50 protein-coding genes and 1 pseudogene are annotated in these 51434 nt (G+C 63.8%); 27 read left to right on the forward strand and 24 right to left on the reverse strand.

Annotated elements, in window-relative coordinates; all coding sequences use genetic code 11:
* Nucleotides 1-83, forward strand: an 83-nt coding sequence (locus tag HU766_RS23715; RefSeq protein WP_186653653.1) for an IS3 family transposase, incomplete at its 5' end; no start/stop codon positions are given.
* Between the two features lie 52 nt (nt 84-135).
* Here the strand turns inward: HU766_RS23715 and HU766_RS23720 are convergent.
* Nucleotides 136-999, reverse strand: a complete 864-nt coding sequence (locus tag HU766_RS23720) for a universal stress protein (protein ID WP_047583898.1) — start codon at nt 997-999, stop codon at nt 136-138.
* A gap of 154 nt (nt 1000-1153) precedes the next feature.
* On the opposite strand from HU766_RS23720, the gene miaE reads away from it, so the two are divergent.
* A complete protein-coding gene (gene miaE / locus HU766_RS23725; protein WP_047583899.1) occupies nt 1154-1771 on the forward strand; it encodes a tRNA isopentenyl-2-thiomethyl-A-37 hydroxylase MiaE in 618 nt (205 codons plus the stop codon).
* 35 nt (nt 1772-1806) lie between these two features.
* Here the strand turns inward: miaE and HU766_RS23730 are convergent, their stop codons facing one another.
* Nucleotides 1807-2127: a DUF883 family protein gene (locus HU766_RS23730; RefSeq protein WP_033700349.1), complete on the reverse strand. Its 321-nt coding sequence runs from the start codon at nt 2125-2127 to the stop codon at nt 1807-1809.
* Nucleotides 2128-2253: 126 nt separating this feature from the next.
* Here HU766_RS23730 and HU766_RS23735 point away from each other — a divergent pair, with 126 nt between their 5' ends.
* On the forward strand, nt 2254-2517 hold the full coding sequence (locus tag HU766_RS23735; protein WP_186661176.1) for a hypothetical protein: 264 nt from the start codon (nt 2254-2256) through the stop codon (nt 2515-2517).
* Nucleotides 2518-2523: 6 nt separating this feature from the next.
* On the opposite strand, the gene HU766_RS23740 is transcribed toward HU766_RS23735, so the two are convergent.
* Nucleotides 2524-3012, reverse strand: coding sequence for an LEA type 2 family protein (locus tag HU766_RS23740; protein WP_186661177.1), 489 nt, complete (start codon nt 3010-3012; stop codon nt 2524-2526).
* Between the two features lie 136 nt (nt 3013-3148).
* On the opposite strand from HU766_RS23740, the pseudogene HU766_RS23745 reads away from it, so the two are divergent.
* From HU766_RS23745 to zapE, 7 genes and pseudogenes are all read left to right on the forward strand, one after another.
* Nucleotides 3149-3652, forward strand: a pseudogene (locus tag HU766_RS23745) (RNA polymerase sigma factor); the annotation flags it as partial.
* Nucleotides 3653-3659: 7 nt separating this feature from the next.
* Nucleotides 3660-4532 (forward strand): FecR domain-containing protein, encoded by an 873-nt coding sequence (locus HU766_RS23750; RefSeq protein WP_238338677.1) that lies wholly within the window; start codon nt 3660-3662, stop codon nt 4530-4532.
* A gap of 120 nt (nt 4533-4652) precedes the next feature.
* The gene (locus HU766_RS23755) at nt 4653-7088 is read left to right on the forward strand and encodes a TonB-dependent receptor (protein WP_186661180.1); all 2436 of its coding nucleotides are present in this window, start codon (nt 4653-4655) and stop codon (nt 7086-7088) included.
* Nucleotides 7089-7152: 64 nt separating this feature from the next.
* Nucleotides 7153-8232, forward strand: a complete 1080-nt coding sequence (locus HU766_RS23760) for an extracellular solute-binding protein (protein ID WP_186661181.1) — start codon at nt 7153-7155, stop codon at nt 8230-8232.
* A 131-nt stretch (nt 8233-8363) separates the two neighbouring features.
* Nucleotides 8364-8681 carry a hypothetical protein gene (locus HU766_RS23765; RefSeq protein WP_186661182.1) on the forward strand — a complete coding sequence of 106 codons (318 nt, stop codon included), beginning with the start codon at nt 8364-8366 and terminating at the stop codon, nt 8679-8681.
* A 22-nt stretch (nt 8682-8703) separates the two neighbouring features.
* The gene (locus HU766_RS23770) at nt 8704-9852 is read left to right on the forward strand and encodes a PQQ-dependent sugar dehydrogenase (RefSeq protein ID WP_186661183.1); all 1149 of its coding nucleotides are present in this window, start codon (nt 8704-8706) and stop codon (nt 9850-9852) included.
* Nucleotides 9853-9900: 48 nt separating this feature from the next.
* Complete coding sequence (gene zapE / locus HU766_RS23775; RefSeq protein ID WP_186661184.1) at nt 9901-11010, forward strand: cell division protein ZapE; 1110 nt, start codon at nt 9901-9903, stop codon at nt 11008-11010.
* A 2-nt stretch (nt 11011-11012) separates the two neighbouring features.
* Here zapE and HU766_RS23780 read toward each other — a convergent pair whose 3' ends face one another.
* The 6 genes from HU766_RS23780 to yegQ all read right to left on the reverse strand — a co-directional run bounded on the left by HU766_RS23780 (nt 11013) and on the right by yegQ (nt 16933).
* Nucleotides 11013-12011, reverse strand: coding sequence for an alpha/beta hydrolase (locus HU766_RS23780; RefSeq protein ID WP_186661186.1), 999 nt, complete (start codon nt 12009-12011; stop codon nt 11013-11015).
* Between the two features lie 75 nt (nt 12012-12086).
* Entirely contained in the window at nt 12087-12524 is a 438-nt protein-coding gene (locus HU766_RS23785) for a YqaA family protein (RefSeq protein WP_186661188.1), read from the reverse strand.
* Entirely contained in the window at nt 12524-12952 is a 429-nt protein-coding gene (locus HU766_RS23790; RefSeq protein WP_186661190.1) for a DUF411 domain-containing protein, read from the reverse strand. The genes HU766_RS23785 and HU766_RS23790 overlap by 1 nt, the downstream gene beginning before the upstream one ends.
* A gap of 14 nt (nt 12953-12966) precedes the next feature.
* Nucleotides 12967-13836: a copper resistance protein B gene (locus tag HU766_RS23795; RefSeq protein ID WP_156310689.1), complete on the reverse strand. Its 870-nt coding sequence runs from the start codon at nt 13834-13836 to the stop codon at nt 12967-12969.
* Nucleotides 13829-15520, reverse strand: coding sequence for a copper resistance system multicopper oxidase (locus HU766_RS23800; RefSeq protein ID WP_186661192.1), 1692 nt, complete (start codon nt 15518-15520; stop codon nt 13829-13831). Before HU766_RS23800 ends, HU766_RS23795 begins: the two co-directional genes overlap by 8 nt.
* Nucleotides 15521-15598: 78 nt before the next feature.
* Nucleotides 15599-16933 (reverse strand): tRNA 5-hydroxyuridine modification protein YegQ, encoded by a 1335-nt coding sequence (gene yegQ, locus HU766_RS23805; protein WP_186661194.1) that lies wholly within the window; start codon nt 16931-16933, stop codon nt 15599-15601.
* Between the two features lie 131 nt (nt 16934-17064).
* Between yegQ and HU766_RS23810 the strand changes: the two genes are divergently transcribed.
* Together HU766_RS23810 and HU766_RS23815 are read left to right on the forward strand one after the other, a co-directional pair.
* Entirely contained in the window at nt 17065-18129 is a 1065-nt protein-coding gene (locus tag HU766_RS23810; RefSeq protein WP_186661196.1) for an AI-2E family transporter, read from the forward strand.
* A gap of 79 nt (nt 18130-18208) precedes the next feature.
* Nucleotides 18209-19618 (forward strand): PLP-dependent aminotransferase family protein, encoded by a 1410-nt coding sequence (locus HU766_RS23815; RefSeq protein WP_186661198.1) that lies wholly within the window; start codon nt 18209-18211, stop codon nt 19616-19618.
* Here the strand turns inward: HU766_RS23815 and panB are convergent.
* The 3 genes from panB to HU766_RS23830 all read right to left on the reverse strand — a co-directional run bounded on the left by panB (nt 19606) and on the right by HU766_RS23830 (nt 22539).
* Nucleotides 19606-20421, reverse strand: coding sequence for a 3-methyl-2-oxobutanoate hydroxymethyltransferase (panB, locus tag HU766_RS23820; protein ID WP_186661200.1), 816 nt, complete (start codon nt 20419-20421; stop codon nt 19606-19608). The genes HU766_RS23815 and panB overlap by 13 nt on opposite strands.
* 149 nt (nt 20422-20570) lie before the next feature.
* Entirely contained in the window at nt 20571-21398 is an 828-nt protein-coding gene (gene phnX, locus HU766_RS23825) for a phosphonoacetaldehyde hydrolase (RefSeq protein ID WP_033700321.1), read from the reverse strand.
* A 34-nt stretch (nt 21399-21432) separates the two neighbouring features.
* Nucleotides 21433-22539 carry a 2-aminoethylphosphonate--pyruvate transaminase gene (locus tag HU766_RS23830; protein WP_156310683.1) on the reverse strand — a complete coding sequence of 369 codons (1107 nt, stop codon included), beginning with the start codon at nt 22537-22539 and terminating at the stop codon, nt 21433-21435.
* Between the two features lie 133 nt (nt 22540-22672).
* Here HU766_RS23830 and HU766_RS23835 point away from each other — a divergent pair, with 133 nt between their 5' ends.
* From HU766_RS23835 to HU766_RS23890, 12 genes are all read left to right on the forward strand, one after another.
* Entirely contained in the window at nt 22673-23536 is an 864-nt protein-coding gene (locus HU766_RS23835; RefSeq protein ID WP_033700317.1) for a LysR substrate-binding domain-containing protein, read from the forward strand.
* Between the two features lie 57 nt (nt 23537-23593).
* The gene (locus tag HU766_RS23840; RefSeq protein WP_186661202.1) at nt 23594-24616 is read left to right on the forward strand and encodes an AraC family transcriptional regulator; all 1023 of its coding nucleotides are present in this window, start codon (nt 23594-23596) and stop codon (nt 24614-24616) included.
* 101 nt (nt 24617-24717) lie between these two features.
* Nucleotides 24718-29151, forward strand: coding sequence for an NEL-type E3 ubiquitin ligase domain-containing protein (locus HU766_RS23845; protein WP_186661204.1), 4434 nt, complete (start codon nt 24718-24720; stop codon nt 29149-29151).
* A 121-nt stretch (nt 29152-29272) separates the two neighbouring features.
* Complete coding sequence (locus HU766_RS23850) at nt 29273-30919, forward strand: acyl-CoA synthetase (protein WP_186661206.1); 1647 nt, start codon at nt 29273-29275, stop codon at nt 30917-30919.
* A gap of 11 nt (nt 30920-30930) precedes the next feature.
* Entirely contained in the window at nt 30931-31698 is a 768-nt protein-coding gene (locus HU766_RS23855) for an SDR family NAD(P)-dependent oxidoreductase (protein ID WP_186661208.1), read from the forward strand.
* Between the two features lie 12 nt (nt 31699-31710).
* The gene (locus HU766_RS23860; protein WP_186661210.1) at nt 31711-32904 is read left to right on the forward strand and encodes an acetyl-CoA C-acyltransferase; all 1194 of its coding nucleotides are present in this window, start codon (nt 31711-31713) and stop codon (nt 32902-32904) included.
* An 8-nt stretch (nt 32905-32912) separates the two neighbouring features.
* Nucleotides 32913-34040, forward strand: a complete 1128-nt coding sequence (locus HU766_RS23865; protein WP_186661212.1) for an acyl-CoA dehydrogenase — start codon at nt 32913-32915, stop codon at nt 34038-34040.
* Nucleotides 34041-34053: 13 nt separating this feature from the next.
* The gene (locus HU766_RS23870) at nt 34054-34827 is read left to right on the forward strand and encodes an enoyl-CoA hydratase (RefSeq protein ID WP_033700305.1); all 774 of its coding nucleotides are present in this window, start codon (nt 34054-34056) and stop codon (nt 34825-34827) included.
* Nucleotides 34828-35094: 267 nt separating this feature from the next.
* Complete coding sequence (locus HU766_RS23875; protein WP_033700302.1) at nt 35095-35499, forward strand: TraR/DksA C4-type zinc finger protein; 405 nt, start codon at nt 35095-35097, stop codon at nt 35497-35499.
* A gap of 182 nt (nt 35500-35681) precedes the next feature.
* Nucleotides 35682-35876, forward strand: a complete 195-nt coding sequence (locus tag HU766_RS23880) for a hypothetical protein (protein ID WP_033700301.1) — start codon at nt 35682-35684, stop codon at nt 35874-35876.
* 362 nt (nt 35877-36238) lie between these two features.
* Nucleotides 36239-36709, forward strand: a complete 471-nt coding sequence (locus HU766_RS23885) for a hypothetical protein (protein WP_186661214.1) — start codon at nt 36239-36241, stop codon at nt 36707-36709.
* Nucleotides 36706-36918, forward strand: coding sequence for a hypothetical protein (locus HU766_RS23890; protein ID WP_033700297.1), 213 nt, complete (start codon nt 36706-36708; stop codon nt 36916-36918). Before HU766_RS23885 ends, HU766_RS23890 begins: the two co-directional genes overlap by 4 nt.
* A gap of 12 nt (nt 36919-36930) precedes the next feature.
* Here the strand turns inward: HU766_RS23890 and HU766_RS23895 are convergent, their stop codons facing one another.
* The 7 genes from HU766_RS23895 to HU766_RS23925 form a co-directional block, all read right to left on the reverse strand.
* On the reverse strand, nt 36931-37296 hold the full coding sequence (locus tag HU766_RS23895; RefSeq protein WP_033700295.1) for a Na+/H+ antiporter subunit G: 366 nt from the start codon (nt 37294-37296) through the stop codon (nt 36931-36933).
* Complete coding sequence (locus tag HU766_RS23900; RefSeq protein WP_003259015.1) at nt 37293-37571, reverse strand: K+/H+ antiporter subunit F; 279 nt, start codon at nt 37569-37571, stop codon at nt 37293-37295. Before HU766_RS23900 ends, HU766_RS23895 begins: the two co-directional genes overlap by 4 nt.
* Complete coding sequence (locus tag HU766_RS23905; RefSeq protein WP_186661217.1) at nt 37568-38056, reverse strand: Na+/H+ antiporter subunit E; 489 nt, start codon at nt 38054-38056, stop codon at nt 37568-37570. Before HU766_RS23905 ends, HU766_RS23900 begins: the two co-directional genes overlap by 4 nt.
* A complete protein-coding gene (locus tag HU766_RS23910) occupies nt 38053-39732 on the reverse strand; it encodes a monovalent cation/H+ antiporter subunit D (protein ID WP_186661219.1) in 1680 nt (559 codons plus the stop codon). The genes HU766_RS23905 and HU766_RS23910 overlap by 4 nt, the downstream gene beginning before the upstream one ends.
* On the reverse strand, nt 39729-40073 hold the full coding sequence (locus tag HU766_RS23915) for a Na+/H+ antiporter subunit C (RefSeq protein ID WP_186661221.1): 345 nt from the start codon (nt 40071-40073) through the stop codon (nt 39729-39731). The genes HU766_RS23910 and HU766_RS23915 overlap by 4 nt, the downstream gene beginning before the upstream one ends.
* The gene (locus HU766_RS23920) at nt 40073-42988 is read right to left on the reverse strand and encodes a monovalent cation/H+ antiporter subunit A (RefSeq protein ID WP_047583907.1); all 2916 of its coding nucleotides are present in this window, start codon (nt 42986-42988) and stop codon (nt 40073-40075) included. Before HU766_RS23920 ends, HU766_RS23915 begins: the two co-directional genes overlap by 1 nt.
* Before the next feature lie 149 nt (nt 42989-43137).
* Nucleotides 43138-44088, reverse strand: coding sequence for a DMT family transporter (locus HU766_RS23925; protein WP_186661223.1), 951 nt, complete (start codon nt 44086-44088; stop codon nt 43138-43140).
* Nucleotides 44089-44171: 83 nt separating this feature from the next.
* On the opposite strand from HU766_RS23925, the gene HU766_RS23930 reads away from it, so the two are divergent.
* Nucleotides 44172-44735, forward strand: coding sequence for an XRE family transcriptional regulator (locus HU766_RS23930; RefSeq protein ID WP_033700285.1), 564 nt, complete (start codon nt 44172-44174; stop codon nt 44733-44735).
* 49 nt (nt 44736-44784) lie between these two features.
* On the opposite strand, the gene HU766_RS23935 is transcribed toward HU766_RS23930, so the two are convergent.
* Nucleotides 44785-45339 (reverse strand): cysteine hydrolase family protein, encoded by a 555-nt coding sequence (locus HU766_RS23935; RefSeq protein ID WP_033700282.1) that lies wholly within the window; start codon nt 45337-45339, stop codon nt 44785-44787.
* A 174-nt stretch (nt 45340-45513) separates the two neighbouring features.
* Between HU766_RS23935 and HU766_RS23940 the strand changes: the two genes are divergently transcribed.
* Entirely contained in the window at nt 45514-45894 is a 381-nt protein-coding gene (locus HU766_RS23940) for an antibiotic biosynthesis monooxygenase (RefSeq protein ID WP_033700280.1), read from the forward strand.
* Here HU766_RS23940 and HU766_RS23945 read toward each other — a convergent pair.
* Entirely contained in the window at nt 45873-46643 is a 771-nt protein-coding gene (locus HU766_RS23945) for an alpha/beta fold hydrolase (RefSeq protein WP_186661225.1), read from the reverse strand. The two genes, HU766_RS23940 and HU766_RS23945, sit on opposite strands and share 22 nt — an antisense overlap.
* Nucleotides 46627-47739: a DUF3182 family protein gene (locus tag HU766_RS23950; protein ID WP_186661227.1), complete on the reverse strand. Its 1113-nt coding sequence runs from the start codon at nt 47737-47739 to the stop codon at nt 46627-46629. The genes HU766_RS23945 and HU766_RS23950 overlap by 17 nt, the downstream gene beginning before the upstream one ends.
* Nucleotides 47740-47976: 237 nt before the next feature.
* Between HU766_RS23950 and HU766_RS23955 the strand changes: the two genes are divergently transcribed.
* Nucleotides 47977-49785: an aminopeptidase P family protein gene (locus HU766_RS23955; RefSeq protein WP_186661228.1), complete on the forward strand. Its 1809-nt coding sequence runs from the start codon at nt 47977-47979 to the stop codon at nt 49783-49785.
* 57 nt (nt 49786-49842) lie between these two features.
* Here HU766_RS23955 and HU766_RS23960 read toward each other — a convergent pair whose 3' ends face one another.
* Both HU766_RS23960 and rhtA read right to left on the reverse strand, forming a co-directional pair.
* Nucleotides 49843-50124, reverse strand: coding sequence for a hypothetical protein (locus HU766_RS23960; RefSeq protein WP_033700272.1), 282 nt, complete (start codon nt 50122-50124; stop codon nt 49843-49845).
* A 190-nt stretch (nt 50125-50314) separates the two neighbouring features.
* Nucleotides 50315-51202, reverse strand: coding sequence for a threonine/homoserine exporter RhtA (gene rhtA / locus HU766_RS23965; RefSeq protein ID WP_047583911.1), 888 nt, complete (start codon nt 51200-51202; stop codon nt 50315-50317).
* Nucleotides 51203-51434 lie beyond the last annotated feature (232 nt).

Below are 51434 nucleotides of genomic sequence, written 5' to 3' on the forward strand. Positions count from 1 at the left end.
TCCACTACTACAACCATGACCGCATCAAGCTGAGGCTCAATGGCCTGAGCCCTGTCGAGTACAGGACCCAGGCGGCAGCATAGAACTGTCCAACTTTTTGGGGGCAGTCCAAAAGCATGTTGATGCTGTGCTGGCCTACCCGCGGGCCAGTTCTGTCAGGTGGGCAATCGCTTCTTCGCTCTTGAGCACCAGCACATCCCCTTCGAGCGAGTCGAGCACCACCTCCGACGTATTGCCGATCAAGGCACCGGAAATCCCCGTGCGGGCCACCGTGCCGATCACCGTGACCACGGCGCCGAACCTCTTCTCGGTATGGGGTATCAGCACATCGGCCGGGCCTTCGGCGACATGCAGGCGTTCATCGCTGATGTCGAACTCGGCCTGAAACGCGCGGCAGGCTTCGCGGTAGCGCTCTGCAATGGTCTCGCTGAGCTGGTAGACCGGGTCCGCAGCCGACAGCATGGGGGAGGGGTGTGCACTGATGACGTGCAACTGCCCTTTAGCCAGGCCGGCAATGGCATAGCCATGGTCGATGATGCTTGCGTGCAACCGGCGGTGATCCTCATCCTGATTGCCGACATCCACGGCCGCCAGAATTACCCCGCCCGTCCATGGCCGCTCGGTTTTCACCATCAGCACCGGGCTGGGGCACAGGCGCAGCAGCTTCCAGTCGCTGGGCGTCAGCAGTGCTTTTTTCAGGGGGTTGTCCGGCCGGTGCTCCTTGATGACCAGCTCGCAGCCTTCAGCTTGCTGCACCGCGATGATCGACTCGTGAAGGGTGTCGTGCCAGGCCTGCTCAAAGGTCACGTTGTCATACCCGTCATCGTGCAACTGGCTGCACAGCAGGCTGAGCAGCGCGCTGTGGTCCTGCTTCTTGTCACACATCAACAGGTGCAGGCGCGCGCCGGTCACCCCTGCGATTAGCTTGGCGCGGGTCAAGGCCCGGCTATGGGCATGCGCGGGGTCGAGGACGACGAGGATGCTGCGGACGGCTTGCATGGGCTTGAGCTCCGTTCAAAGATGGCGGCCAATGCCTGACTATAGTCGGCGCCCCACCCGCCGCCGCTTGATGTACATCAAGCATAGTCACTGGCGCTGCCGCTTGCCGCCGGTATAATCGCCGGCCCTGCCTGTTCTGTCTGGTTGCACGTTTATGTCCTTGATCCCCGAAATCGACGCCTTTCTTGGCTGCCCGACCCCAGATGCCTGGATCGAAGCGGCGCTTGCCGACCAGGAAACCCTGCTGATCGACCACAAGAACTGCGAGTTCAAGGCCGCCAGCACCGCCTTGAGCCTGATCGCCAAGTACAACACGCACCTGGACCTGATCAACATGATGTCGCGCCTGGCCCGCGAGGAGCTGGTGCACCATGAGCAGGTGTTGCGCCTGATGAAGCGTCGGGGTGTGCCTTTGCGCCCGGTGTCGGCCGGGCGTTATGCCTCGGGCCTGCGCCGCCTGGTGCGTGCCCATGAACCGGTCAAACTGGTGGATACCCTGGTGGTTGGGGCTTTCATCGAAGCACGCAGTTGCGAGCGCTTTGCCGCACTGGTGCCGCACCTGGATGAAGAGCTGGGTACCTTCTACCACGGCTTGCTGAAAAGTGAAGCGCGCCATTACCAGGGCTACCTGAAGCTGGCCCATCAGTATGGTGAGGCAGCGGACATCGCCCGCCGGGTGGAGCTGGTACGTGAGGCCGAGGCCGAACTGATCCAGTCACCGGACCAGGAGCTGCGCTTCCATAGCGGTATCCCGCTGGCGCAGGCCGCCTGAAACCGGTCAGGCGGCGCTGCGGCCGTTAGCGCTGCTTAGTAACGGCGGCCCAGCAACAGGCCGACCACCAGGCCGAAGCCTGCGGACACGGCAACGGTCTGCCAGGGGTGGCCGCCGATGTAGTCCTGGGTGGCATCCACCACCGGCTGGGCCTTGTCACGCACATTGCTCGCCGCCTGGCGGGCCTGGCGCAGTTTCAGGCTGACTTGGGCGCGCAGGGTTTCTGCCTCCTCGCCAACCAGGGCTGCGCTGTCGTTGAGCAGCTTTTCGGATTCTTCGATCAATGCCTGCAGTTCGCTGAAGACCTGATCCTTGATCTGATCGCTGGCGGCTTGTGCGGCGTTTTTTCGGGCCATGAACTCATCCTCGTCAATGGGGGGGTGAACAATGGATGCCGGCGCGTCGGGAAAGTTGCGCCGGCTTTCCGGTGACGCATCGCTACGGTGTAAGATAGCGGCCATTTTCAACAGGCAGGTACCTTCATGAGTTTCAATCTGGCCAACAAGAGCTTCGAGGAACGGGCGCAGATCGAGGCAGAGAAGGCGCGGTTGTTCGAAATGTGGCAGAGCAACCTGGGCAAGGCCAAGGGCGAAGCGGCCCGGCTGATTTCCGAAAAGCCACGGCGCAAGGGTAAATGGGCCGAGTGGGTGCGTGCCGAGCTTGAAGGCATGTCGCCGCCCGAATACGCCAGCATGGTGCGCAGTGAGGTCAACAAGATGATGGCCGCCGCCAACAACAGCCGCTGAGGCTGTCTACCTGCCAGCGCCCGCAGCCGTCGGCAAATCCAGCGTGCCTTCGTCGGTGAAGCGGACGGTGCCCAGCCACCCGCCTGCCAGTTTGCCGCGCAGTACATAGGGTAGCCCTTGCAGCGAATTGCGCTGGCCCAGGCCATAGGCCTGGCGCAGGAAGGAAAACGCGGTGACGCTGACCGGCACTACGATCACTGCCTCGTCGAAACGGCCTATATGCCCCTGCTGGTCACTCACACCGGCGGCCAGCGGCTGGCCGTTGACCTGCAGGTCGAGCGCGATGCCGTTGTAGTCGATCGGGGTTTCGTTAGGGTTCTGTACGCGTATTTTCACCGCCATGCGCAGTTCCAGCTCCTGGCCGGGCAGCGGCTCGATGCCAATCACGCTGATGTTGAGCGGGTCGCGCGCCTGGAACAACGCACAGGCGCTGAGGCCGAACGCCAACAGCAGTACCAGGCAGCCGCGGGCACAGCGGTGCAAATGGGCAGTCATGGGTTGCAACCTTGCCAGAAGAATTCAAGCGTCAGTGTGGCAAATGCTCTCTGACGTTGAAAGTGGCGTGCACAATGAAAGATACTGTTTCTCATTAACGCCCGACAATTCCTCTTACTGGCCTTTCTCCTACCTCATGCTGACGTCTCCCGTGTCTGGTCTGCTGGCGAGTTTCCAGGAGCACTACGACGACCTCCTGCAGTTCCTGACCCGGCGCATGAGCGATCGCCAGCGCGCCGCCGACGTCGCGCAGGAGACGTACCTGAAGCTGGTGAAGATCGACCAGCAAGCGGTCCCGGTGCTGCATGCGCGCAGTTTCATCTTTCGGGTCGCGGGCAACCTGGCGATCGATGCCTTGCGCCGTGAGCAACGCAACGCTGCCCGTCACGATGACAGCGATGGCACAGGGGAGGTGGCCTGCCCGGCGCCGGCGCCCGAGGCGGCGTTGCTTGCCCGCGAGCGCCTGCAGATACTCGACGAGGCGCTGTTGCAGCTGCCCAGCAACGCCCGCCAGGCGCTGTTGCTCAACCGCATCGAAGGCCTGACCCAGGCACAGATTGCACAACGGCTGGGCGTTTCCGAAAGCATGGTGGCAAAATACATCGGCCAGGCACTGCGCCATTGCCGTGACTGGCTCAAACACAACCATGACTGAGCCTTACGCCATGCCTGCAGCCCAACCGCTCAGCGACCTCAGCGACGATGCTATCGATTGGCAGGTGCTGTTGCACGCGGGCAATGCCACGGCGGCGGACCACGCCCGCTATCAGCGGTGGTGCGCATTGAGCCCGGCGCATGCCGAGGCGGCGCGCGAGGCGCAAGCGCTGTGGCAAGACATTGGCCACACCCCGACCGCCCAGGTTGTCGCGCCACCACCCGTTCGGCGCCGACGGCACTGGGCGGCCGGCTTGGCGGCCTCGGTGGTGGTGATGGCCGCAGGCTTTACCGGCTGGCAGCAGGCCCCAATCTGGCTGGCGGACTACCACACCGGGCTGGGGCAGCGGCAGGCTATTACCCTGGCCGATGGCTCGCGGGTTCTGCTGAACAGCGGCAGTGCCTTGACGGTGGCATTTACCGACCGTGAGCGCCGAGTGGTACTCAATGCTGGCGAGGCCTTGTTCGAAACGGCCAACGACGCACGGCCCTTTGTGGTCGATACCGCAGGCGAGGCGGTGCGGGGCACGGCGGCGACGTTCAGCGTGCGCCGCGATGGCCGCGTGGTGCTGGCCCAGGGCGAGGCCACGGTGGGTGAGCGCAGGGTGCCGGTGTCGCCCGATGCCAGCGCACAGACCGCCTGGCAGCGCGGCAAGCTGATTTTCAACGGCAAGCCGCTGGGGCAGGTGCTGGCAGAGCTTGAGCGTTACCAGCAGGGGCGCATTTTGCTGTCCGATACCACGCTGGCTGCCCTGGAAGTGAGCGGGGTGTTCGACCTCGATGAGCCCCAGGCACTGCTGCGTACCTTGGAGCAGCGTTATGGCCTGAAGGTCACCTACCTGCCCTGGTTGGCCGTGGTGCACTGAGCCTGCAAAAAATAATCGAAATATTTTTCATCTGCCGCTGCAAGTTCATCCAGGCCAGATCGTCGTAGTGGGACTGCTCAGCAACCCATTCTCATTTACGACTTGTCTGGAAGCTCATTCGTGGCCCTTACGCTCAAGCCCTTGCACCGCCGCAGCGGTTCTCTCCATCACGCCTTGCTGTCTTGCAGTGCCCTGGCCATGCTGGCTGGCCCGCTGCAGGCGTTGGCCTCGACCGCTGCGCAAGCGGCCCAGGTCGAAGCCCGCCAGGTGCAGTTGGACGTGCCGGCCCAGCCACTGGACCAGGCCCTGACGGCGTTCGCCGACCAGGCCGGTTTGCACTTGCTGTACACCACCGGTGATGTGTCGGGCCTGAATAGCCAGGCCTTGCAGGGCAGCTACAGCATCGAGCAGGCGTTGCAGCAGTTGCTGGCCGGCAGCGGCATGGGCTGGCAGTTCAGCGATGCCCGCACCGTCACGCTGCGCAAGGCGGACACTGCGCCGCAGGCTGTCAACTTGAAGCCCATCGAAGTCAGCGTCGCCTCGCGCACGAGCACCGCCATCAGTGAAATCCCCGGCACCGTCTGGGTGGTCGACCAGCAGCAACTGCGCGAGCAGATCGACAGCGGTGTGAGCCTGAAGGAAGCCATCGGCAAGCTGGTGCCGGGCCTGGACCTGGCCCCAGAGGGGCGCACCAACTACGGCCAGAACATGCGTGGGCGCAATGTGCTGGTGATGATCGACGGGGTCAGCCAGAACAGCTCGCGCGGCCTGTCGCGCCAGTTCGACAGTATTTCGCCGTTCAACGTCGAGCGTGTCGAAGTGCTGTCGGGTGCCAGTGCCCTCTACGGGGGTGGCGCCACCGGCGGCATCATCAACATCGTGACCAAGAAGGGCGAGCCCGGCCCGGCACGCTTCGAGACCCAATTAGGTGCCAGCAGCGGTTTCAACAACAGTGACGACCTGGCCACCCGCATCGCCCAGTCGATCAGCGGCGGCAACGAGCGGGTCAGCGCCCGCCTGGGCATCTCCGGCGAGCAGAATGAAGCCTTTTACGACGGCGCTGGCGACCAGATATTCATCGACAATACCCAGACCGACCTGCAGTACAACCGCACAATCGACGTGCTCGGCACCTTGGGCCTGACCCTGACCGACGAGCAGAGCCTGGACCTGCTGGCCCAGTACTACGACTCGGGCAACCACGGCAGCACGGGTATCTACTTCCCCAACCTCAACCACAACGCCCCCTCGGACCTGGAAGACGCCGAACTGCGCAGCGGCTATTCCTCCGACCTAGAGCCACGCACCCGGCGCCTGTTGCTCAACGCCAACTACCATCACACCGATGTGCTGGGCCAGGACTTCTACCTGCAGGCCTCGTACCGCAAGGAAGACGACAACTTCTACCCGTTTCCGTACTACAACCGCGCCACCCCCACCGGGTCGCGCGGGGTGTACTTCGCCGCATCACAACAGAACTTCGAAGTCACCAGCCTCAAAGGCCTGTTCGCCAAACAATGGGATGCGCTCAAGCTGACCTACGGCGTCGACCTGGACCGCGAGCGCTTCAACGCCGAACAGACCACCTTCGATGCCCTGACGTCATCCGAAAGCGGTGGCCTGGAAATGGACAAGGCCAGCAAGGCCGCGCGTTACCCCAGTTACCGGGTTGACGGTGTGTCGGTGTACGCCCAGCTCGACTGGCATGCCACCGACAACCTGACCTTGTCCGGTGGCGCGCGGCGCCAGCAGATGGACGTGGATGTCAGCGATTTCAAAGGCGTACCCGGCGGCAGCAACGATTATCAGGTCAGCCTGTACAACGTCGGCGCCATTTACGATTTCAAGAATGGCCATCAGCTGTGGACCAACTACGGTGAAGGTTTCGACCTGCCAGACCCGGCCAAGTACTACGGCAAGCCAGGCCTGAGCGTCGCCGACAACCCGCTGGCCGGTATCAAGAGCCGCCAGGTCGAACTCGGCTGGCGCTTTGCCGACCTGGACTGGGACGCCCAGGCGGCGCTGTACTACATCTGGTCGGACAAGATCATCAACGTCGACTCGCAAACGCTGACCATCAACGTCGAAGAGCAGAAAAGCCGCGACTTTGGTTTCGAAGGTGCGTTGACCCGTCACTTCCAGAGCGGTTGGGAGGCCGGTGGTACCTTGCACCTGACCCGTTCCGAAGAAGAGGCCGCCAACGGTGGCTGGAACAAGCGCGATGCCCGCTATGCGTCGCTGTCCAAGTCCACCGCGTTCGTCGGCTGGAAGGGCGATGGCCGCAGTGCGCGGCTGCAGGCCAACCACGCATTCAGCCTCAAGGACGATGCCGATCACGAAATCGACGGCTACACCACCTTCGACCTGCTGGGCAGCCAGGACACTGGCTTCGGCACCTTCAGTGCAGGCATCCAGAACTTGCTGGACAAGCAGTACAGCACGGTCTGGGGGCAGCGTGCGACGTTGTTCTATGCACCGACCTATGGGCCAGCGTACCTGTATGACTACCAAGGGCGTGGGCGCACCTACACCCTGACCTGGAGCATGGCCTACTGATTGGCGCAGCCTGAAAACCCTTGGGCTACAGTGACGGGCAGCCCCCTTTGCCGAGGTGTCCGTCATGCGTCGATCGCTGTGCCTGTTGTCCGTGTGCCTGGCCCTGCCGCTGCAGGCCCAGGAAAAGGTCGTCAACCTCTACAGCTGGGCCGACTATGTCGCCCCGCAAACCCTCCAGCGCTTCGAGCGCGAAACCGGCTACAAGGTGCGCTACGACACCTTCGACACCACCGAGGTGCTGGAGACCAAGCTGCTGACCGGGGGCAGCGGCTACGATGTGGTGGTGCCGTCATCCACCGTGCTGGCCCGTGCCCTCAAGGCCAATGCCCTGCAGCCGCTCGAAGCCCAGGCCATGCCGGGTTATGCCAACCTCGACCAGGACCTGCTGGCCAAGCTGGCCGAGGCCGACCCCGGCAACCGCTATGCGGTGCCCTACACCTGGGGCACTTTGGGCCTGGGGGTGAACGTCGAGGCCGTACGCCAGCGCCTGGGCGATGTGCCGCTGGACAGCCTCGACCTGTTGTTCAAGCCCGAGTACGCCACCCGCCTGAAGGACTGCGGCATCGCCATGCCCGACTCGCCGCAGGAAGTGATCGGCCTGACCTTGAACTACCTGGGCAAGGACCCCTACAGCCAGGACAAAACCGACCTTGCAGCGGCGCAGAAACTGCTGAACCAGCTGCAGCCTTCGATCCGCTATGTCGCCAACGGCCGGCAGATCAGCGACCTGGCCAACGGCAGTGTATGCCTGGCACTGACCTACAACGGCGATGCGGCGATGGCCGCTGACCAGGCCCGCCGTGCGGGCAAGCCCTTCGAGCTGATCTACCGCATCCCCCAGGAAGGCACCGTGGTCTGGCAAGACAACCTGGTCATCCCCAAGGATGCGCCGCACCCTGAAGCGGCTCGGGCGTTCATCGCCTTCATGCTCAAGCCGGAGTCGGTTGCGGCACTGACCAACACGCTGTTCTTCGCCAATGCCAATCGCGCAGCCACGCCCTTGGTGGACGAAGCCGTGCGCAACGACCCGGACATCTACCCGCCTACCCAGGTACGTAAGCGGCTGTATGCCGACCGCAGCATGGCGCTTTCCGACCTGCGCCAACGCAACCGCCTGTGGATGGCCTTTCGCAGCGGCCAGTAAACCCGCCCGTGCGGGTCCATACTGAAACATCAGGAATTATCTCCAGCTGCATTCACACTTTTGCCGCGAACCCCTCGCGCCTTAGGCTATCAAACGCACAAGGCGCGGCATTTTCGTACAGGAGGTGAAGCATGAACCTGACCCTGCCAATCCTGGCCATCGGCCTGGCGTTGTGTATGCCCGCGCGCGCCGCGCCGGTTGCGCCCTTGCAGCTCGCTGCCAGCAACAACAACCCGTACAACAGCCCGATCCAGCGTGCCAACCCTAACAGTCGGCAAGGCAGCATGCCTGCCACACCGCCGGTGCGCGGCCCTTCGACCGACCCCTATCAGCGCACGCCGTCACTGGACAACCGCGGCATTGGCAACGGCGACAACCTGCGTCGTCAACAGCAGACCCCCAGTCTGGAACCCACCCGGCCACCGCGCGATAACCCACGCGCGCCGTGAGCCCCGTTGCAAGGAACCCTGCATGACCAGAGCTACCTGGCTGACCACCGTGACCGCTGCCGCGCTGCTGCCTTTGCTGGCGCAAGCGGCCTCCGAACAGCAGTTCCCCAGCGAGCAAGGGCAGTTGACCGTCAATACCGTGGCCGACGGCCTGCGCAACCCTTGGGCACTGGCCTTCCTGCCCGGTGGCAAAGACATGCTGGTCACCGAACGCCCCGGCAACTTGCGGCTGGTGAACGCCGAAGGCAAGGTCGGCCCGCCCATCAGCGGTGTGCCCAAGGTCTGGGCCGAGGGCCAGGGCGGCTTGCTGGATGTGGTGTTGTCGCCGGCATTCGGCAAGGACCGTACCGTTTACCTGTCCTATGCCGAAGCGGGCGATGACGGCAAGGCCGGTACGGCGGTTGGCCGGGGCCAGTTGTCTGAAGACCGCGCGCGGCTGGAGAACTTCACCGTGATCTTCCGCCAGCAGCCCAAACTGTCGGTGGGCAACCACTTCGGCTCGCGGCTGGTGTTCGACCGTGAGGGTTATCTGTTCATCGCCTTGGGCGAGAACAACCAACGGCCGACCGCCCAGGACCTCGACAAGCTGCAAGGCAAGATCGTGCGCATTCTGCCCGACGGCGAAGTGCCCAAGGACAACCCCTTCGTCGGCCAGGACAACGTGCGGCCCGAGATCTGGTCGTTCGGCCACCGTAACCAGCAGGGGGCGGCGCTCAACCCTTGGACAGACACGCTCTGGACCCATGAGCACGGCCCGCGTGGCGGTGACGAAATCAATATTCCGCAGCCCGGCAAAAACTACGGTTGGCCGATTGCTACCCACGGCATCAACTACTCGCTGCTGCCGATCCCGGAGGCCAAGGGCAAGCATGTACAGGGCATGGTCGACCCGCACCATGTCTGGGAGAAGTCCCCTGGCATCAGCGGCATGGCGTTCTACGACAGCCCGACATTCAAGGGCTGGGACCATAATCTGTTCATTGGTGCGCTGGCCAGCCAGGAGCTGATTCGTCTCCAGCTCAAGGGCGACAAGGTCGTGCACGAGGAGCGCTTGCTGGGGGACCTCAAGGCACGTATCCGTGATGTGCGGGTAGGGCCGGATGGCTACTTGTATGTACTGACCGACGACAAGGACGGCCAATTGTTGAAAGTGGGCCTCAACGAAGGCTGAGGGGCAGGGCCGGCTTGCCGGCGAGGGGGGCGGTACTGATAATGCCGCATGACCTCAGACCCGCAGACCCTCTACCAACAAGCCCTGGCCGACCACGGCTATGTCCACGACCCTGCACAGGCCGATGCGGTCAACGCGCTGCAGGCCTGTTTCGAGGCAGTGGCACACGGTCGCCCGACCCAGGGCATCTACCTCTGGGGCCCGGTCGGCCGTGGCAAGACCTGGCTGATGGACCAGTTTCACCGCTGCCTGCAGCTGCCCAGCCGACGCCAGCACTTTCACCATTTCATGGCCTGGGTGCACCAGCGCCTGTTCCAGCTCAACGGCACCGCTGACCCGCTGCTGGCCCTGGCCCGTGAATTGGCCAGGCAGATACGTGTGCTGTGTTTCGACGAGTTGTTCGTCAACGACATCGGCGATGCGATCATCCTCGGGCGGCTGTTCCAGGTACTGTTCGATCAGGGCGTGGTGATCGTCGCCACCTCCAACCAGCCACCAGACCAGCTCTACCGCGACGGCTTCAACCGTGACCGCTTCGTGCCGGCAATTGCGGCCATCGAGCGGCACATGCGGGTGCTGTCGGTGGCCGGTGAGCAGGACCATCGCTTGCACCCGGGCGCGCAGCACCAGCGTTACTGGGTGGTCGAACCCGGTGAGCGAGGGGTGCTCGCCGAGGTGTTTCGCCAACTCAGCCCGGCAGACCCGGGCAGCGACCAGCCATTGGCCATAGGCTCAAGGCAGATCACGGTCATCCGGCGCAGCGAGCAGGCCATCTGGTGCCGCTTTGGCGACCTCTGCGAGCAACCCTTGGCGGCCACCGAGTTCATGGCGTTGTGTGACCGCTTCCCCTCGATTCTGCTGGAAGGGGTACCGGCGTTGGGTGGTGAACAACGGGCCGGCCGCATCGCCCGGGGTACAGAAGATGGCGCGGCGCGGGTCGCGGCAGGGGACCGTGAGCTGCCGGCGCTGTCGCCCAAGGACGATGCGGTGCGCCGGTTCATTGCGCTGGTCGACGAATGCTACGACCGCCGTGTGGCGTTGTATGTAGAGGCGCAGGTACCGCTCGATGCGCTGTACACGCAAGGGTACCTGGCGTTCCCGTACCAACGCACCCTGAGCCGCTTGCGCGAGATGCAACTGCAGCGCTTCGGCTCGTAGGCTTAGCGCTCCAGCCACTCGATCAGGGTCCGGTTGAACCGCACCGGCTCTTCGATCTGCGGCGCGTGGCCCATGCCTTCGAATGTCACCAGTTCACCCTGGGGGATCAGCTTGGCCACCTGCGGCCCCAGCACCTGGTACTTGCCCAACTGTGCCTTGACTTCTGGCGGTGCGATATCGCTGCCAATGGCCGTGGTGTCCTGATCGCCGATCAGCAGCAGGGTCGGCATCTTCAGGTCCTTGAACTCGTGGTACACCGGTTGGGTGAAGATCATGTCGTAGATCAGCGCCGAGTTCCACGCCACTGCTTCGTGGCCCGGGCCTTGGTTCAGGCCTACCAGCATCTGCACCCAGCGCTCGTACTCCGGCTTCCAGCGCCCGGCGTAGTACGTCTTGCGCTCATACTCACGTACCCCTGCGGCATCGAGCTTGAGCTCCCGTGCATACCACTGGTCCACCGTACGATACGGCACGCCCAGGGCTTTCCAGTCCTCAAGGCCGATCGGGTTGACCATCGCCAGGCGCTCGACCTGCTGCGGGTACATCAGTGCATAGCGGGTGGCGAGCATGCCGCCTGTGGAGTGGCCCAGCACAATGGCCTGCTTCACACCCAACTGGTCGAGCAGGGCATGGGTGTTGTCTGCCAGTTGCTGGAAGCTGTATTGGTAATACGCGGGTTTGCTGGAGGTGCAGAAGCCGACCTGGTCCGGGGCGATGACCCGGTAGCCGGCCTTGCTCAGGGCATTGATGGTGGTTTCCCAGGTGGCGGCGCAGAAGTTCTTGCCATGCATCAGCAGCACGCTGCGGCCGTTGGCCTGACCTTGGGCAGGCACGTCCATGTAGCCCATCTGCAGGGGTTGGCCCTGGGATTTGAAATCGAAATGCTTGAGCGGGTGAGGGTAGCTGAACCCTTCGAGCTGTTTACCGTAGGTGGGCGACTCGGCGGCGATGGCCGGGCCGCCGACAAGGCAGGCCAGAGCCAGGGCGGTTGCGCGCAGCATGGGGGCACTCCGTGTAGGGCCATGTAGGAATTGGCGACTGTAACAGTGAGTTGACCCCCGCAAGCGGCAAAGGTGTTACCAGGCGTGAAACCAGCCCAGGGTGAGCATGGCCACCACCGCGTAACGGCCGGCCTTGGCCAGGGTTACCAGCAGCATGAAGCGCCAGAACGGCTCGCGCATGATCCCGGCGATCAGGGTGAGCGGGTCGCCGATCACTGGCATCCAGCTCAGCAGCAGCGACCACTGCCCCCACCGCTGGTAGCGCTGCTGGGCACGCTCCAGCTGGACGGCGCTGAACGGGAACCAACGCTTGTCACGCCAGTGTTCGATGGCCCGCCCCAGTAGCCAGTTGACCACCGAGCCGAGCACATTGCCCAGGGTAGCCACCAGCAGCAAGGTTACCCAGGCATCGGGCTGGCGCAGCAGCAAGCCGACCAGCACCGCCTCCGATTGCAGCGGCAGCAGGGTGGCGGCGCCGAAGGCGCTGAAAAACAGCGCCCATAGGCTGAGCATCAGTAGTTGGCGACCACGGTGTCCTTGCCATCCTGGGTCACGCCGATGACCTGGTAGGCGTCTTTGTGGTCACCCATTTCCATGCCCGGCGAGCCCATGGGCATGCCCGGCACGGCCAGGCCCTTGAGGTCGTTTCGCTTGGCCAGCAGGCGAACCTGTTCGGCCGGTACATGGCCTTCGACGAACTTGCCGTCGATCACCCCGGTATGGCACGAGGCCAGGCGCGGCGCTACGCCCAGGCGTTGCTTGACCGCGCTCATATTGGGTTCGACGTGGTCATTGACGGTGAAGCCGTTGTCGCGCAGGTGGCTGATCCAGGCCTTGCAGCAGCCGCAGTTGGGGTCGCGGTACACATCGATGGTTTCGGCGGCCTGGGCCAGGCCGGTGATGGCCAGCAGGCCGACGGTGAGCAGGTGTTTGCGCAGCATGGTGAAGCACTCCTTTAGAAACGCAGGCGGATACCGGCCACCAGGCGGGTCTGGCCTGTGTCTTCGCCGTCTTCGCGGGCCTGATCGGCGCGGTTGCCGTGCAGGCGATTGAAACTGACCCCGAGGTAGGGCGCAAAGCCACGGCTGATCTCGTAGCGCAGGCGCAGGCCGACCTCGCTGTCAGCCAGCCCTGTGCCTTGCTCACGGCCGCCATCGTTGCGGCCGAAGAAGTTGGCTTCCAGGGTGGGTTCGAGTATCCAGCGGTTGGTCAGCAGCATAGCGTAAGCGGCTTCCAGGCGCAGCGCGGTCTGTTGCCGCTCGCCGGCATAGGCGGTGGCCTCCAGCTCTACGCCATACAGCGGTGTGCCCTGGATGCCGAAGGCTGCCCAGGCCTGGCCGCTGGCGGGCTTGAAGTCTTGGCGCAGGCCGCCGACCAGTTCCCACCAGGGGCTGATGGCGTGGCCCCACAGCGCCTGCAGTTCGGCCTTGTGGGTCTGGCCTTGCTCGCGCTCGCCTTCGCTGCGCAGCCACAGCCGGTCGATATCGCCGCCGACCCAGGCGCTGGCGTTCCAGTTCAAGGCACTGCCGTTGTCCACATGCTGGTATTCGAGCTGGTCGACGATCACTGCCCAGTTGAGCGCGCGGTCATGCACCTGGTGCCCTGGCAGCGGCGCGAAGGCGGCGTGGCGGTCGGCGTCGCTGAGCATCGGCAATGGCGTGCGCGGTTGCTGCGCAGGCGGCGTGGCATGGTTCATCTGGCGGTGGTCCATGGGCATGGCGCCGTGGTCCATGTGCTGCATGCCGGCGGCCAGGACGCGCTCACTGGCGAGCAATGCCAGCAGGGCTACGCCGGTGATGATGCGGCGGTTGTTGGGCTCATTCATCGACCCGTACCTCGCGGAACATGCCGGTCTCCATGTGGTAGAGCAGGTGGCAGTGGTAGGCCCAGCGGCCCAGGGCGTCGGCAGTGACTCGGTACGAGCGGCGGCTGCCGGGCGGGATGTCGACGGTATGCTTGCGCACCTGAAAGCGCCCGTGCTCGTCCTCCAGGTCGCTCCACATGCCGTGCAGGTGGATGGGGTGGGTCATCATGGTGTCGTTGACCAGGGTGATGCGCACGCGCTCGCCGTAGGTCAGGCGCAACGGTGCGGCATCGCTGAACTTGACCCCGTCGAACGACCAGGCGAAGCGCTCCATGTGGCCGGTCAGGTGCAGCTCGATGTCGCGTGACGGTTCGCGGCCGTCGGGGTCGGGGTAGGGGCTGCGCAGGTCGGCGTAGGTCAGCACCCGCCTGCCATTACCGCGCAGGCCGATGCCTGGGTCGGCAAGGTTGGGCTGTGGGGCCATGGTTTGCATGTCCACCAGTGGGTTGTCGGTTTCGCTGGCCGGGTGCTGCTGCATGGCGGGCATGGCCGAATGGTCCATGCCGGCCATATTGCTGTGGTCCATGCCGGCCATGGCGCCGTGGCCCATGTCGGCCATGTTCAGCACCGGCCGAGGGTCGGGCTGCGGCACCGGTGCCTGCAAGCCGCTGGCGCGGGCCAGGGTGCCGCGGGCGTAGCCGCTGCGGTCCATGCTCTGGGCGTACAGGGTGTAGGCGGGCAGGTTGCCGACGGTTACCAGCACGTCGTAGGTTTCGGCCACGGCGATGCGCAGTTCGTCCACGCTGACCGGCGTCACCGGCAGGCCGTCGGCGGCGATCACCGTCAGCTTCAGGCCGGGGATGCGAAAGTCGAAATAGGTCATGGCCGAGGCATTGATCAGCCGCAGGCGCACGGTTTCACCCGGTTGGAACAGGCAGGTGAAGTTGCCGTCCGGCGGCTGGCCATTGAGCAGGTAGGTGTAGGTGGCTGCGCTGATATCGGCAAGGTCGGTGGGGCTCATGCGCATGCTTGCCCAGCCCATGCGTTCGGCGACCGTAGCGCCCCAGCCATTGTCAGCCACGTCATCGATGAAGTCACCGAGCGTGCGCTTGTGGTAGTTGAAGGCGTCGGACTGCTTCTTCAGGGTCGCCAGCAGCTGCTCGGGAGGTTGGTCCGACCAGTCGCTGAACAGCAGCACATGGTCACGCTGGTAGCGGTGCGCCTCGGCTTCGCGGGGTTCGATGACGATCGCCCCATACACCCCCGCCTGCTCCTGCAGCCCGGAATGGCTGTGGTACCAATAGGTGCCGCTTTGGCGCAGGGTGAACTGGTAGAGGTAGCTGCCCCCAGGCTCGATACCGGCAAAGCTCAGGCCAGGGACGCCGTCCATGTTGGCCGGCAGAAGGATGCCATGCCAGTGGATCGAGGTGGCCTGATCGAGGTGGTTGCGCACGCGCAGGCTGACCGTATCACCTTCGCGCCAGCGCAGCACCGGGCCGGGCAGGCTGTTATTGACGGTTAGGGCTGTGCGCGGGCGGCCGGTGATATTGACGGCGCTCTGGCCGACCGACAGCTCGAAGTGCTGCCCGGCCAGGTCGCGGCCATCGGCTGCCTGGGCCAACGGCCGCCACAGGCCCAGGCCTGCCAGTGTGGTGGCGGCGCCCAGGCCTTTGACGAAGGTACGACGGGAGGGGGTGCGCAACATGGCGAGGCCTCATGCGAGAGAGCCCCGATGTTCGCCTGTGCCGGCTGTCAGCCAGCTGAGCTGCACATTACAGCGTTGTCAGGCGGCGGCTTCTTCGTGGCGCAGGTCGCGCATCAGCAGGCCGTACTCCAGGGAGACCTGTTCAGGGATCGGCAGGTACACCACATGGCCGTCCCCTGGGGCCACTTCGAGGGCTTGCTGCTGGCGGCCGCACAGGCGGTGCAGGTCGAAATGGTAGTTGCCACGCGGTGTCATCAGCTCCAGGTGGTCGCCCACGGCGAAGCGGTTCTTGACCTTGACCTCGGCCAGGCCGTCCACGCGCGCGCCGGTCAGTTCGCCGACGAACTGCTGGCGTTCGGACAGTGAGTTGCCACGCTGGTAGTTCTGGTACTCGTCGTGCACATGCCGGCGCAGAAAACCTTCGGTGTAACCGCGCTGGGCCAGGGATTCAAGGTTGTCCATCAGGGCGCGATCGAAAGGCCGGCCGGCCACGGCGTCATCGATCGCCTGGCGGTACGACTGCACCGCGCGGGCGCAGTAAAAGTGCGACTTGGTCCGGCCCTCGATCTTCAGCGAGTGCACGCCCATGCCGGCCAGGCGCCCGACGTGCTGGATGGCGCGCAGGTCCTTGGCGTTCATGATGTAGGTGCCGTGCTCGTCCTCGAACGCCGGCATCGCGTCGTCTGGGCGGTTGCTTTCGTGCAGCAGGAAGACGTGCTCGGTGGGCGCACCGAGGCCCAGGGTCGGCTCGACCTGGCGCACGATGTCGCCCGTGGCATCTTCGCCGGCGGGCGTGGCTTGGTACTTCCAGCGGCAGGCATTGGTGCAACTGCCCTGGTTGGCGTCGCGCTTGTTGAGGTAGCCCGACAGCAGGCAGCGGCCGGAATAGGCCATGCACAGCGCGCCGTGGACGAAAACCTCCAGCTCCATGCCCGGCACCTGCTGGCGGATTTCTTCGATCTCCTCCAGCGACAGCTCCCGCGACAAAATCACTCGGCGTATCCCCTGCTGTTGCCAGAACTGCACGCTGGCCCAGTTGACCGTGTTGGCCTGCACCGACAGGTGTACTGGCATCTCTGGGTAGTGCTGGCGCACCAGCATGATCAGGCCGGGGTCGGACATGATCAGCGCATCCGGTGCCATCGCGATCACCGGTGCGAGGTCCTTGAGGAAAGTCTTGAGCTTGGCATTGTGCGGGGCGATGTTGACCACCACGTAGAAGTGCTTGCCCAGGGCATGCGCTTCCTGGATGCCCAGCGCCAGGTTGGCGTGGTCGAATTCGTTGTTGCGCACCCGCAAGCTGTAGCGCGGCTGGCCGGCATAGACCGCGTCGGCGCCATAGGCGAAGGCATAACGCATGCTCTTGAGGGAGCCGGCGGGGGCCAGCAGTTCGGGCTTGGCGGGAGGGTTCATGGACGCACCGGGGCAAAAGGTGCGGATGCTAAGCATCTGCCGGCCACAGCGTATTGACCTGAATCAACGGAGCAGCGGCACTTTTGCGGCAGCGGCGGGCACTAATGTCCAAGAACCCGCGAGGAAGTGCCATGAACCCAACCGCTCTACAGAACAAAGCCCTGGCAGTCCTCCTGACGCTGGTGACCATTGCCTTCGTCTGGATCCTGCTGCCGTACTACGGTGCGATCTTCTGGGCGGTGATACTGGGCATCCTGTTTGCCCCCTTGCAGCGGAACCTGCTGATCCGCTTTGGGCGGCGGCGCAACCTGGCAGCGTTCACCACCTTGATGGTGTGCCTGCTGGTGGCGGTGCTGCCGGTCATCATCACCAGTGCCCTGCTGGTGCAGGAGGGCGCCACGCTGTACCAGCGCATCGAGAGTGGGCAACTGGATATCGCCGGCTACGTCGAGCGCGGCAAGGACATGCTGCCGGCCTTCGCGCAAAACAGCCTGGACAGCATGGGCATGGGTAACTTGGATGGGCTGCGCGACAAGATCACCAAGTGGGCCACGCAGGGTAGCCAGGTGCTGGCCAGCCAGGCATTCAACTTTGGCCAGGGCACGTTCGAGTTTCTGATCAGCTTCGGCATCATGATGTACCTGCTGTTCTTTTTTCTGCGTGAGGGGCCGGAAGTCGCCAGGCGAGTGCGGTTGGCGGTGCCACTGCCCGAGCACCAGAAGCGCCGGTTGCAGTTGAAGTTCAACCGTGTGGTGCGGGCGACGGTCAAGGGCAACGTGCTGGTTGCCATTACCCAGGGCGCGCTGGGCGGTCTGATCTTCTGGGTGCTGGATATTCCGAGTGCGCTGGTGTGGGCGGTACTGATGGCGTTTCTGTCGCTGTTGCCAGCGGTGGGGGCGGGCATCGTGTGGGCGCCGGTGGCGGCGTACTTCCTGCTGACCGGGGCGATTTTGCCGGGGGTGATCCTGAGCGCGTTCGGCGTGCTGGTGATCGGCCTGGTGGACAACGTGCTGCGGCCGATTCTGGTGGGCAAGGATACGCGCATGCCAGACTACCTGATCCTGGTTTCCACCTTGGGCGGGCTGGCGGTGTTCGGGCTCAACGGGTTCGTGATCGGGCCGTTGATCGCGGCGTTGTTCGTGTCGAGCTGGGCGATTTTTGCCGCGACCAAGCCGCAGGTGCAGTTGCCGGAATAAAGGTTGCGCCGCTGATGCTGGACGCTGGGCAGGGGCTTTCGTTTACCCTGTAGCCGTTATCTGCCTACGATGCCCGAGTATGGATACCCGCCACAGCGACAAACCCGGCTTCACCTACCAGGCGGTCTACCGCTACCTGCTCGACTGGATCGAGGCGGCGCCCTGCGACGTGGAGCAGCGCATGCCGTCGCTGCGTGATCTGGCCCAACGGCTGAGTGTTTCGGTCTCCAGCACCAAGTACGCCTATGCGCTGCTTGAGGACCAGGGGCGGGTGATTGCGCGGCCCAAGCGGGGCTACTTCACCTTCACCCGCAGCGCGCCGTTGCGCAGGGAGCCCTCCTCGAGCTTGCTCGACACCGTGTTTGCCAGCGCACGCCAGCCTGGCATGCTGGCCCTTGGCAGTGATGCGCCGGCCATGCTGCTGTCGCTGGATACACCGCTGCTGATGATCGAACGGGAGTTGGCGCGCCAATACCCGCGTGCCCAAGTGCCGCTGTATCAACCGTTCGGTGAACCTGAATTGCGCAGCGTGCTGGCGGGCATTTATACCCGCTCGGCGCAGCGTTGCTGGCAAGCCGAGCACGTGTTCATCGGTGCCGACCTGCGCAGCATGCTGGAGCTGGCGGTGCGTGCCCTGAACCTCGAGGGTGAGGTGGCGCTGGTCGAGTCGCCCTGCAGCTGGGCGGTACTGAGGCAGTTGCAGGCCGCGCGCATGACCATCATCGAAGTGCCCTTGGGCGACGACGGTCGGTTCGACCTGCAGCAGTTGCATCAACTGCTGAGCAACGCGCCGGTACGCCTGGCAGTGCTGTCGTCAACCACCAATGCGCCTCAGGGTGGCCTGATGCCGGCCGAGGACAAACTGCAGATCTGCCGCTGGCTGGCCGAGCGCGAGGTGTGGCTGTTCGAGAACGACGGGTATGGCGAACTGTGTTTCCACGAGGCGGCGCCGCGCTATCGTGATTTCGCCGACCCCGACCGGCTGTTGGTGTTCGCTGCCTTCGACAAGGTGATCGGTGCCGAGGCGCCTTATGGCTATCTGCTGTGCAAGCGCCATGCCGAGCGCTTGCAGCACGTGTTTCTGGAGCGCGGTTTTCGGTTGTCACCGATTCGCCAGAAGGCGATCGCCAAGTTGTTCACCTCGCGTCGGGTAGAGCAGCATCTGCAACGCCTGCGGCCTTTGCTGCGCGCTCGCATGCTGCACATGAAGGCGTTGCTGGAGGCCCACGGCCAAGGCTGCCTGCGTATCGTCGAGCCGCAGGGTGGGGCGAGCCTGTGGCTGGCGGCGACCCGGCCAGTGGACATGCGCCGGGTCTTCGAGCGGCTGTTGGCCCAGCGCATCGTCATCGCGCCTGGGGAAATCTTCAGCCAATGTGGCCTTTGGCAGGGCCACCTGCGGCTGTGCTACACGCTGGACTGGGACAAGGACATTGGCCAGGCGCTGCAACGCCTGGTCAAGGCGATTCAGGACGAGGCTCAGACCCCGTAGCAGTGATGCATTTCGGGGAAGGCGCCGTCGCGCACTTCGTCAGCGTAGCGGGCGCAGGCCTCGCGGATCACCTGGCCGACGTCGGCATACTGCTTGACGAAGCGTGGCACGTGTTCGCCGCCCAGCCCCAGCAGGTCTTCGGTGACCAGCACCTGGCCATCGCAAGCGGGTGAGGCGCCAATGCCGATGGTCGGTTTGTCGGTGGCCTCGGTGATGGCGCGGGCAATGGGTTCGGCCACGCCTTCGAGCACCAGGCTGAAGGCACCAGCCTCAAGGTTGGCCTGCGCATCGGCACGCAGTGCAGCGCCACTGTCGGGGCTCATGCCTTGGGCCTTGTAGCCGCCCATCACATTGATGAATTGCGGCATCAGGCCGATGTGCGCCATGACCGGTATGCCGCGCGCGACCAGAAACGCCACGGTGCTTGCCAAGGCCTGGTTGGCCTCCAGCTTTACCGCGTCGCAACCGGTGCTGGCGAGTACCTGGGCGCAGTTGCGAAACGCCTGCTCATGGGATTCCTGGTAGCTGCCGAATGGCATGTCGGCGATCACGCAGGCCAGGCGCGTGCTGTCTACGACCGCCCGGGTATGGCCAATGATTTCGTCCAGGCGCATGCCCAGGGTGGACGGGCGGCCGTAGCCGACCATCGCGGTGGAGTCACCCACCAGAATGAAATCGACCAGGGGGTCGATGACCTTGGCAATAGCGCTGGAGTAGGCCGTCAGCGAAACGATTTTCTGCCGGCCTTTCATGGCCACCAGCTGCGGTACCGTCAGCCGTCTGTTGCGGGTATGCGTGCTCATCGGTGTTCCCTTTGCGGTGTAATCGTCAGGAAAGAGGTGGCCCGATTATTGAGTTTCGCAGTCACGGCGCAATGTACAGAATGGCCCTGGAAAACAACCCAGATGTGCACCTGGGGCTGCAAGGCAACCCCAGGTGCCAAGCGCGACGGTCAGCAGGCCTGCGGCATCTCGCCCTTGGCCAGGCGCTGGTTGATATCGGCAATCACCTCGGGCAGCTCGTTGATGGTGTCGATCAGGTAGTGCGGGCGGGAACTGGCGAACAGCGCATGAATGCGCTTGCGCTCGCTTTCCAGCGCCTCGGCACTCAGCGCCTGGTAGCCTTCCCAGGTCAGGCCCAGGGCATTGCCGGAGCACACCAGGGCCACGGTCCACATGCCCGCACGACGGCCTTCGAGGATACCCGGCACGGTGTCATCGACCTTCACACAGGCCGCCACGTCATCGATGCCCAGGGCAATCACGTTGGCCAGGGCCTGGGCCGGCCATGGGCGGCCATTCGGGGTTTCGTCGGTGGCCACCACATGGTCGGCCACGTAGCCGTTCTGCGCGGCCAGCGCCACCACCTTGTCCATGACCACCTTCGGGTAACCCGAGCACGAGCCGATCTTCAGGCCGCCCTGGCGCAGGCCGGTGAGGGTGTCCAGCGCGCCGGGGATCAGCGCCGAGTGCACGGCGATTTTTTCGATCTGCAGCGGCATGAAGCGGTTGTAGAGGGCGGTGACGTCATCGTCGGTCGGGGTGCGGCCGAACACCTTGCGGTAGCGCTCGGCGATGTCTGGCACGTTGCACAGGGTGCGGATGTGGTCCCACTTGCCCATGCCCATCGGGCCACGGGCTTCTTCGATGGAGACCTGGACATCGAACTCGGCGAAGGCTTCGACGAAGATCTGCGTCGGGGCGAACGAGCCGAAATCGACCACGGTGCCGGCCCAGTCGAGGATGGCGGCTTGCAGCTGTGTTGGGTTGCTGTAGTTCATGTGCGCTAATTCCTGAAGTCGGGTGGGCAAAGGGTCAGATGGTCAGTACTTCCATTTCCCGCAGTACGTCGGCCACGGCATTTACGGCGGCCTGCATGCCGTCTGGCCCGACCACGCCGATGCAGCCGACGCGGAAGGTTTCGACCTGGGTCAGCTTGCCGGGGTAGAGGATGAAGCCCTTGGCCTTGACCCGCTCGTAGAAGTCCTTGAACTGGTAACGGGCGTCGTTCGGGGCATGGAAGGTGACGATGATCGGCGCCTGGATGTCGGCGGGCAGGAAACTGCGCAGGCCGATGGCGGCCATGCCGTCCAGCAGCGTCTTGCAGTTGTCGGCGTAGCGCTGGTGGCGGGCGGGCAGTCCGCCTTCCTCGTTGTACTGTTGCAGTGCTTCGTGCAGCGCCGCGACCACGTGGGTGGGTGGGGTGAAGCGCCACTGGCCGGTCTTGGCCATGTAGGTGTGCTGGTCGTACAGGTCCATGGCCAGGGAGTGGGCGTTGCCTTCGGCTGCGGCCAGTGCGGTTTTTTCGGCGAAGACGAAGCCCATGCCAGGTACGCCTTCCAGGCATTTGCCGGAGGCGGCGATCAGTGCCTCGAAGGGGACTGCGCGGGCATCGATCGGCAGGGCGCCGAACGAGCTCATGGCATCGATGATCAGGCGCTTGCCGTGGCGTTTGATCACCTGGGCGATCTCTGGCAGCGGGTTGAGGATGCCGGTGCTGGTTTCGCAGTGGATCAGCGCCACGTGGGTGACACCCGGGTCGGCAGCCAGCAGGCGGTCGACGTCGGCGGCGGTGGTCGGCTGGTCTTCGGCGGTTTCGAAGGTGCTGTAGGTGCGCCCCAGCACCTTGCAGATCTTCGCAAGGCGTTGGCCGTAGGCCCCATTGATCAACACCAGCACCTTGCCGTCACGCGGAACCAGAGTGCCGATGGCGGCTTCCACGGCGAAGGTGCCGCTGCCTTGCAGGGGCACGCAGTGGTGGCTGGCGCTGCCGTCGATGATCGCCAGCAATTGCTCGCAGACGCTGGCCGTGAGTTGGTTGAAGTCGCGGTCCCAGGAGCCCCAGTCCACCAGCATGGCTTGGCGGGTACGGGCTGAAGTGGTCAGGGGGCCGGGGGTCAGCAGGATCGGGGCGTTGCTCATTCCGTGGTTCCTCACAAGCGGCGGGTGGTGAGCCGAAAATCTGGCGCTGAAACTACGGAGCCAAGGTTGCAATTCACTGTGCTATCAATCAAATTGTTTGTTGTTATGCCAGCCATAAGTCGGGCCGATAGATATGAACCTGTTCCAGCTGCGTGCCTTCGATGCGGTGGCGCGTGAAGGTAGTTTCACCCGCGCTGCGGCGCGGTTGTTCATCAGCCAGCCGGCCGTCACCGGCCACGTCAAGGCGCTGGAAGAGCACTACCAGATCACCTTGTTGCGGCGTACCGCCCGGCGCGTGGAGCTGACCGAGGAGGGCACGCGGTTGGCAGCCATCACCCGCGCCATGTTCGGCCTGGCGGAGGAGGCCCAGGCCATGCTCGAGGCCAACCGGCAATTGCTGACCGGGCGTCTGGAAGTGGCCGCCGACGGCCCGCACCGGGTCATGCCGATGCTTGCCCTGCTGCGCGAGCGCTACCCGGGCATTACTGTCAACCTGCGCCTGGGCAATGCCCAGGAAACCCTGGCTGCGTTGCTCAGCGAGCATGCCGACGTGGCCGTGCTGACCGAGATTGAACCGCGCAAGGGCCTGCATTTGCAGAGCCTGTGTGAATCGCGCCTGTGCGCCTTGCTGCCGGCGGGGCATGCCTGGGCCAGTGGCGAGGGGGACTTGCCGCTGGCCGAGCTGCACCAGCAGATCATGGTGCTGCGTGAGCCGAGTTCCACCACCCGGCGTACCTTTGACAAGGCCTGCGCCAAGGCAGGCGTGCAGCCGCGGGTACTGTTGGAGCTGGACAGCCGCGAGGCAGTGACCGAAGCGGTGGCCTCGGAGCTGGGCATTGGCGTTGTGTCGTCCACTGAAGTGGCCCATGACCCCAGGGTGGTGGCTCGGCCGCTGGCCGGCGACGGCCTGCTCAACCAGCACATGATTGGCTGCCTGGAGCGCCGCCGCGAACTGCGCCTGATCCAGGCCTTCCTGAGCCTGGCGGCAGGGTTGTGATGGCTGTTTTCAACTGGGCGCCCTAACATGACCGGCACAGAACCGACAGGACTGTCGATGAGCGATAAAGACACTATCTCCATGCAACTGGTGCGCGAAGCGCTGTTGCAGACCTGCCCGAAGGGTGAACCCGATAGCGGCTTGCTGGCGCGGGCTGGCATTGCCGTCGAGCACTTGCACCTGCCCGCTGCACGGGTCAGTGCCGACGCCTATGCCCGCCTCTGGCGTTTGCTGGCGCGGCGCTGCAATGACGAGTTCTTCGCCATGGACCCGCGTGGCCTGCGCAGCGGCAGCCTGGCGTTCATGTGCCGGGCGAGCATGGGCCAGCCGAGCTTGGGCACGGCGCTGGAAACCGCGTTGGCGTTCCTGTCGCTGATGCTCGAAGACTTGCAGCCAAGCCTGGTTCGCCAGGAAGGCCTGGCCGAGATCGTCATCAACGAGCCGCGGGACGAACCCCGTCGCGCCTTCACGTATTTCACCTTCTGGATGATCGTGCATGGCGTGGCCTGCTGGCTGGCCGGGCGGCGCATCCCGATTCTGGCCATCGACCTGCGCTGCGCCGAGCCACCGTTCTGTGACGACTATCGGGTGATGTTTTCGGAGAACCTGCAGTTCGAACGCCCGCGCACGCGCATGATCATCTCCGCCGAATGCCTCGAACTGCCACTACGGCGCAGCGAGGAGGAATTGCAGCGCTTTCTTGCCGAAGCGCCGGGCAACATCCTGGTCAAATACCGTGACCCCGCAAGCCTTGGGCGGCGTATCCGCACCAACCTGCTGCGCCTGGCCCCGGAGCATTGGCCGGACGGTGACAGCCTGGCGCGCCAGTTGTGCCTGTCGCCCTCGACCCTGCGCCGGCGCCTGGCCGAGGAGGGGCAGAACTACCAAGGCTTGAAAGACAGCGTACGCCGTGAGCTGGCGATCGCCTGGTTGAGCGAGGAAGAGGCGGCCATGGGTGAGATCGCCGAGCGCCTTGGGTTTGCCGACAGCAGTTCGTTCTACAAAGCGTTTCGCAAGTGGTTTGGCTGTAACCCGGGGCACTACCGGGCATTGATTCAGGCACGCGATTCGGGGCGCTGAGGGCGCTGCCGTGGCAAGGCCTCGCGGGCCGCTTCCCTCTGCGTCTTGAGCTGACGCTTATGCAGCATGGTTGACTCCGCCCACTACCCAGGGAGCCCACCATGCCCAACCCCACCACTGGCCACGACACGTTCATTGGCGCCACGTTACCCGAGTGGCTCAAGCGCGCTTCAAAAGGCCAGATCAACACCCTGCGTACCAGCCTGAACGCGCACCATGCGAGCCAGGCACGCTTGCGTGAGCTCACGGTTGAGCTACTGCCACTCCAGCAGTTTGCCGAGCAGCACCTGGCGACGCTGCTGGATGCACCGTTGCCAGACGGGCAGGCATTTGCCCAGCTCGAATGGCTGCGGATTGCGCCGCGCTTCGGCACTCTGCCCGGCACCTTGCAGCCCACCTACGAGTACAGCCAGACGCGTGAAAACGGGCTGCTGCGGCTGATGCGCAATTTTGCTGCTGGCACGGGTTACTACCAGGGTACGGGGCTGGTTTTGCCTGGCCGCGAGCAACCTTTGAATGCGTCACTGGAGGCCTTGATCGAGGCCTGCCGCACACTGAACGTCGGCCAGCGCTATCAAGATGAGCTGGAAAGGATCTTTCACCCGTCCACCTTGGCAACGTTGGCTGAAGACAAGCGCTCAGGCCTGAAGCTTGCGACCGAAGTGGCCGCCTTGCAGGGCAGCATCAGCAGCGATGTGCAGATTGCCCTGCGTGAAGTGGCGGACCACGGTCAAGCGCATCGACAGCAAGGGCTGAAAGGTACGCCCATGCTGCTGACGGCCCTTGAGCAACCGGTGGCTGATGGCTTGCTGATCCCGTTGCATGACACTGCGGGGGATGACTGGGGCATCGTCCTGTACCTCCCCAGTGATCCTCATCTGGCGCTGCGCTTCTTTACCACTGCGCAGGCCATGAACAGCGCCCTGGCGCTGCTGCTGCAGAGCGCTGACTACCGGCAGTACTTCACTCAGATGATCAGCCTTGAGCACCGTGCAGGTTTCGTCACTACCCTTGCCAAGCGCCTGAAGGACGACCAGCCGGACTTGCAGCTCGAAGGTGCCGCCCAGGGTACGGGTATTTTCGCGCAACTGGCTTCCCAGCAAGTGCAACGGGTCAAAGGGGATGCCCGGTTGCTGCTGGTACCGACGATCGATGCCGATAGCCTGGCGGTGCGCGCCAGGCACGCTGAGTGGAAGGCCGTAGGCCTGGACCTGGTGAACCTGGCGGGGTTTTTCAGTCCGGTCGTGGGGGCCTTGTTGTTGGGGCAGCTAGTGGTCCAGACCTGCTCGGAAGTGTTCGAGGGTGTAAGGGACTGGTCCAGGGGCCATCAGCACGAAGCACTGGAGCATCTGCTGGGCCTCGCCGAAACCCTGGCTGCCACCGCTGCCACCGTGGCGGGGGGCAGTTACCTGCGCAGCGCGTTTGTCGCAAGTCTTGAGCCTGTAACACTGGGCAATGGGCGTGCTCGCCTGTGGCACTTCGACGCCGCGAACTATCGATCCATGCCAGGCACCATCGACTTGCTCGAAGAAGGGCGCTACGGCGAGGGAGGGCGTCGCTGGGTCCGTCTCGACGGACGCTACCACGAGGTGCATCAGCCAATACCCGATGGCCCCTATCGGCTGCGCCACGCCGCGGGGGAGGGGGGGTATGGGCCGATTGTGCTGCACAACGGTGAGCGAGGCTGGCGACTGATGCGCGCGCAACCGCTGACATGGCAGGAGCCTGCACGCATGCTCGATGTGCTTTGGCCGCAACATCCGCCTATCGAACCTCGACAGGCCGAGCGGATATTGCAGGTGGCGGGTGTCAATGAGGACGAGTTGCGGGGTGTGCTGGTGGAGAACCGACCTGCCCCGGTGAACCTCGGGCAAACCCTACGTGCTTTTCAGGCGCATGCACGCATTGAAACGTTCTTTGCGCGTGTTCGCCTGCAGACCCTGATGCCATCGGACAGTGCATTGCTGGCCTGGAGCGAGGGCCAGCCAGGGGTGGGCAAGGGGCTGGAGCAGACGCTGGCGCATGAGGCGCAATTGCGCCCGCAGTTGTTTGACCATCTGACAGCGCAGTCGTTTGCCGAAGACCCGTTGAGCCTGTTGGTCAAACGGGACTTCCCTACCTTGCCTGCGGCCTACGTCAACGAAGTGGCTGGCCAGGCGGGCGAAGTTGAACGTGCAATGGCGCGGGTCGAGCAACGCCTGCCGTTGTCGTGCGCAAGTGACGCGCACGCCTTGCTGCGCCTGGCACGCTTGAACCAAGCATTGGCTGGGCTTTACCTGAGCACGGCTCACAGCGACCTGACAGGCGAGTTGGTGCTCACGTTGCTGGACAGCTTCGAACTTGAAAACCTCGACATCGACTTGCGCGATGGTGCGGTGGATGGGCGTTCGATCAAACACCTGGGTAGCGGTGGGCACAGTGAGGCGGAACGCATACTGGTCCGCCATGAAGGCACGTTTGAGCTGTACAACGGCCTGGGTGAGCAGCAGGTGATTACGCTTGCCGTGCCTGGCTGCATTTTCGAGGCAATCGTTGCCGCGCTTACCCCAGCGCAGCGGGCGGCTATGCAGTTGACAGCCAAGGATTCGGCAAACCAGTTGCGCGAGCAACTGCTGAGCCGGTTACCCGCTTCGCATTCGGGGGTTGTCCGTATGCTCCGTTGGCCAGAGCAGGGCGCCTGGTTCAATCCAGGTCGCCGTCTGGACGATGGGCGCGTCGGGTACCCACTCAGCGGCCGCCCTTCGGCTGGCCCCAAGGATGAGCAGGCGATCATCCGCGACCAATTACGCTCACTCTATCCAGGCCTGGATGAGCAAGCGCTGGATGCAGAGCAGGCGCGCTTGCAGCAAGGCCCACGTCCAGTGTTCGAGGCCCTGGTGGCGTTGCAGGACGATCATGATCAACTGGTGCAGCACCTCAACCGCTGGGTCGGTGCCGAGTTGCAGGCCGGTCGGCAAGCCGCGCGCAGGTTGACGGCAGACAGCATTCTGCGGGCATGGCGGCTGCAAGGCGAAATCGTGCCGGCAGGCGAAGGGCAGCGCTTGTCGCTGAGCGGCGCGCACCTGGGCACGCTGCCGCTGTTACCCGCGCAAATCGAGTTTCATCGCATCACGGTGCTGAGCCTGAACGACTCGCAGGTCACCGATATCCCGGTCGATTTTCTTCGCCCGTTCACTGCCCTGACGCACCTGAACCTCAGTCAGAACCAGTTGTTACGCCTGCCGAGGGGTATTGCGTATCTACCGGACATTCGCGTGCTGCGTCTGGCGCATAACCAGATTCGGCTCGATGCCCAGGCAATCGAGATATTGCACGACCTGCCCAATCTTGCTCACCTTGACCTTAGCTATAACCGGCTGGAGGTGCTTGACCTGAGGCTCCATCAACTTTCCCGGTTGAGCAGCCTGAACCTTCGTCATTGCCGCTTGGGCGCCTGGCCGCAACGCCTGGAACTGTGCGGTTTGCTCGAGCGTGCTGACCTGCGCGACAACCAACTGCGCAGTGTACCGAACGAGATCCAGGAAATGCCCTATGCATTTCGGCGTGCCCTTTTGGTCGAGCGCAACCCACTGCCGGCCATGCAGCAACGTAGGCTGTATGCACTCGATGTCATCGATGAGCACGGGCACCTGCCTGAGGCTTCAGCGCTCGTTGACCTGCCCAGGGCCCGTACGCTCATGGTTGGACATGCCGACGAGGCGGCCCAGGTGACCAGGGACGCGCTATGGCAGCGGTTACTGGAGCAACCTGACAGCAGTGGGCTATTCAGGTTGCTGGCGCGCTTGGAGTTCACGGCTGACTACAGTCAGGCAGGCGGAGGGCGTGCTGCGCTGGTGGAAGGCGTGTGGTCATTGCTCGAAGCGCTGGATGGGGACCCGGTGCTTTGTCGGGACGTCTTTGAACGTGCCGCTCGGCCACTCTCCTGTTCGGACGCAGTTGCCAACCGTTTCAGTGCACTTCAACTGGTGGTGAGGCAGGCGCAGGCCGAAACCCGCGCGCTGAACCCTGAAAGCAGGGGCGAGTTGCTGGAGCTGGGCCGCCAGTTGTTTCGCCTGGACCAGCTGGAATGGGTGGCCTACCGGGACAGCCGACAGCGTCAGGCCACGGGGGAGCATTTCGACCAGTTGGCATTGGGGCTCGCCTACAAGGTGCAACTTCGCAGCCGTTTGACGCTGCCCGACCAGCCCTCTGCCATGCGCTACCCCGACGCTGCCGAGCTGACCCAGGCCCAGGTAGAGGCTGCATTCCTGCATGTTACCCGCGCACAGACCCTCGAAGCCCTTACCGATAGCCTGAGCCAGCGCGAGTTCTGGCGCCGTTACCTGCGTCAGCAACATGTCAGGATGTTCGATGCCATCAGTGCGGACTACACCCAGCGTATCATTCGGCTACAGGCTCAGCAGCCAGCCTTGTCGCCAACAGCGCTCGAGGAGCAGTTAAGCCGCCTGCGGGAACAGCAGAGCGTGGATACCGAGCGCCTGATCAGCGGGCTTACCCAGTCCTTCCTGCGTGCAGCCAAGCGCGCAGCGGGGTGAACGAGGGCGGCCAAACCGGTCATCCAGATTGACAGCTTTGGCCATTGCCGCCGCGATTGAGCGGCGCGAACATCGTCGGACTGATGGTTAAACTCCAAAAACAAGAACCAGGAGTCAGACGATGCGTGATTACGCCGAGGCCGTTCGAGCGTTCGACCTTGCCCAGGCCGCCAGCACGGCGCTGCATGGCAACCTAGCTGCCCTCAATGCCTGTGTCGAATGCTGTGATCGGCATGCCGGTGACGGCAAGCTGGCGCTGATCCACGAGGACCGCGACGGCAACAGCACGCGCCACAGCTTCGATCAGCTGAAGGCGCAAGCTGCCCGTTTTGCCAATGTGCTCAAGGCGCAGGGCGTGGGTGCCGGCGACCGGGTTGCCGGCCTGATGCCGCGTACCCCCGAGCTGCTGGTCACCATTCTCGCCACCTGGCGCCTGGGGGCGGTGTACCAGCCGCTGTTCACCGCGTTCGGGCCTAAGGCCATCGAACACCGCCTGGAGCAGTCCCACGCCCGGGTCGTCGTCACCGACAGCCACAATCGCGCCAAGCTGGACGATGTGCAGGCTTGCCCGACGATCATCACGGTCAACGCCCGCAGTGGCGAGCTGGATTTCCAACAATGCCTGGCGACGGCCTCAGCCGTCTGTGAGCCCGTCATGCGCTCGGGCGATGACCCGTTCCTGCTGATGTTCACCTCCGGCACCACCGGCCCTGCCAAACCCTTGGAGGTGCCGCTGCGCGCGATTGTGGCCTTCCAGGGCTACATGCGCGATGCCATCGGCCTGCGCCCCGAGGACAACTTCTGGAACCTGGCCGACCCAGGCTGGGCGTATGGCCTGTATTACGCGGTGACCGGCCCGCTGTCGCTGGGCCACGCCACCACCTTCTACGATGGCCCGTTCAGCGTCGAGAGCTGCGCGCGGGTCATCAACAAGCTGGGCATCACCAACCTGGCGGGCTCACCCACGGCCTATCGGCTGCTGATTGCCGCGGGTAGCGAGTTCTCCGCGCCGATCAAGGGGCGCCTGCGGGTCGTCAGCAGCGCGGGCGAACCGCTCAACCCGGAGGTGATTCGCTGGTTCGCCGACGAGCTGGGTGTGACCATCCACGATCATTACGGCCAGACCGAACTGGGCATGGTGCTGTGCAACCACCATGCTCTCAAACACCCGGTACACCTGGGGTCAGCCGGGTTCGCCATTCCCGGTCACCGCATCGTCGTGCTGGATGAACAGGGCGCAGAATTACCGGTCGGCCAGCCAGGCATCCTGGCGGTTGACCGCGAGCAATCGCCGCTTTGCTGGTTCGGTGGTTACCACGGTGTGCCTACCCGATCTTTCGTGGGCAAGTACTACCTCAGCGGCGACACTGTCGAGCTCAACGCTGACGGCAGCATCAGTTTTGTCGGCCGCAGCGACGACGTGATCACCACCTCCGGCTACCGGGTTGGCCCGTTCGATGTGGAAAGCGCGCTGATCGAACACCCGGCAGTCATCGAGGCGGCGGTGATCGGCAAGCCCGACCCCGAGCGCACCGAACTGATCAAGGCCTTCGTGGTATTGGCCAACGGTGTGCCAGGCACCGCTGAGCTGGAAGAGACCTTGCGCCAACACGTGCGCCAGCGCCTGTATGCCCACGCCTACCCGCGTGAAATCGAATTCGTCAGCGAGCTGCCCAAGACCCCGAGCGGCAAGCTGCAACGCTTCATCCTGCGCAACCAGGAAATCGCCAAACAACAAGCGCTACTGGCCGCCAGCAACAGCGCCTGAGGGAACCTACCATGCAGATCATCAACAAACATTTCATCGTCAGCGGCGCGGCTTCCGGGCTAGGTGCCGCCACCGCGCAAATGCTGATCGAGGCGGGTGCCAAGGTCATGCTGGTCGACCTCAATGCCCAGGCCGTCGAAGCCAAGGCGCGTGAACTGGGCGGCAACGCCCGTTTCGCAGTTGCTGACATCAGCGACGAGCAGGCCGCCAAGGCTGCGGTCGACGCCGCCGTCAGCGCGTTTGGCAGCATTCATGGCCTGGTCAACTGCGCCGGTATCGTCGGCGCCGAGAAGGTCCTGGGCAAGCAAGGGCCGCATGGGCTGGCGAGCTTCGCCAAGGTCATCAACGTCAACCTGATTGGCAGCTTCAACCTGCTGCGCCTGACGGCGGCGGCGATGGCCGAGGGCCCGGCTGACGAAGGCGCTGAACGGGGTGTGATCATCAACACCGCGTCCATCGCCGCCTATGACGGGCAGATCGGCCAGGCCGCCTACGCCGCGTCCAAGGGCGCCATCGCCAGCCTCACGCTGCCAGCGGCCCGTGAGCTGGCGCGTTTCGGTATCCGCGTGATGACCATCGCCCCAGGCATTTTCGAGACGCCCATGATGGCCGGCATGACCCAGGAAGTGCGCGACTCGCTTGCCGCTGGCGTACCGTTCCCGCCACGCCTGGGCCGCCCGCAGGAATACGCCGCACTGGCCCGCCACATCATCGAGAACAGCATGCTCAACGGCGAGGTGATCCGCCTCGACGGCGCACTGCGCATGGCTGCCAAGTAAGGAGATATGAACATGACCCTCGCCAACGACCCGATTGTCATCGTCAGCGCCGTGCGCACGCCCATGGGCGGCCTGCAGGGCGACCTCAAGAGCCTGACCGCGCCGCAACTGGGCGCCGCCGCAATCCGCGCCGCCGTCGAGCGCGCCGGCATCCAGGCCACCAGCGTCGAGCAGGTGCTGTTCGGTTGCGTGCTGCCGGCAGGCCTGGGGCAGGCGCCTGCACGTCAGGCGGCGCTGGGCGCCGGCCTGGATAAACACACCACCTGCACCACCCTGAACAAGATGTGCGGTTCGGGCATGCAGGCGGCGATCATGGCCCATGACCTGCTGCTGGCCGGCAGCGCCGATGTGGTGGTGGCCGGTGGCATGGAGAGCATGACCAACGCGCCCTACCTGCTGGACAAGGCCCGCAGTGGCTATCGCATGGGGCATGGCAAGATCATTGACCATATGTTCATGGACGGCCTGGAAGACGCTTACGACAAAGGGCGCCTGATGGGCACCTTCGCCGAGGATTGCGCGCAGGCTGGCGGCTTTAGCCGCGAAGCCCAGGATGCCTTCGCCATCGCCTCGCTGACCCGCGCCCAGGATGCCATCAACAACGGCCGCTTCAGCGCTGAAATCGTCCCGGTAGAGGTCACCGAAGGCAAGGAAAAGCGCGTGATAAAGGATGACGAACAACCGCCCAAGGCGCGTCTGGACAAGATCCCGCAGCTCAAGCCGGCCTTCCGTGAAGGTGGTACGGTGACAGCGGCCAACGCCAGCTCGATTTCCGACGGCGCCGCGGCGCTGGTGCTGATGCGCCGTAGCGAAGCTGAAAAGCGCGGTTTGAAACCCCTGGCCGTCATTCATGGCCATGCGGCGTTCGCCGATGCCCCGGCGCTGTTCCCCACCGCGCCGATCGGCGCCATCGACAAACTGATGAAGCGCACCGGCTGGAACCTGGCCGAGGTGGACCTGTTCGAGATCAACGAAGCCTTTGCCGTCGTCACCCTCGCGGCTATGAAGCACCTCGACCTGCCGCATGACAAGGTCAACATCCACGGCGGTGCCTGCGCGCTGGGCCACCCGATCGGTGCCTCGGGTGCGCGGATTTTGGTGACCTTGCTGTCGGCCCTGCGCCAGAACAACCTGCGCCGGGGCGTGGCCGCCATCTGCATCGGCGGTGGCGAGGCCACGGCCATGGCCGTCGAATGCCTGTATTGAGGTGAACCATGCTGGTAACTGACGAGCAACAACAAATCGCCGACGCTGTCCGTGACTTTGCCCAGGAACGCCTGCGGCCGTTCGCCGAACAGTGGGACAAGGCGCACCGCTTCCCCCGTGAAGCCATCGACGAGATGGCCGCGCTGGGCCTGTTCGGCATGCTGGTGCCGGAGCAGTACGGGGGCAGTGACACGGGCTATGTAGCCTACGCCATGGCCCTTGAAGAAATCGCCGCAGGCGACGGTGCCTGCTCGACCATCATGAGCGTGCACAACTCGGTGGGTTGTGTGCCGATCCTGAAGTTTGGCACCGAGCAGCAAAAGCAGCAGTTTCTGACGCCGCTGGCCAGCGGTGCGATGATCGGCGCCTTCGCCCTGACCGAGCCCCAGGCGGGCTCCGATGCCAGCAGCCTGAAGACCCGCGCGCGTCTGGAGGGCGATCACTATGTGCTCAACGGCAGCAAACAGTTCATCACCTCCGGGCAGAACGCCGGTGTGGTCATCGTGTTTGCGGTGACCGACCCGCAAGCGGGCAAGCGCGGCATCACCGCTTTGATCGTGCCCACCGATGCGACGGGCTACCAGGTGGCGAGGGTCGAGGACAAGCTAGGGCAGCATGCCTCGGACACCTGTCAGATCGTTTTCGACAATGTGCGCGTGCCCGTTGCCAATCGCCTGGGCGAAGAAGGGCAGGGCTACAAGATCGCCCTGGCCAACCTTGAGGGTGGGCGTATCGGCATTGCGTCCCAGTCGGTCGGCATGGCACGTGCCGCGTTCGAGGTGGCGCGCGACTATGCCAAGGAGCGCCAGAGCTTTGGCAAGCCGTTGATCGAGCACCAGGCCGTGGCGTTCCGCCTGGCTGACATGGCCACGCGCATTGCCGTGGCCCGGCAGATGGTGTTGCATGCCGCCGCGCTGCGTGACGCCGGGCGCCCTGCGCTGGTGGAGGCGTCGATGGCCAAGCTGTTCGCCTCGGAAATGGCCGAAAAGGTCTGTTCGGATGCCTTGCAGACCCTGGGCGGATATGGCTATCTGAGTGACTTCCCGCTGGAGCGGATCTACCGCGACGTTCGGGTTTGCCAGATCTACGAAGGCACCAGCGACATTCAGCGCATGGTCATTGCGCGCAATCTTTGAAGGAGCAGTCTGCATGGCATTCGAAACCATCCTGTTGGACATCCACGGCAAGGTCGGCCTGATTACCCTCAACCGGCCCCAGGCGCTCAATGCACTCAACGCGCAGATCGTCGGCGAGATCAACCAGGCCCTGGACCAGCTGGAAAAGGACCCGAACATCGGCTGCGTAGTGCTGACAGGCTCGGCCAAGGCGTTTGCCGCCGGTGCCGACATCAAGGAAATGGCCGACCTCAAATACCCGCAGATCTACGTCGATGACCTGTTCAGCGATGCTGATCGCATCGCCAACCGGCGCAAACCGATCATTGCTGCGGTGTCGGGTTTTGCCTTGGGTGGCGGCTGTGAACTGGCGATGATGTGCGACTTCATTCTGGCCGCTGACAATGCCAAATTCGGTCAGCCTGAGGTCAACCTGGGCGTATTGCCCGGCATGGGCGGCACCCAGCGGCTGACCCGCGCAGTCGGCAAGGCCAAGGCCATGGAACTGTGCCTGACCGGCCGCCTGATGGGCGCCGAAGAGGCAGAGCGCGCCGGCCTTGTGGCGCGCATCGTGCCCCAGGTCGAGCTGCTTGAGGAAGCGCTGAAAGTGGCTGCGACCATTGCCAGCAAGTCGATCCCGGTGAGCATGATGGTCAAGGAGAGTGTCAATCGGGCCTTTGAAGTTACCCTCAGTGAGGGCGTGCGGTTTGAGCGTCGAGTGTTCCATGCGGCGTTCGCCACTGAAGACCAGAAGGAAGGCATGAGTGCCTTCATTGGCAAGCGTGAGGCGCAGTTCAAGGATCGCTGAGTGCGTTGTACTTGCCTTGAGAGGTGGCGCGCTTCTTCTCGAATGCACCCGCCCTCTCAAGGCATGCCCGCCCAGGGCGCCGACCAGCGGATTCTGGTCAATGGGCGTAAATTCCCCCCCAATTGCAGTTGCTCCACGCGACGTGGCGCCTTAGACTGCCGCCCCCTGTAAAAGAGTGCCGGTTGGCGCTTGAAGAATTCCGCTGCCGACGCGCTGGCGTCGGCGGCACCCGAATCGCCCAATGCACATTTTTTCATAGAGAAATCGATGACCAAGGAACAGTTGCTGGCCATGTCGGCCGATGACTACATGAGCGCTGAACAGCTGGCCTTTTTCACTGGCCTGCTGCAAGCGATGAAAGTCGAAACCCATGAACGCATCGATAAGAACCGCATCATCATCGAAAGCCTGGAAACCCCGTCGGATCCAGCTGATGTGGCCTCGGTCGAAGAAGAGCGCCACTGGTTGGTCAACGCCATCGAGCGTGACCAACGCCTGCTGCCGCAGCTGGAGATGGCCTTGGGCCGAATCGCTGACGAAAGCTTTGGCTGGTGCGATGACAGTGGTGAGCCCATCGGCCTGCAGCGTCTGCTGATCAGCCCGACCACCAAGTACTGCATCGAAGCCCAGGAGCGCCACGAGCAGCTCGACCGCCACCAGCGGCAGATCTGACCGAGCGCGGTGCGTGAGCCCCACGGAGAAATCCCTGGGGCTTTTTGCGTTGTTGCGGCAAACGCTGCTGAATTTGTTGCTTGTGGCGTAACACTGCTGTACCGAGATGCGCTGTTTCCTGCCTGCAGGCAGGCGTATTATGGCTTTATCGTTAGGGTGCTAATTAAATTCCGGAGGGGATGATGAATAGCCGAGTCGATGTAGCCGTGATGATTGGCTCCGGTGTGCCTGCCACCTTGCAGGCGCTGGGCAAGCGCATTTGCTGGGTGGTGCTGGTCAATGGGGAGCGCCGCGGTACTGCGTTCGCCACGCGTGATGAGGCTGTGGAATGCCAGGCGGCCTGGTTGCAGCAACTCAGGAAGGGCCTTGCCGCTTGAAAGCGGTCGCAAGAAATGTTGTTTGCCTCTCGACGGATTTCGGTGTTTTCGTGCATATTCCTTCCCCAGTCATGCGCTGATGGATTTCAGAGCCCGTTCTGTCGGGTGCTCTGCAACGCCCTATCGCATCTTTTCTGGCGGCTTTATTGTCAGGCATTACACTTCCCGCGTTGGGAATTTGCCGAAAGCCTGTACTGAGGCCAGATCTGGCAAGCCAGAGTAAAGAATCCTGCATGCTGCATCGCCAGCAGGCACAGACATCAGCGCATCGCTTTATTACTCTTTTCGCCTATCGCTATGTAATGGCCGTGCCTCACCGAGCGTGTGTGGGGGCGGGATGTAACCGGTTGAGGATCACTTCATTGGCAGTCAGCACTCTTGATACCCACGCCTTGTTCGCCCTGGGCGATTTGCGCGGTAAATTGGCCCAGCTGTTCCAAGGCCGCTTTATCTATGTCACCGAACAAAGTCCTGAAGGCCTGTATATGGCCGAGATCGACACCGAGAGTGCATTGGTGGTCGATGACAAGCAGCGCCTGGAGCTGAAAGTAGGCGATCACTTCCGTGCCGCCGTACTGCCCAGCCGCGAAGGCGGCAAGTTGGAAATGCGCTTTCGTGACATCAAGCTCAACGTCTACGGCGTGGGCGACTATGCCTTTGTTTCGGCGCCCGAAGGCAAGGGCATCGTGCTGCGCGAGGGCCATGGCGTGATGTTGGTCTTTGCTGCGCACCAGCAAGTGCAGGAAGGGCTGGGCAAGCTGCTCAAGGCCGTGACCGGCAAAGTCGCGAAATGGCGCAAGGGTGAGCTGACCACCTTCAAGGCCAGTGAATGACTGACGGCAACGGCTCGCCCGTTTCGCGTGCCGAGTTCCATCAGCAGCACCAGGCGGATGCGCTGGCGCAAGCCGAACGCCTGTTGGCTCGGCGTGAGGACTTGCAAGGGGCTTGGCTGAACTGGGTGGCCGGTGAACTGTATCGGCTCGGCCCGCCACCGTATGCCGCCATGGTCCGACGCGAGTTGCAGCGCCTCAGCCAGGGCTGAGGCTGCACGCTGTCAGTGGCCGCGGTCGCCGCCGCTGCTGACTTCCTCAGGCACCGCTTCTTTCGACATGCGCTTGCGAAACAGCGCAGCCCTGGCCAGCAAGAGCGTGGTGACCGGTACGGTGATCGACAGCAGTATCGGGATCAACCAGGCGTGCAGGATGGGCGCTTCCTTGAGCCACGAGAAGTAGATGATCGAGGCCAAGGCCACGCACCATGCGCCGAGTGTCGAGGCCAGCGCGGGTGGGTGCATGCGCTGGAAGTAATCCTTCAGGCGCAGCAGGCCCACGGCACCGATCAGGGCAAACAGGCTGCCGATCAGCAGCAGCGCGGCAGTGACCAACTCCAGCCAGAAGGGCAGTGCTAGCGTTTCGGTCATTCGATCACCTCACCACGAAGCAGGAACTTGGCCAGGGCGAACGAGCCGACAAAGCCGAACAACGCAATCAGCAGCGCACCTTCGAAGTAGGTGTCACTTGCATAGCGAATCCCCAGTACCAGCATGGTCAGCATGGCCAGGATGTACAGGTAGTCCAGCGCCAGGACTCGGTCCTGGGCGGACGGGCCGCGGAACAGCCGGATCAGCGCCAGGGCCATGGCCAGGGCGAAAATGAACAGGCTGGCGAGTACAGCGTTGGCGAGCAGGCCTGTCATTGGAAAATCTCCATCAGCGGGCGTTCATAGGTGGCCTTGAAGTGCTCGATGAAGGCGGCTTCATCCTCCAGGTCGAACACATGCAGCAGCAGCACGCTGCGGTCCAGTGCCAGCTCGGACCAGACCGTACCCGGTACCACCGTGGTGATCATCGAAAGCGCGGCCAGGCCATGGGCATCACGCAGGGCCAGCGGGATGTGCACGAATGCCGAGCGCGGCGGCTGTTTGCCGGCGCGCAGCACGCCACGGGCCACCAGCAGGTTGGACACAATCACATCAAGGCCTACCCGGCCAATCAGCTTGGCAATCACCAGTGGGCGCCGCACATGGGCATGCTGGGGGCGTAGGGGTGCCATCAACAGCGGTGCAAGGATGCCGAGCAGGGCAGCGAGCAGCAGGTTGCCGGCGCTGACCGACAGGTTCAGCAGCAACCACAGGCCAAACAGCGACACCGACAGCAGCGGGGCGGGGAACAGACTGTTCATGGCTGCAGCTCCACGTCGAGGGAGGTCGGGCCAGGGATCGGTTTGGCAGCCATCACCGCTTTTATGTAGGTGTCCGGCGCCTGCAGGCTGGCAGCCGTGTCCTGGGTGTAGCGCAGCAACGGCTCGGCTTTGAAGCTGAGGATGATGCACAGCCCGAGCAGGATGACGATCGGCAGGCACTCATAGCGACGCAGCACAGGCGAGGGGCGCTCCTCGGGCTTCCAGAAGCGCTGGATACCCACGCGGCCAAAGGCGATCAGCGATGCCATGCCGGAAAGCACAAGCAATGCCACCAGGCCCCAGCCAGCTGTTGTCAGCGGTTGCTCCGGCGCTATGCCCAGCCCCAGCGGGTTGAACAGCGCACTGATCAGGTTGAGTTTGCCGACGAAGCCCGAAAGCGGCGGCATGCCGATGATCAGCAACGCACAGGCGATGAAGCTCAGGCCGAGGAAGGCCATGGTCCATGGGATGATCTGGCCGATCACGACCTTTTGTTCATCATCGAGGTTGATGCCCTTGGGCGGGTGCAGCGACTCCAGGGGCGAAGGCATGGCGTCTTCTTCTTCATCCAGCGGCACTTCGTTGGCCGAGCGCGAGCGCTCGACCAGCTCGGCGAGCAGGAACAGGGCGCACAGCGCCAGGGTCGAGTTGACCAGGTAGAACAATGCCGCGCCGGTGAGCACTGGTTGGGCAAAACCGACGGCCGCGAGCAGCGTGCCGGCGGAGACCAAGATGCTCAGGGCAGCCATGCGTTCCAGGCGTTGTGCGGCCAATATCGATACGGCGGCCACCGCCAGGGTGACCAGGCCGCCGTAAACCAGCCACTCGCCACCGAAGTGCGCCGAGGCGCCGGCTTGCCCGGAGAACAGCAGCGTCCACAGGCGCAGCACGGCATACAGGCCGACCTTGGTCATGATGGCAAAAAGCGCGGCAACCGGTGCGCTGGCCGAGGCGTAGGCAGGCACCAGCCAGAAGTTGAGGGGCCATATGCCGGCCTTGGCCAGAAACGCCATGGCCAGTATCGCGGCGCCTGCGTGCAGCAAGCCGCGATCGGCCTCCGGCACCAGCGGGATCTTCAGCGCCAGGTCGGCCATGTTCAAGGTGCCTGTCACGCCATAGAGCATCGCCGCGCCCACCAGAAACAACGACGAAGCGAACAGGTTGATGGCGATATAGTGCAGGCCGGCCCTGACCCTTGCGCGGCCCGAACCGTGCAGCAGCAAGCCATAGGAGGCTGCCAGCAGCACCTCGAAGAATACGAACAAGTTGAACAGGTCGGCCGTCAGGAATGCACCGTACAGCCCCATCAGCTGGATCTGGAACAGTGCGTGGAAGCTGGCACCGGCGCTGTCCCAGCGGGCGCGGGCAAACAGCAGGGCGCTGAAGCCGATGATGCCGGTCAGGGTCAGCAGCAATGCCGAAAGATGGTCGACTACCAACACGATGCCGAACGGTGCCGGCCAGTTGCCTGGCAGGTACACTCCGATCGATTCGGCCTGGCCCTGGGTGCGCACCCACAGCAGCAGGCTGACCGCGATGGCCAGGCCGGCGAAGGTGGACAGCAGGTTCAGTTGCGCCTTGATGCGCCGGTGTTTCTCGCCCAGCAACAGCATCACCGCAGCGGTGATGAGGGGCAGCAGGATGGGGGCGACGATCAGTTGACTCATGCCACTCATTCTTCACGCTCCCGGCCATCCACATGGTCGGTGCCGGTCAACCCGCGTGAGGCCAGCAGCACCACCAGGAACAGTGCGGTCATGGCGAAGCTGATGACGATGGCAGTCAGCACCAGGGCCTGGGGCAGGGGGTCGGTGTAGTGCAGCAAGTCCTGGGTCACGCCGTCCTTGATGATGGGCTCCTTGCCGATGAACAGGCTGCCCATGCTGAAGATGAACAGGTTGACGCCGTATGACAGCAGGCACAGGCCCATGATCACCTGGTAGGTCCGTGGGCGCAGGATCAACCAGACCCCCGAGGCGGCCAGTACGCCGATGGCGACTGCAATGACTTCTTCCATCAGGCGGCTCCTGCTTGGCTGGATTTCGACGGGTTGCCCGGGCGGTAGGCGCGCACCGACTGGTGCGCCAGGGCAGTGAGGATCAGCAGGGTCGAGCCGACCACCACGGTGTACACGCCGATATCGAAGAACAGCGCGCTGGCCACGTGCACATCCCCCAGCACGGGCAGGTGCAGGTGTGCCGTGTGCGTGGTCAGGAACGGGTAACCCAGCAGCATGGCGCCGACCCCGGTCAGGGTCGCGCACAGCAGGCCAGTGCCCATCCAGCGCAGCGGCCGCAAGCTCATTTGCGCCTCGACCCATTGGGTGCCGGCGACCATGTACTGCAGGATGAACGCCACCGACATCACCAGGCCGGCGACGAACCCGCCGCCAGGCTGGTTGTGGCCGCGCATGAACAGGTACATCGATACCAGCAGGGCGATTGGCAGCAGCAGCCGCACCAGCACCGCAGGCACCATCATGAAGCCCAGCGCGGTGTCTGTGGCGTGACGCGGGTTGATCAGGTCTGTGACCACGTCGGGCGCCAGCTGGCGCTGCTGGGCGGGCAACTGCATGCTCTCCTTGGGCGGGCGGAAGCGTCGCAGCAGGGCGAACACGGTCAGGGCCACGGCGACCAGCACGGTGATTTCACCGAGGGTGTCGAAGCCACGGAAGTCGACCAGCATCACATTGACCACATTGGTACCCCCCCCTTGCGGCAGGGCACGGCTCAGGTAGAACGAGGAAATGTCGTTGGGCGTTGGCCGGGTGAGCATGGCGTACGACAGCACCGCCATGCCGCCACCCACCAGCACCGCCAGCAGCAGGTCGCGCAGGCGGCGCATGCGGGCGCGCTCCAGGCTGCCCGGCAGCGGTGATACGCCTTCGATACGGCGCGGCAACCAGCGCAGGCCGAGCAGGATCAGTACAGTGGTGACCACTTCCACGACCAGCTGGGTCAGTGCCAGGTCGGGCGCCGAGAACCAGACGAAGGTGATGCAGGTCATCAGGCCGCAGACGCTGACCATGATCAAGGCGGCCAGACGGTGGTATTTGGCCTGGTAGGCGGCGCCGATGGCGCAGGCGATGGCGATCAGCCAGAGTGCGACGAACACGCCGGAACCAGGGATTTTCGGGCGCTCACCCCAGGTCAGCCCGCTGTACAGCATGGGCGTGAGGCCGGCCAGGAAGGCTGCCAGTACCAGCATGAACAGCTGCGATTGCAGGCGGCGCGTGGTCAGCAAACCTTCGATACGGCGGGCCAGCAGCATCAGGCGCACCAGGCCGTGCTCGAACAAGCGCTTGCCGTTGAACCGCTCGATCAGTGGTGGGTAGGGGAAGCGGCCCATGCGCAGTTGCTTGCGCAGCAGCAGGTAGAGCACGATGCCGCCGCTCATGGCCACCAGGCTCATGATCAGTGGCGCATTCCAGCCGTGCCAGATGGCCAGGCTGTATTCCGGTAGCGTACCGCCCACCACCGGCAGGGCCGCCGCAGCCAGCAACGGGCCGACCGACTGGGCAGGGAAGATGCCTACCACCAGGCAGGTGAGCACCAGCAGTTCGACCGGCGCGCGCATCCAGCGGGGGGGTTCGTGAGGTGTGTGGGGCAGGTCCTGGGCGGTTGGCCCGAAGAAGACATCGACGGTAAAGCGCAGTGCGTAGGCCACGCTGAAGGTACCGGCCAGCGTGGCGATCACCGGGAGGGCGGCTTCGACCCAGGCCGTGGAGCTGATGAACACTGTTTCTGCGAAGAACATCTCCTTGGACAGGAAGCCGTTCATCAGCGGCACGCCGGCCATCGAGGCGCTGGCCACCATGGCCAGGGTGGCGGTGTAGGGCACCAGGCGGATCAGGCCGCTGAGGCGCCGGATATCGCGCGTACCGCTCTCGTGGTCGATGATGCCGGCGGCCATGAACAGCGAGGCCTTGAAGGTGGCATGGTTGAGGATGTGGAACACGGCGGCGACTGCCGCCAGCGGGCTGTTCAGGCCCAGCAGCAGGGTGATCAGGCCCAGGTGGCTGATGGTGGAATACGCCAGCAGGCCCTTGAGGTCGTTCTGGAACATTGCGGCAAAGGCGCCGAGCAGCAGCGTGATGGCGCCAGCCCCGCCGACGATCCAGAACCACTCCTCGCTGCCTGACAGCACAGGCCAAAGCCGCGCCAGCAGAAACACCCCGGCCTTTACCATGGTTGCCGAGTGCAGGTAGGCGGACACAGGGGTCGGCGCCGCCATCGCGTGGGGCAACCAGAAGTGGAACGGAAACTGCGCACTCTTGCTCAGGGCGCCGATCAGGATCAGTGGCAGTAGCACCGGGTACAGTGCGTGCTGGCGGATAACGTCACCCGCGGCCAGCACCTTGTCCAGGTCGTAGCTGCCGACCACGTGGCCCAGCAGCAAGGCACCGACCAGCAGGCACAGGCCGCCGGCACCGGTCACCATCAGCGCCATGTAGGCGCCGCGGCGGGCGTCGGCGCGATGGTGCCAATAACCGATCAGCAGGAAGGAGAAAACGCTGGTCAGTTCCCAGAAGAACACCAGCTGGATCAGGTTGCCAGAGATCACCAGGCCCAGCATGGCGCCCATGAACGCGAGGAAGAAGGCGAAGAAACGCGGCACCGGGTCTTGCGGTGACATGTAGTAGCGGGCATACAGCGACACCAGCGTGCCGATGCCCAGTACCAGCAGCGAGAACAGCCAGGCGAAGCCGTCCATGCGCAGCACAAGGTTCAACCCCAGGCTGGGCAGCCAGAGGAATTCCTCGCGAATCACGCCACCGTGGGCGACCTGAGGGTACAGCAGTGCTACCTGGACCGTACCGACCAAGGCGACGAGCCCCGCCAATATGGACTCGGCGTTACGTGCGTTGTGCGGCAGCACGGCTGCCAGGCAACTGCCCACGAACGGCAGAAGCAATAGCACTATCAAGGACATAGCGTTCTATTCTGGAGAGGTTTGCAAGGATCATACGTGCCGATCAGTTGATCACCAACACGCAAGCTGTCGCAGAATCCTACAAATACGCTGTGACAAGGTGTTTTTTTATAACAGTTTTTTACAAAGCATAGCTGGAGTTGGCTGCGTTACAGACCGGCCTGCTGCTCGCGTTCGGCCTGTGCTTCGAGTGCCTCGGCGTCTTCGCGGGGGCGGCGCACCTTCAGTTCGCTGACCACCACTGCGATCACGATCAGCAGCCCGCCGATCAATGCAACGCCAGGCAGGCGCTCGCCGGCGAGGCGCCCGACGATCCCGGCCCACACCGGCTCGCCGGCATAGATCAGGGTGGCGCGGGTGGGCGAAACTGACTTCTGTGCCCAGTTCATCGCCACCTGGATCACGGCGCTCATGGCGCCAAGCCCCAGGGCACTGGCCAGCAGCAGCCAGGAGAAGTCGGGGATGCGTTCCTGGGTCGGCACGATCATCAGGAACGACAGCAACGAGGCGGTCGCCAGCTGTACCACGGTTACACGGCGCACATCCACCTGGCCGGCATAGCGGCTGATCAGGATGATTTCGCCAGCAATGGCAATGGCGCTGACCAGGGTTACCATTTCGCCTTCGCTGAAGTGCAAGGTGCCGCCCTCTGGCCCGGCCAGCAGCATCAGGCCGCAGAATGCCAGGCAGATGCCAATGCTTGGCATCAGGCCGGGCCGGCGGCCGAGCACCAGCCATTGCAGCAGCGGCACGAAGGGCACATACAGCGCGGTAATGAAGGCTGACTGGCTGCTGCTGATGGTTTGCAGGCCCATGGTCTGCAAGCCGTAGCCCAGCATGATCGACACGCCGATCAGCACGCCGGCCTTGAGCTCGGTAAGCGTCAGCCCCGGCAGCGCACGCGCCGAGACCACCCCCACGAACAACGCCGCCGCAGCGAAACGCAGGCCGACGAAGAACATCGGGCCGCTTACTGTCATCACGTTATGCACCAGCAAGAAGGTGCCGCCCCACAGCATGGTGATGAAGACCAGCACCAGTTCGGCCTTGCTCAGGCGAAAAGAAACGGCAGTGTTCGGTTGGCGGCTGGGGTGGGTCATGGTCTTGCACACTCGGAGGGGCCGGCGCACAATCTGCGCAAAGTGGGCAGTATACTGCGCAGCCACGATCAGCGAGCAACAGCGTGCACAAAAATCCCACACACCGCGCCTCGGTGCTGCAGCATGTCAGCCTCAACGTTCGGCGCCTGCGTAACGCAGCCGGTATGAGCCAGTCGGCCCTGGCCGAGCGCTCTGGCGTCAGCCGGCGGATGCTGGTGGCGATCGAGGCGGGTGAGAAGAATGTCAGCCTCACCACCCTCGATCTGATTGCCGAAGCCCTCGGCGTAGCATTCAGTACCTTGATCCAGGCGCCGGAGCAGCGCGACCCGAGCCGTATCGATGAACTGGCCTGGGCTGGCGAACATCCGCAAAGCAAGGCGGTGCTGCTGGGTAGCAGCACCGCCCGGCGTGAGGTCGAGCTTTGGGAATGGACGTTGGCGCCGGGCGAGTGCTACCTCAGCGAGGCGGATGCCGATGGCTGGAGCGAGCAGATCTATGTGGCCGAAGGGCAGCTCACACTGGTCATCGAAGACGCCGAGCACCGCTTGCAGGTCGGCCAGTTTCATGTGTTCCCCAGCAACTGCCGTTATGCCTATCGCAACGATGGCGCCGTGGCGGTGCGCTTTGTCCGCAACGTGGTGATCTGACCCTTGCAGGAGCGGCCTTGCGTCGCGAAAGGGGCGCAGTTCACAAGCGTCAAGCCTTGGGGGGCAACAGGTCGTCGGTCTTCACCACCTTGGCATAGGCAAATGCCAGTGCAGCCATCGCCGAGTCGTGCACATGGGCCGCCGGCACCTGTTTACCATTGAAATCCAGGGGCAGGGTGGCGCAGGCATCGTGGGCCACGGTCACTTCGTAGCCAAAATCGGCGGCGGCTCGGGTTGCTGCATCGATGCACATATGGCTCATGCTGCCGACGATGGTCAACGCCTGAACCCCATGCTGGTCCAGCGTATCCTTGAGGCCGGTGCCGAGAAACGCATTGACCTTGTGCTTGAGTACCACGGGTTCGCCAGTCACGGGCTCGACCTTGGCATGGATGGCCGCCCCTGGTGACTGCGGCGTGAAGAACGGCGCATCGGCGCTTTCGAATTCATGCCGCACATGCACCACCAGGTCGCCCCGGTCGCGTGCGGCGGCCAGCAGCCGGGCGGCGTTGTCGGCTGCCTGCTCGGCGCCGTCGAGGGTCCATTTGCCACCGGGGAAATAGTCGTTCTGGATGTCGATGATGATCAGCGCTTGCTTGCTCATGTTGCCTCCTGCGGCGGTAGTCGTTGAATGACCATAGCGTGTGTACATCGGCCTGAGGGTCTAACGGCAGCGCTTTTGCGTTTTCTGACGAAAAAACCACTTGACCTTGACTTAGCTTGAGGTTTTACCCTGCTCACCATCACGCTGATAGCGTCCAGAGCAAGGAGACTGTTCATGAGGGCGACGCCTCACTCTCTGTGGTTTACCCAGATGATCGAATATGAAGTCCCGGCCATGCGCCAGGTGGCATTGGCCCAGGCGTTGGTGGCGCGCAGCGAGGAACTGGCAACGCGCTGTGAAGGCTTGCAGGGCGTGAGCATCCAGGCCAGTGACGATGGCAGCCGGGTCTTGCAGTATCTGCAATGGCAATCGCGGCAGGCTTGGGCGGCAGCTGCGGCTGACTTCGCCGAGGAGCCTTTCTTCGACCTGCTGTGCCAGCATCAGGCGCGCGGCGTCAACTTTGCTGCCTACCAGACATTGCGCAGCCTCGTACGTGGCGCCGATGGTGGCCTGCACTGCCAGGTCGGCGAGCCTCAGGCATACCAGGGCGCGTAGTGCGGGTAGCGGTCCAGGCGCGCGCCTACGACCATTTCGCCGATCCAGGAGGCAAGGATCGAACTGTAGGCTTTCTGGCTCTCTTCGCTGGACAGCGCGTGGTCGGCACCGTCGACGATGCGGTGGGTCAGCGAATGGGCGCTGACGAACGCCGAGCGGTAGCTCATCAGTGTGCTGTGGGGCACATAGTCGTCTTGTTCAGACTCCACGAGTAATACATCACCACCGAATTCCGCGCACGCGGCCAGGGCACGGTTGTCCGTCGGGCCAAGCGGGCGTTGGCGGTAGGTATTAAGCCGCTGCCGATCAAGGGTTTGCTTGGGGTTATCCCACTCGTCGTCCCAGTACATGGCAGGTACCCGCAGTGCCAGCCATTTCACGGGCCGCAGCCGGGTCAGCAGAGTGGCCAGGTAGCCACCGTAGCTGCTGCCGATGATGGCGATGGCACTGCTGTCCACGGACGGGTGGCTGACCAGGCGGTCGTAGGCGGCCAGCAAGTCGTTGAGGTTCTGTTCGCGGGTGACGGTCAGGCGCTGGCTTTCGGTCTTCTCGTGCCCGCGCAGGTCGAAGGTCATGCACACGCAGCCCAGCCCGGTGATATGCCGGGCGCGGGCCAGGTCGCGTTGCTGGCTGCCGCCCCAGCCGTGGACGAAGAGTATGCCTGGCATCTTGCTGCCAGGGCTGACCAGGGTGCCGACGATGGTGTCGTTCTCGACCTGCAGTTCGATGGTCTCACTCTGAATGGTCATGTTCGCGAATCCGTGCATATTTGCTGAGTTGTCCGAGTTCACTGTCGATTCCTTGGTAAAAGAGGGTGGCGTCAGTGGGTAGGTCGGGCGTACCGAACACTTCATGGGTGGAAGCGCGAACCCGTTGCAGGGCGGGGTCATCGGCGAAGGCCTGCAGGGCCAGCAGTTCTGCACTGCTGGCACCCCCTAGGCGCCAGGACTGTTCAAGCACGCCGCTGCGCACATGGCCTTGGGTGGTGGTGCCGTGCGCGATGTCGTAGTTGCGCCGTGATGCGACGAAGCCCGGGAAGTGCTGCTCGGCCGCCCGTTCGTAGGCCATGGCCTGGTTGATCGCCAGGCGCAGGTGGTCTTCCAGTGGCAGTTGCAGCAGTGCCTGATAGTCACCGCGCACCACGATCAGGTCGGAGCCGCCATAAACCTCTGTGCCTTGATGGTCGTGGGTCAGCTGCTGGGTGCCGTGGTAGCTGCAGGTCAGGCCGGCGACCCGCACCTGGCCGACACTGAAGGTCTGTACCTCGCTCAGGTCTTCTTCAAGTACCAGGCCCCACACTGCCAGGGCCTGATCATCCATGTCGGCCAGCAAAGGCTCCAGCGCATCCGCTGTATCGATCACCTGTTGCCCGCGGCCGGCGCAAGACAACACCGGCTTGATGCGCACTGGGCCGTCGAGCAGCAGCAAGCGTGCCGCAGTGCGGGCATCGGTTTTGCTGAACACGGTGTAGCCCCGCAGCAGTGCATCGCTGGCCTGCAGGGCGAAGGCGTCGGTCCAGCCTGGCGGGAAGCTGGCGTCGGCCGGCAGCGGATGGGAGATCGCCTTGGTCGCCATGTAGGGATAGGCGACCAACCCGCCGAACAGGTCCTGCTCGGTACGGATACCCAGCGCGGCATGGCGCTGTGGGTCGACCAGCGTTTCGGTCGGTACATAGTAGTAGCGGTCTGCAGCCGTGGCAGGTGCGGCAGGGTCTAAGCGTGGGCAGCCCAGCAGCTGTGCCAGGCCAGCGGCGAGCTTGAGGTGGGCGGCATGTTCGTGGTCGGGCGTGTGCTCGCGGGTGTCGAGCAGCACAACGCCGGTTTTCGAGTCGCAGGCAGCGGGCATAGGGGTTGGCCTGTCTGCAATGAATGTACTGTGTGTGAATCCGTCGTTTTGGGGAAGTTCATCGGGATGTGATCGGTGGTCCGCGCGACTCTGTAGGCTCAGCTGTAGGAAACGTCTTGATTGCAGAGGGCGTGCCGGGCATTGCATGCCGCTAGCCGGTCGTCGCGATTGCAGGGCTCGGGTGGCTGTTCCATTATCGACAGCCTGGATTAGCCAAGATGTTTCGCAGGAGTGCGCATGAACGTTCAGACCACGATTGAGCAGAGTGTGCCGGAGCGCCTGATGCAGGTGCGCCAGGCAATGGCCGCAGAGGGCATCGATGCGCTGCTGGTGCCATCGGCCGATCCCCATCTTTCCGAATACCTGCCCGGCTTCTGGCAGGGGCGCCAATGGTTGTCCGGTTTCCACGGCTCTGTCGGCACGCTGGTGGTCACGGCGGGCTTTGCCGGGCTCTGGGTCGACAGCCGCTACTGGGAGCAGGCCGAAAACGAGCTGGCCGGCAGTGGCATCGAACTGATGAAGCTGCTGCCAGGCAAGCCGGGCGCGCTGGAGTGGCTGGGTGAGCACATCGCGCCGAAGGGGGCCGTTGCCGTGGACGGTGCCGTCATGGCCCTGGCGTCGGCGCGGCTGTTGGGCGAGCGCCTGAAGGCCCGCGAGGTAAGGTTGGTGACTGACAAGGACCTGCTCGGCAAGGTTTGGCAGGGGCGCCCGCCGTTGCCAAGCAACCCGGTCTATCAGCACTTGCCGCCACATGCGACGCAGTGCCGGGCGGACAAACTCGCCCAATTGCGCGACAGCCTGAAGGCCAAGGGCGCCGACTGGCACTTCATCGCTACCCTGGATGACATTGCCTGGCTGTTCAACTTGCGCGGCAGTGATGTGTCGTACAACCCAGTCTTTGTTTCGTTCGCTCTGATCAGCCAGCAGCAGGCGACTGTGTTCGTGGGGCGCGACAAAGTCGATGATCATCTGCGCCATGTGTTGGCGGTAGACGGCATTGAGGTGCGTGACTACGCCGATATAGGTCAGGCTCTGGGTGCGGTGCCCTCAGGGAGCCGGCTGTTGCTCGACCCGGCGCGAGTCACTTGCGGCCTGCTGGAAAACCTGAGCCCTGGGGTGGAACTGGTCGAGGGGATCAACCCCACTACCCTGAGCAAGTCGTGCAAGCGTGAGGAGGACCTTGTGCACGTTCGCCGGGTCATGGAGCAGGATGGCGCCGCCTTGTGCGAGTTCTTCGCCTGGCTGGACGCAAACCTGGGCCGGGAGGTCATTACCGAGTTGACGGTCGATGAGCAACTGAGCGCCGCGCGTGCCCGACGCCCCGACTTCGTGTCGTTGAGTTTCTCGACCATCGCGGCCTTCAACGGCAATGGTGCGATGCCTCATTACCGCGCCACCGAGCAGTCGCATGCCACGCTCGAAGGTGACGGCTTGCTGCTGATCGATTCGGGTGGGCAGTACCTGGGCGGCACCACCGACATTACCCGGATGGTGCCGGTGGGCAACCCGACGCTTGAGCAGAAGCAGGATTGCACGCGTGTGCTCAAGGGTATGATTGCATTGTCGCGGGCCACCTTCCCGCGCGGGATCCTCTCACCACTGCTCGATGCCATTGCCCGGGCACCGATCTGGGCTGATCAAGTGGACTATGGCCACGGCACCGGTCATGGGGTGGGCTACTTCATGAACGTGCACGAGGGGCCACAGGTAATCGCCTATCAGGCGGCAGCCACGCCGCAAACTGCGATGCAGGCGGGCATGATCAGCTCAATCGAGCCAGGCACCTACCGGCCGCGCGAGTGGGGCGTTCGTATCGAGAACCTGGTGGTCAGTCGTGAAGCGGGCAAGAGTGCTTTTGGTGACTTCCTGAATTTCGAGACCTTGACGCTTTGCCCGATCGATACGCGCTGCCTGTTGCCCGAGTTGCTTGCCAGGGAGGAGCTGGACTGGCTGAACGGTTACCACGCGATGGTGCGTGAGCGCCTTGCGCCTTTATTGAAAGGCGAGGCGCTGGCCTGGCTGCAGGCGCGCACCGCGTCGCTGTGATAACCGGCCAATGAAAAGGGCAGCGTTCGCGCTGCCCTTTTCAATTGCGTGTGGTCATCACTTGCAGATGACGATCATGCTGCGGCTGGTATAGCCGGCCGGGTTGATACCGAACAAGTAGTCGCCGGGTTCTTCATCGGTGTCGCCCGAGCGCGCAATGACCTTGTAGCCACGTGAGCTGCAAGACGTCGCGGCCTTGCTGTAGCAGTTGTCCCAGGACGAAGAAAGGCCAGAACAATTGATATGCAGGCCTTTCTTACCCCTTTTGACCTCAGTCTTGGCCGTGGCGGCACATCCAGCAATAGCCAAGATGGCCAGGATGAGCAAAATACGTTTCATTCCTGTCCTTAAATGCAGGGCGGAGCAGCTGTCTGGCCCTGTCGTTATCGCTTTGGTTCTTCCTGAAGTTTCCCCAGCGTCCGTGTTCGCTCCAGTAGATAGCGTAAAGATGTTGAAGCTGTGACAGCTTAATCAGCGAGACGGGCCGCTACAATCACTATTCCCGTCACAAATGAAAATATTTCTCATATCAGTCGGCGGCGACGGGTGGGGTGGGCGTCTGCCGCATGGACAGCGTGGTGCCTACCGATGCGACGATGATCGCCAGAATTGCCAACCATTGGGTGGTACTGAGTACTTCGCCGAGAAACAGCAGGCCGGACAGCGCGCCAAAGGCCGGTTCGATACTCATCAGCGTGCCGAAGGTGCGTGCAGGCATGCGTGTCAGGGCGACCATTTCCAGGCTGTAGGGCAGGGCGGTGGACAGTACCGCGACAGCCAAGGCCATTGGAATCACGGCTGGGGTGAGCAAGGCGCTGCCGGCGTGGATTACGCCGATAGGGGCAACGAACAGGGCGGCGACGACTACCCCGAGTGCGGCGCTCTGGATGCCGTGCTCGGCGCCGGCGCGTTGGCCAAACAGGATATACAGCGCCCAGCACACGCCTGCCCCCAATGCGTAGGCGGCGCCCACCGGGTCAAGTGCTTGCCCACCATCGCCTGCCGGTAGCAACAGCAACAGGCCAGCAATCGCCAGGGCGATCCAGAGGAAGTCGATCGGGCGGCGCGAAGAGCAGATCGCCACGGCCAGGGGGCCGGTAAATTCCAGTGCCACGGCAATGCCGATAGGTACCGTTTGCAGAGACATATAGAAGAGGAAGTTCATGCCGCCGAGTGCCATGCCATAGATGATGACATTGCGCAGGGTGTTGGCGGTCATGCGGACACGCCACGGGCGCAGGATCAGCAGCATGATGATGCTGGCGAAGATCAGGCGCAGCGCTGTGGTGCCCTGAGCGCCGATGATAGGGAACATGCTTTTGGCCAGTGACGCACCGGATTGTATCGATGCCATGGCGATGAGCAGCAGGCCGATGGGAAAGAGCGTGGCGGCCAGGCTGCGGGCTTGGGTGTTCATTTATGTGCGTCGATCCTTGAGCAGGCGTGGGTGTGCACTATAGTGCGCACTTGTGGGGCTGCGGGGCAATGGGTTATTGGGTGTAAGGGTGAGGGCCGCGCGCCAATCCCTCAGGAATAACTGGCCCGAAACAAATGTAGGAGCGGCCTTGCGTCGCGATGCGCCGCGCGGGCGGCGCTCGATCTCATAGGCGCCGAAAGGGTAATGGCGGGCACCTGTCAGCCTTGATGCG

This window comes from Pseudomonas sp. SWRI77, from assembly GCF_014269105.1.
In the GTDB taxonomy this organism is placed as follows: Bacteria; Pseudomonadota; Gammaproteobacteria; order Pseudomonadales; family Pseudomonadaceae; genus Aquipseudomonas; species Aquipseudomonas capeferrum.

Excerpts from the sequence above, each read along its gene's own strand:
- HU766_RS23720 (WP_047583898.1), bottom strand. The coding sequence starts at position 999 with ATGCAAGCCGTCCGCAGCATCCTCGTCGTCCTCGACCCCGCGCATGCC.
- miaE (WP_047583899.1), top strand. The coding sequence starts at position 1,154 with ATGTCCTTGATCCCCGAAATCGACGCCTTTCTTGGCTGCCCGACCCCA.
- HU766_RS23730 (WP_033700349.1), bottom strand. The coding sequence starts at position 2,127 with ATGGCCCGAAAAAACGCCGCACAAGCCGCCAGCGATCAGATCAAGGAT.
- HU766_RS23735 (WP_186661176.1), top strand. The coding sequence starts at position 2,254 with ATGAGTTTCAATCTGGCCAACAAGAGCTTCGAGGAACGGGCGCAGATC.
- HU766_RS23740 (WP_186661177.1), bottom strand. The coding sequence starts at position 3,012 with ATGACTGCCCATTTGCACCGCTGTGCCCGCGGCTGCCTGGTACTGCTG.
- HU766_RS23750 (WP_238338677.1), top strand. The coding sequence starts at position 3,660 with ATGACTGAGCCTTACGCCATGCCTGCAGCCCAACCGCTCAGCGACCTC.
- HU766_RS23760 (WP_186661181.1), top strand. The coding sequence starts at position 7,153 with ATGCGTCGATCGCTGTGCCTGTTGTCCGTGTGCCTGGCCCTGCCGCTG.
- HU766_RS23765 (WP_186661182.1), top strand. The coding sequence starts at position 8,364 with ATGAACCTGACCCTGCCAATCCTGGCCATCGGCCTGGCGTTGTGTATG.
- HU766_RS23770 (WP_186661183.1), top strand. The coding sequence starts at position 8,704 with ATGACCAGAGCTACCTGGCTGACCACCGTGACCGCTGCCGCGCTGCTG.
- zapE (WP_186661184.1), top strand. The coding sequence starts at position 9,901 with ATGACCTCAGACCCGCAGACCCTCTACCAACAAGCCCTGGCCGACCAC.
- HU766_RS23780 (WP_186661186.1), bottom strand. The coding sequence starts at position 12,011 with ATGCTGCGCGCAACCGCCCTGGCTCTGGCCTGCCTTGTCGGCGGCCCG.
- HU766_RS23785 (WP_186661188.1), bottom strand. The coding sequence starts at position 12,524 with ATGCTCAGCCTATGGGCGCTGTTTTTCAGCGCCTTCGGCGCCGCCACC.
- HU766_RS23790 (WP_186661190.1), bottom strand. The coding sequence starts at position 12,952 with ATGCTGCGCAAACACCTGCTCACCGTCGGCCTGCTGGCCATCACCGGC.
- HU766_RS23795 (WP_156310689.1), bottom strand. The coding sequence starts at position 13,836 with ATGAATGAGCCCAACAACCGCCGCATCATCACCGGCGTAGCCCTGCTG.
- HU766_RS23800 (WP_186661192.1), bottom strand. The coding sequence starts at position 15,520 with ATGTTGCGCACCCCCTCCCGTCGTACCTTCGTCAAAGGCCTGGGCGCC.
- yegQ (WP_186661194.1), bottom strand. The coding sequence starts at position 16,933 with ATGAACCCTCCCGCCAAGCCCGAACTGCTGGCCCCCGCCGGCTCCCTC.
- HU766_RS23810 (WP_186661196.1), top strand. The coding sequence starts at position 17,065 with ATGAACCCAACCGCTCTACAGAACAAAGCCCTGGCAGTCCTCCTGACG.
- HU766_RS23815 (WP_186661198.1), top strand. The coding sequence starts at position 18,209 with ATGGATACCCGCCACAGCGACAAACCCGGCTTCACCTACCAGGCGGTC.
- panB (WP_186661200.1), bottom strand. The coding sequence starts at position 20,421 with ATGAGCACGCATACCCGCAACAGACGGCTGACGGTACCGCAGCTGGTG.
- phnX (WP_033700321.1), bottom strand. The coding sequence starts at position 21,398 with ATGAACTACAGCAACCCAACACAGCTGCAAGCCGCCATCCTCGACTGG.
- HU766_RS23830 (WP_156310683.1), bottom strand. The coding sequence starts at position 22,539 with ATGAGCAACGCCCCGATCCTGCTGACCCCCGGCCCCCTGACCACTTCA.
- HU766_RS23835 (WP_033700317.1), top strand. The coding sequence starts at position 22,673 with ATGAACCTGTTCCAGCTGCGTGCCTTCGATGCGGTGGCGCGTGAAGGT.
- HU766_RS23840 (WP_186661202.1), top strand. The coding sequence starts at position 23,594 with ATGAGCGATAAAGACACTATCTCCATGCAACTGGTGCGCGAAGCGCTG.
- HU766_RS23845 (WP_186661204.1), top strand. The coding sequence starts at position 24,718 with ATGCCCAACCCCACCACTGGCCACGACACGTTCATTGGCGCCACGTTA.
- HU766_RS23850 (WP_186661206.1), top strand. The coding sequence starts at position 29,273 with ATGCGTGATTACGCCGAGGCCGTTCGAGCGTTCGACCTTGCCCAGGCC.
- HU766_RS23855 (WP_186661208.1), top strand. The coding sequence starts at position 30,931 with ATGCAGATCATCAACAAACATTTCATCGTCAGCGGCGCGGCTTCCGGG.
- HU766_RS23860 (WP_186661210.1), top strand. The coding sequence starts at position 31,711 with ATGACCCTCGCCAACGACCCGATTGTCATCGTCAGCGCCGTGCGCACG.
- HU766_RS23865 (WP_186661212.1), top strand. The coding sequence starts at position 32,913 with ATGCTGGTAACTGACGAGCAACAACAAATCGCCGACGCTGTCCGTGAC.
- HU766_RS23870 (WP_033700305.1), top strand. The coding sequence starts at position 34,054 with ATGGCATTCGAAACCATCCTGTTGGACATCCACGGCAAGGTCGGCCTG.
- HU766_RS23875 (WP_033700302.1), top strand. The coding sequence starts at position 35,095 with ATGACCAAGGAACAGTTGCTGGCCATGTCGGCCGATGACTACATGAGC.
- HU766_RS23880 (WP_033700301.1), top strand. The coding sequence starts at position 35,682 with ATGAATAGCCGAGTCGATGTAGCCGTGATGATTGGCTCCGGTGTGCCT.
- HU766_RS23890 (WP_033700297.1), top strand. The coding sequence starts at position 36,706 with ATGACTGACGGCAACGGCTCGCCCGTTTCGCGTGCCGAGTTCCATCAG.
- HU766_RS23895 (WP_033700295.1), bottom strand. The coding sequence starts at position 37,296 with ATGACCGAAACGCTAGCACTGCCCTTCTGGCTGGAGTTGGTCACTGCC.
- HU766_RS23900 (WP_003259015.1), bottom strand. The coding sequence starts at position 37,571 with ATGACAGGCCTGCTCGCCAACGCTGTACTCGCCAGCCTGTTCATTTTC.
- HU766_RS23905 (WP_186661217.1), bottom strand. The coding sequence starts at position 38,056 with ATGAACAGTCTGTTCCCCGCCCCGCTGCTGTCGGTGTCGCTGTTTGGC.
- HU766_RS23910 (WP_186661219.1), bottom strand. The coding sequence starts at position 39,732 with ATGAGTGGCATGAGTCAACTGATCGTCGCCCCCATCCTGCTGCCCCTC.
- HU766_RS23915 (WP_186661221.1), bottom strand. The coding sequence starts at position 40,073 with ATGGAAGAAGTCATTGCAGTCGCCATCGGCGTACTGGCCGCCTCGGGG.
- HU766_RS23920 (WP_047583907.1), bottom strand. The coding sequence starts at position 42,988 with ATGTCCTTGATAGTGCTATTGCTTCTGCCGTTCGTGGGCAGTTGCCTG.
- HU766_RS23925 (WP_186661223.1), bottom strand. The coding sequence starts at position 44,088 with ATGACCCACCCCAGCCGCCAACCGAACACTGCCGTTTCTTTTCGCCTG.
- HU766_RS23935 (WP_033700282.1), bottom strand. The coding sequence starts at position 45,339 with ATGAGCAAGCAAGCGCTGATCATCATCGACATCCAGAACGACTATTTC.
- HU766_RS23940 (WP_033700280.1), top strand. The coding sequence starts at position 45,514 with ATGAGGGCGACGCCTCACTCTCTGTGGTTTACCCAGATGATCGAATAT.
- HU766_RS23945 (WP_186661225.1), bottom strand. The coding sequence starts at position 46,643 with ATGACCATTCAGAGTGAGACCATCGAACTGCAGGTCGAGAACGACACC.
- HU766_RS23950 (WP_186661227.1), bottom strand. The coding sequence starts at position 47,739 with ATGCCCGCTGCCTGCGACTCGAAAACCGGCGTTGTGCTGCTCGACACC.
- HU766_RS23955 (WP_186661228.1), top strand. The coding sequence starts at position 47,977 with ATGAACGTTCAGACCACGATTGAGCAGAGTGTGCCGGAGCGCCTGATG.
- HU766_RS23960 (WP_033700272.1), bottom strand. The coding sequence starts at position 50,124 with ATGAAACGTATTTTGCTCATCCTGGCCATCTTGGCTATTGCTGGATGT.
- rhtA (WP_047583911.1), bottom strand. The coding sequence starts at position 51,202 with ATGAACACCCAAGCCCGCAGCCTGGCCGCCACGCTCTTTCCCATCGGC.